Source organism: Nocardioides sp. Z24_21, assembly GCF_058134345.1.
The window spans coordinates 56,974-112,416 of record NZ_JBYTTH010000007.1 but is presented as its reverse complement, the minus strand read 5'-3'; the positions used below and the strand labels follow the sequence as shown (position 1 = coordinate 112,416).

The window sequence follows — 55,443 nt, the reverse complement described above, 5'->3', positions numbered from 1 at the left end:
TGCGAGAGGTGGACCGAGCTGGTCTCCACGGTGTCCCACATGCTCTCGAGGGTGGCACCGCGCGCGGGCTCGCGGACCCGAATGCTGCGGAATGCCCGATCTGGGGCACGGAATGGCCCGTTCGGGCCATGGGCGTGTGGCCCGTCCGTCCCGCACCGGCGCCCTAGGATCGCCGCATGGGCGCGCGGACCGGTCACGACCTCACGCCGCAGCAGGCCCGGCGCATCGCCGTACGCGCCCAGCTGCTCGCGGCACCGCGGCCCGACGACGTGCTCGGGGTCGTGCGGCACCTCGGGTTCCTCCAGGTCGACCTGACCCGCGTCGTGGCGCCGCACGCCGACCTCGCGCTGTGGACCCGGCTGGGTGGCTCGTACGAGCCCGAGGACCTCGAGGACCTCGTCGGCGACGGCGCGCTCGTCGAGGTGAGGGGGATGCTGCTGCCCAGCGAGGACGTGGCGCTGCTGCGCGCCGACATGGACGCCTGGCCGGGTGAGCCGCCGTTGAAGGAGTGGCAGGAGGACCTCACGGACTGGGTCGCCGCCAACGACGGCTGCCGCCGCGACATCCTCGCGCTGCTGCGCTCGGAGGGACCGACGCCCGCGCGCGACCTGCCCGACACCTGCGAGGTGCCGTGGCGCTCCACCGGCTGGACCAACGACAAGAACGTGATGAAGCTCCTCGAGTGCATGGAGGGCCGCGGGGAGGTCGCGGTCGCCTCGCGCGAGGGCAGGGAGCGGCGGTGGGACCTCGCCGAGCGGGTCCACCCCGGCGACCCGGCGGTGCCGGCGGAGGAGGCCCACCGCACGCTCGCCCGCCGGCGGCTCCGCGCGCTCGGCATCGCGCGCCCACGCGCCCTCGAGGCGTGGGACGAGCGCTACGACGTCCGCGACACGGGTGAGCCGGCGCGCGTCGAGGGCGTTCGCGGCCAGTGGCGCGTCGACCCGGACCTGCTGGTCGACCTCGACGACTTCGCCGGACGCACCGCGATCCTCTCGCCGCTCGACCGGGTGGTCTTCGACCGCAAGCGGATGGAGGACCTGTTCGCCTTCGACTACCAGCTGGAGATGTACAAGCCCGCGGCGAAACGGCAGTGGGGCTACTGGGCGATGCCGGTGCTCGACGGCGAGGATCTGGTCGGCAAGGTCGACGCCACCGCCGAGCGCGACGCCGGCGTGCTCGTGGTGGACGCCGTGCACGAGGACGGCAGCTGGTCGGCGGCCCGCCGGCGGCGGGTCGAGGCGGAGATCGCCGCGCTGGGGGAGTGGCTGGGGCTCGAGGTCGTCCGCCCCTGAGCTCGCTGCGCGGACCGACCCGAGGCGGTCAACGCCGGAGGAGCCGGCGCAGCTCCTCCGTCGTGTCCTCGGTCCACCCGTCGGGCCGCACGAGCTGCACCCACGCCGCCGCGTGCTCTCCGGAGAAGTTGTGGCCGTGGCCCGGCTCGGTGTCGAAGGCCATCGCGAGATCGGCCGAGACCTGGAAGAACGTCACGAGCGGCACCCAGCGCATGCCGCCCGGGACGTCGGCGCCGCGTTCGTCCTCCAGCCAGTCGGGTCGTCGGAGGAGCAGGTCGGGACTCCACCACGTGACCGGGTCGGAGGCGTGCTGGAGATAGAGCACGCGGCTGCCCTCCCACGGACGGTCGGCAGGCGGCGGGCTCTCGGCCCGCGTGGCGAACCGGACGACGCGCCCGTCGCGGTACACCGGCTCGATCTGGGGCGAGCCGGGATCGCGGTCGGCGGACAGCTCGCCCCACAGCCGGTTGAAGCTCGGCGGGCCCACGAAGAGGGCGCCGGTCGTGCGGTTGGCCAGGTCGAACTCGCCGCTGAACGCCTCCTCGGCGCCGAAGGAGCCCAGGCTCTCACCGAAGACGTAGAGCCGCGGCCGGTCGTCGGGCGGGAGCGCCGTCCACCGCTGGTAGACCGCGTCGAACAGCCCGCGCCCGGCCTCGCGGGCCCGCTGGGCGTCGACGACGAACGACAGCCAGGACGGGAGGTGGGAGTACTGCATCGCGACGATCGCGGAGTCGCCGCCGGTGACGTACTCGAACCCGGCGGCCGCGCTCGGCTCGACCCAGCCGGTGCCGGTCGTGGTGACCACGAGCAGGTGCTCGCGGTCGAACCCGCCCGCGCGCTCGAGGTCGTCGACGGCGAGCTCCGCGCGCTCCTCGGCGTCGTCGGCGTTGCCGAGCCCGGCGAAGGCGCGGATCGGGTCCATCGCGGCCGTCCCCACGACGTCCTCGATCTGCTCCGCGGTCGGTCCGCCGGCCACGAAGACGCGGCCCTCACGGCCCAGGTCGTCCCAGTCGACGAGCGACTCGGCGCTGCCCGAGCGCAGCGCGGATTCGGGCCGTCGCGCCGAGGAGGGCGTCGTCAGGTCGCCGACGGCGAACGACGCGTCGAGGGCGCGCAGGCCGGCGTCGGCGAGCACCCCGCTCACCAGCGTGACCCCGAGGCCGACCACGACGAGCACCCCCAGGGCCTGGGCCGCCTTCGGCCCGATCCGGCGCTGGAGCAGCCGGACGAGGCGCCGGGTCAGCGCCCGCAGCCCTCGCGCCGCGACGAGCACGAGCCCGGCGACGAGCACCGCGATCACCGGCACGAGCAGCACGGACGCGACGGGCGTGGGCTCGCTGCCGGCGAGGCGGTGGGCCTCCTGCTGCCACCGGGCGCCGAGGAGCAGCATCACGATCCCGCCCACCGCGCCGACCACGGCCAGCGCGGTCGTCGCCCAGCGCGGCCAGGCGCGCCGCGGCCGGTCCCGCACCGCGCTCCAGCACCACGAGCAGAGCACGCCGAGGCCGTAGCCCGCGGCCGCGGCGACACCCGTGACGATGCCCTGGAACAGCGGCGGGCGGGGGAGCAGGGACGGCGTCAGCGAGACGGCGGCCAGCAGCAGCGCCCCGGCGACTCCCGGGGGCACCAGCGCGAGCCGACGCGCGGACGTCCGCGCGAGCGTGTCCAGTCGTGCGAGGGCCGCGCCGGTGGCGTCGCCTGCCATCGGGCACCTCCTGCCCGTCACGGCGAGGTGCCCGCGACGGGCTCCCCGCACCCAGACGGACTATCCCACACCCCGTCCGCGCGGGTCACCGTCGCGCGGTCCGGTCTCCGCCTCGGCCTGACGGTCCATCAAGGTATGCAGGCCAACCCGCACTTCCCAGCGTGAGCTCAACGAGGGAAGTGCCGGTCCAGCGACATACCTTGATGAACCGGCGGCGGCGGCGGCGCGGAGACGGGCCTACTTGTCCAGCGGGAGCCCGAGCGCCGCGGCCAGCGCGTGGGGGTCGGCCACCGAGAGCGTGACGCCGGGGTGGGTGATCGTGCCGGTCGGGTCGATGGCGGGGACCGCGTCGTGGAACGTGAGGCAGAGCGCACGCTCGCCGTTGGTCGTGAAGGAGACGCCGCGGTCGGCGGCCGACAGGTGGGCGGGGCCGGCGGTCTTGAGCCACGAGAAGCCGCCGGAGAGCTGCGCGCCGGCCAGGTTGGCGCGCGGGGTGACCAGGCGCCAGGGGCCGAAGCGGACGTAGAGCCACTGGGGGCCCACCTCCACCGCGGTGCTGGCCGGGGTGACGCCGAAGGCGCGCGCCGGGGTGACGTAGGACGGCGCGAAGGCGAAGTCGAACGCCTCGACCGCCTCGGGGGAGCCCTGGCCGCCGGGCTCGCGCACGAGGCCGCGCAGGGCGGCGGCCGCCGGCACCCGGTAGGGCTGGAGCACCGCGGCCGAGGGACCGGGCACCCGGAGCAGGGCCCGGCTGGCACCGCCCGGTGCGGGCAGGACGTGGTGGTCCATCGTCGTGGTGACGGCACCGCGCCCGGCGCGCCAGCTCCACGACCGCAGCCCGGGGTCGACGCGGACGACCTCGAAGTCGACGGCCACCCCGGCCGGGCCGTGCACCCGGCCGGTGGTGCCGGGCGCCAGGACGTCGTCGGACGACTCGACGTCGCGGATCAGCGGTGCCCACGACGACCATGTCGCGGGGGTGGTGAAACGGCGCCACGCCTCGTCGGCGGCGGCGGGACCGTGCGCGTCGACGAGCATGGCGCCGCCCTCAGAGCTGGACGGTGTCGTTGTCGCCCAGGTCGGGCTGGGCGTCGGTGACGAGCCCCTTGGCCACCTGGACCACGAGGGAGACCTTCCCAGGCGACTCCCAGTACTCGGCCGTGTCGCCGTCGATGCGCAGCAGCACGCTCTCGGGATCGTCGGGCCCGCCCGACATGAAGGCGCCGGCGGACGCGTCCCACAGCTCGCGCAGCTTGGCGCGGTCGTCGCTGAGGTGAGCGGTGCCGGACAGCGAGACCCAGCCGGCCTTGCTGGAGTAGGAGACGTTGACCCGCGGGTCGGCCTCGATCGCGCGCACCTTGTCGCTGCTGCGCTCGGTGATGAACCAGGTGGTGCCTGGCTCCTCGAAGTCCTGGGTGCCCATGGGCATGGACACCAGCCGGCCGTCGAGCGACACGTAGGTCAGCACGGCGATGTCGGTCTTGTCCATGATCTCGGCCACGGTGGCGGTCTGGTCGTCGTGAGTCCTCATCTCCCGACAGTGACACGCGTCGCCAATCCGGCACCCCACCCAGGAGGCTGGTGCGGTCACAGCGGCGGCGCGCGGGCCGTCGTACTGGCAGGATTGCCCCGGCACTGCAGGGGCACGAGGCCCGTTCCGCCGGGTCCGCGACCAGACAGGGGAGACGCAGAGCATGACGACCACGCACCCGGCCGACGACCACGCGCTGATCAGGGTCGAAGGGGCCCGGGAGAACAACCTCAAGAACGTCAGTGTCGAGCTGCCCAAGCGGCGGCTGACCGTCTTCACCGGGGTCTCCGGCTCCGGCAAGAGCTCGCTCGTCTTCGCGACCATCGCGGCGGAGTCGCAGCGGATGATCAACGAGACCTACAGCGCGTTCGTGCAGGGCTTCATGCCGAGCCTCGCCCGGCCCGACGTCGACCACCTCGAGGGACTCACCACCGCGATCATCGTCGACCAGGAGCGGATGGGCGCCAACCCCCGCTCGACCGTCGGCACCGCCACCGACGCCAACGCGATGCTGCGGATCCTCTACAGCCGCCTCGGCGACCCCTACGTCGGCCCGCCGACCGCGTACTCCTTCAACGTCCCCACGCGGAAGGCGAGCGGGATGATGACCACCGAGAAGGGCGGGCGCACCGAGCGCCAGGTCGTCAAGCAGGAGGTCTACCTCGGCGGCATGTGCCCGCGCTGCGAGGGCATGGGCAAGGTCAACGACATCGACCTGACGGCGCTCTACGACGCGGAGAAGTCGCTCGACGACGGCGCCCTCACCGTGCCCGGCTACTCGATGGACGGGTGGTACGGCCGGCTCTTCGAAGGCATGGGGCTGCCGATGGACAAGCCCATCAAGTCGTTCACCAAGAAGCAGCTCGAGACGATGCTGTGGTCGGAGCCGACCAAGATCAAGGTCGAGGGCGTCAACCTCACCTTCACCGGGATGATCCCGCAGATCCAGAAGTCGATGCTCTCCAAGGACCCCGAGGCGATGCAGCCGCACATCCGGCGGTTCGTCGACCGCGCGGTCACCTTCCAGACCTGCCCGGAGTGCGGGGGCACGCGGCTCACCCCCGAGGCCCGGAAGTCCACGATCAGGGGCAGGTCGATCGCCGACCTGTGCGAGATGCAGATCAGCGACCTCGCCGAGTGGGTGCGCGAGCTCGACGAGCCGTCGGTGGCACCGCTGCTCAAGGGCCTGCAGCACCTGCTCGACTCGTTCTCCGAGATCGGGCTGGGCTACCTCTCCCTCGACCGCCCGGCCGGCACGCTGTCGGGCGGCGAGGCCCAGCGCACCAAGATGATCCGGCACCTCGGGTCGTCGCTGACCGACGTCACCTACGTCTTCGACGAGCCCACCATCGGGCTGCACCCGCACGACATCGAGCGGATGAACAACCTGCTGCTGCAGCTGCGCGACAAGGGCAACACCGTGCTGGTCGTCGAGCACAAGCCGGAGACGATCGCGATCGCCGACCACGTCGTCGACATCGGGCCTGACGCGGGCGCCGCGGGCGGCACCATCTGCTTCGAGGGCGACGTCGACGGCCTCCGCGCCAGCGACACGATCACCGGCCGGCACCTCGACGACCGGGCGCGGCTCAAGGAGTCGGTGCGCGAGGCCACCGGCGCGATGGAGGTGCGGGGCGCCTCGACCCACAACCTGCGCGACGTCGACGTCGACATCCCGCTCGGCGTGCTGACCGTGGTCACCGGTGTCGCCGGATCGGGCAAGAGCTCGCTCGTCCACGGCTCGCTCGCCGGCCGCGACGAGGTGATCGTCATCGACCAGGGCGCGATCAAGGGCTCGCGGCGCAGCAACCCGGCGACCTACACCGGCCTGCTGGAGCCGATCCGCAAGGCCTTCGCCAAGGCGAACGGCGTCAAGCCCGCCCTCTTCAGCTCCAACTCCGAGGGGGCGTGCCCGACCTGCAACGGCGCGGGCGTGATCTTCACCGAGCTCGGCCCGATGGCGACCGTCGAGTCGCCGTGCGAGGAGTGCGAGGGGCGCCGCTTCAAGGCCGAGGTCCTCGAGCACACCCTCGGCGGCAAGGACATCGCCGAGGTGCACGAGATGTCGGTGGTCGACGCCCGCGCCCACTTCAGCGAGGGGGAGGCCCGGATCCCGGCCGCCGTGAAGATCCTCGAGCGGCTGGTCGACGTCGGGCTGGGCTACCTCTCGCTGGGCCAGCCGCTCACCACGCTGTCGGGCGGGGAGCGCCAGCGCCTCAAGCTGGCCACGCAGATGGGCGAGAAGGGCGACGTCTACATCCTCGACGAGCCCACCACCGGCCTGCACCTCGCCGACGTGGCCAACCTCCTCGGCCTTCTCGACCGCCTCGTCGACTCCGGCAAGTCGGTCATCGTCATCGAGCACCACCAGGCGGTGATGGCCCACGCCGACTGGGTCATCGACCTCGGCCCCGGCGCGGGCCACGGCGGCGGCACGATCGTCTTCGAGGGACCACCCGCCGAGATGGTGGCGGCCGAGGAGCCCACCCTCACCGGCAAGCACCTGGCCGCCTACGTGGGCGCCTGAGGCGGCGGCCGGGTCAGCGCAGGTGCTCGACGGCGCGCCGACCGAGGACGACCAGCTCCATCCTGGGTGGGACGGCGAACCAGTAGCGGACGTCAAGCACCGACACGGTGCGCCCGACTCGCACGGCGAGCACGCGATCGAAGTAGGACTCGCCCTCCCACGGTCCGGTGGAGACGATGAGCATCCCGGCGGACTCGTCCCCGAGCGTGCGGGGGAACCAGGCGCGCTTCTCGATGTGCCACTGATCCCCGTCGATGATGACGTCGGACTCGCCCACGCAGCGCCTGCTGAAGGTCCGATAGCGATCCACGAGGGCGCGCGCCTCGCGGGTGGAGTGGAAGCGGACGACGGTCTGCTCGACATCACGCACCGACGGAGGCCGCTCGTCGGCGTAGACGCTGCCCTGGATCCGGCTGGCGCCGCTGACCTCTGCTGCTCGGTCGACGCACCTGTGGGGTGCGAGGACGGGGGAGCGCCGCACCTTCACGCGGCTGGAGAGCAGGTAGCCGTAGATGGCTTGGTACTCATCCAACGTCAGGAGGTGCCGGCGCTGCAGCGGCCGAGGTGGCTCCTCCGCAGCGACGACCGGCGCAGGGACCAGCAGCGTCACGAGGACGGCCAGGGCGACCAGCACGCTGCGCATCCGACCAGCATGCGCCCCGACCCCTCCCACCAGCAACGGCCGGCTGGGCCCCGGCGTTCTCACCGCGTGAGCACCACCAGCCGCTGCGTCGCACGGGTCATCGCGACGTAGCGGTCGACCGCGCCCGTCACGCCGTCGCCCAGCCCGTCGGGATCGACCAGCACGACCAGGTCGAACTCGAGGCCCTTGACCAGCTGCGGCGACAGCGAGCGGACGCGCGCCGAGTCGGCGTAGGTCGGATCACCGACCACGACGGCGGTGCCCTCGGCGTGCTCGGCGAGCCACGCGCCGATGATGGCGTCGCGCTCCTCGACGGGCGCGTGGAGGACCGGGATCCCGCTCTCGCGGATCGACGTGGGCACGTTGGCCTCCGGGAGCGCGGCCCGGATCACCGGCTCCGCCTCGGCCATCACCTCGGCGGGAGTGCGGTAGTTGACCGTCAGCGGCGCCACGCTGACCTCGGGCAGACCGACCCGCGCCAGGCGCTCGGCCCACGACTCGCCGAAGCCGTGGCGCGCCTGCGCACGGTCGCCGACGATAGTGAGGCTGCGCGAGGGGCAGCGCCGCAGCAGCATCGCCCACTCGGCGTCGCTGAGCTCCTGCGCCTCGTCGACCACGATGTGGGCGAACGGACCGGCCAGGCGGTCGACGTCGGCGTCGGGCAGGGCCGCGTCGTCGACCAGCGCGCTCTGGAGGTCGTCGTGCACGAGCATCGACACCAGCCCCTCGCCGTAGTCGTCGGCACCGGACTCGCGGGCGGTCGTGCGGAGGTCGTCGATCACGTCGTCCATCCGCGCCCGCTCGCGCGCCTCGACTGCTGCGGTACGACGTCGTCGCCCCGAAGCCTCGGGGTCGCCGAGCCGCAGCCGGGCCGCATCGAGCAGCGGGAGGTCGGCGTCGGTCCAGGCCTCGGGGTCGTCGCGTCGCAGCGCCCGCACCTCGTCGGGAGCCAGCCACGGCGCGCAGTGGCGCAGGTAGGCCGGCACCGTCCACAGGTCGCCGACGAGGTCGGTGTGCTCGATGAGCGGCCAGGCCCGGTCGAACGTGTCGCGCAGCCCGGCATGGCGGTCGAGGACGCGGCGCAGGTCGTCGGGGGAGAGGTCGTCGAGATCGTCGGCCGCCTTGTCCACCAGGACCGTCAGCAGCTCGTCCCACACCTCGTCGCGGGCCAGGTTGTGGGGCGTGCCGGGATCGGAGGAGGCGAACGCCTCCGCCCACTCGGCGGCGGTGATCCGGACGTCCCCCCACGGGGTCTCGACCAGGTAGGACTCCGCCGGCGGCTCCTCGTACAGCGCGACCGCGGGCTGGATCGCCTCGACCATGCGCCGGTCGCCCTTGAGGGCGGCGACACGGGGGTCGGGCTCCGGGCCAGACGTCGCCTCGGGCACGAGGTCACCGATCGTGCACGTCTGCACGCCCTCCTCACCCAGGCTCGGCAGCACGTCGCCGACGTAGACGAGGTAGGGCTGGTGCGGGCCGACGAAGAGCACGCCCCCGCGCCGGTGGCCCAGCCGCGGGTCGGCGTGGAGGAGGTAGGCCGTGCGGTGCAGCGCGACGACGGTCTTGCCCGTGCCGGGACCGCCGTCGACGACCAGCGCGCCACGTGAGCCGGCCCGGATGATGGCGTCCTGGTCGGCCTGGATCGTGGCGAGGACGTCGCGCATGCGGGGCGTACGACTGCCGCCCAGCGTCGCGACGAAGGCCGACTGGTCGTCGAGCGCGGCGACGTGGCGTAGGGCGTCCTCGGTGAAGGCCTCGTCCCAGTAGTCGACGATCCACCCGCCCGACCAGCGGTAGCGGCGCCGGCTCTCCAGGCCCCGCGGGTGTGCGTGGGTGGCGGCGAAGAAGGGCTCGGCCGCCGGGGAGCGCCAGTCGACGAGCAGCCGCTGCCCGTCGGCGTCCGCGAGCCCGAGGCGCCCGACGTACGTCGGCTCGTCGCGACCCTCGTGCACGATGCGGCCCAGGCAGAGGTCGAGGTCGTAGCGGCGCAGCGCACGCAGGCGCGACGACAGGCGGTGCACCTCCTGGTCGCGCTCGAGGGCGGCGGTGCCGCCGCGCGCCGGGGCCGACCGGGCCTCGGCGAGCCTGCCCTCGAGGTCGCCGATCGCCTGCTCGAGCGCGTCGGCGATGCGGGCGAAGTGCGTGCGGTCGTGGTCGATGAGCGCGGGGTCGGCCTTGGCGACGAGGGCCTCGGGGAGCGCGAAGGGGAACGTGTCGTGAGCGGCGGCGTGGGCGGTGGCGTGGGGGCGTCCGGGCGGCATCACGCCGTGCAGTGTGGGGGCCGACCGGGGTCTTGCGGCAAGGCCCCCGATGGCCTATACGTTGAGAGTGGAGGCAGTCCAGCGCATCGGCTCGGTCCCGATCCTGGACGCCATGGGGATCCGTGTCGTCGAGGTTCGCGCGGGGCACGCGGTGGCCGAGCTGCCGCCCGAGCCCAACGTCAACCACTTCGGCGTGACCTACGCCGGGTCGCTGTTCAGCGTCGCCGAGATGCTGGGCGGTCTGCTCAGCCTGGCGACCTTCGACCTCGAGGGCGAGCTCGCCGGCTTCGTGCCGCTCGTCAAGGAGTCGACGATCCGCTTCCGTCGCCCGGCGATGGGCGTCGTGCGTGCCACGGCGTCGCTGTCGCAGGAGGAGGCGGCGCGGGTGCGGGCCGACGCGCTGGCGTCCGGCCGGGGCGAGTTCGTGCTGGAGGCAACGCTCACCGACGCCGTCGGGGAGGTCGTGGCGACGACCGTCGGGACCTACCAGGTCCGGCGCCTGGGGTGAGCCGGTGAGGTTCGTGCTGCACGACCACCGGCGCCCGAGCCCGCACTTCGACCTGCGACTCGAGGAGGAGGGCGTGCTGCGGAGCTGGGCGGTGCCCAAGGGGCTGCCGGACGACAGTCGGCGCGACCGGCTCGCCATCGCGGTGGACGACCACGACCTGGACCACCTCGCCTACGAGGACGAGCACAAGTCCGTCGCCGACACCGGCACGTGGGAGGAGCACGACCGCGACGGCCGCCGGATCGTGTTCTCCCTGCACGGGCGCGAGGGCGTCCGTCGCTATGCGCTCATCCACACCGGCGGCACGCAGTGGCTCCTGCACCTGACGCGGGCCCAGCCGCCATCCGTCAACGGGGGTTGACATCTCGGCGCAGGTCAACAACAGTTGACGGATGAGGACGGCCATCGACGCCGAAGAGCCGGGGGAGCGCGGTCCGCTCGACGAGCTGGTGCGCATCGCCCGCGCCAAGCACGAGCTGGCCGCCGCCGAGGCCGTCGCGGTGCGGCGCGCTCGCGTCCAGGGGTTCACCTGGGCCGAGATCGGCACGCTGCTGGGCGTGAGCAAGCAGGCGATGCACAAGAAGTACGGCAGGTCCGCCTGACGCCGGCACGCGAGCCCGCCATCCGTTGACCAGCCCCCGGGGCCGGTGTTACAACAAGGATCGTATACAAAACCGTATACGCCAGTCCGCGTGACCACACCCTCTCGGGAGACTCACCGTGACGTCCAGGCAGACTCGGATGCCGCACCACCGTCCACCCCCCTCTCCGCGACGGGCCACCCGCCCCGGACCGCTCCTGCGCCGGCCCTGGGCCGCGCTCGTCCTGGCCGTCGTCGTCGCGGTGCTGCTGTCCGCGTGCTACGCGGTGCAGCCGCGCGGCGAGACGCCCGAGCGCAAGGACGTGTCGAGCGTCCCGGCCGAGGGCGTGTCGCTGGCCGACGGCGGCGACCTGGTGATGGGCCTCTCGGCCGATCCCGACGTGCTCGACCCGACCACGTCCTCGTCGCTCTACACGCGCTACGTGATGAGCTCGATCTGCGAGAAGCTCTACGACATCGACGCCGACGGCCGCATCGTGCCCCAGCTCGCCACCGACCTCCCCGAGCTCGACGACGGCGGCCGCACCGTGCGGATTCCGCTGCGGCAGGGCGTCACCTTCGCCGACGGGACGCCGTTCGACGCCGAGGCGGTGCAGCGCACCCTCGAGCGCCACCTCGAGAAGGAGGACTCGGCGCGCGCGGCCGAGATGGGACCGGTCGAGAGCGTCGTCGCCGTCGACGACAGCGCCGTCGAGCTGAGGTACGCAAAGCCGTTCGCGCCCGTCACCGCGTCGCTGGCCGACCGAGCGGGCATGATCTTGAGCCCGCGCGCCCTCGACGACCTCGGTGACGACTTCGGCACCTCGCCGGTGTGCGTGGGTCCGTTCCGGTTCGTCGAGCGGGTGCCGGCGACGTCGATCGTGGTGGAGCGCGACCCGGAGTACTACGCAGCCGACGAGGTGCACCTCGACACGATCACCTACCGCATCATGACCGACGCCAACATCCGCGCCGCCAACCTGCAGTCCGGCGACGTGCACGTGATCGACACCGTCTCGCCGACCACGATCGAGACCCTCGAGCGCGAGCCGGGCATCGGGCTGCTGCAGACCGGCTCGCTGGGCTACCAGGGCATCACGTTCAACCTCGGCAACACCGACGGCGTCGGCACGCCCCCGGGCACGATCGACACCCCGGTCGCCAGCGATCCCCGGGTGCGCGCGGCGTTCGAGCTCTCGCTCGACCGGGAGGCCCTGGTCAACTCGGTGTTCGACAACTGGTTCGAGCCGGCCTGCTCGCCGATCTCGCCGGACACGGTCTATGCCACCGAGGCCAGCAACGAGTGCCCGCCCTTCGACCCCGAGCGGGCCCGCGAGCTCCTCGACGAGGCCGGCGTCGACACCCCGGTCGAGCTCACCATGAAGGTCTCCAACACCCCCGACACGCTCCGACTGGCGCAGGCGATCCAGGGCAGCGTCTCGGCCGGCGGGTTCGACATCGAGCTCGAGCCGGTCGAGTACACGACGCTGCTCGACGACCAGACCGGCGGCGACTTCGAGATCCTGCAGCTCGGCTGGTCGGGCCGCATCGACCCGCACGGCAACATGTTCTCCTTCCTCTCCACCGGCCAGGCCAACAACTACTCCGGATTCAGCGACGAGCGCGTCGATGCGCTCCTCGAGCGGGCGGCCGGGGAGGTCGACACCGACCGGCGCGCCGACCTCTACGGGCAGGTGGTCACCCTGGTGCACGAGGTCGACCCGATCGTCTACCTCTACCGCCAGCGCAACCTCACCGGCTACTCCGAGGACGTCGCCGGCGTCAGCACGTACGGCGACGGGGTCGTACGGCTGAGCCGGGCGGGCTTCGTGACGGACGGGGGCTCGTGATGGTGCGCTACCTGCTCGGGCGCCTGGCACAGGCGGTCGTCACCATGTTCCTCGCCTCCGTCGTGGTGTTCTGGGGGGTACGCGCCCTGCCGGGGGATCCCGCCCTGGCCGCCGCGGGGGAGGAGGCCGACCCGGCCACGCTGGCGGCGGTGCGCGCCGAGCTCGGCCTCGACGACTCGCTGCTCGTGCAGTACGGCACGTTCGTGAAGAACCTGCTGCAGGGCGACCTCGGCACCTCGATCGCCACGGGCATCCCGGTCACCGACCTCCTCGCCACGACGCTGCCGGTCACGCTGTGGCTCAGCCTCTACGCCGTGGTGGTCGCCGTGGTGGTGGGGGTCGGTGCCGGGGTCGCGGCCGCGGTGCACCGGGGCCGCTGGCCGGAGTGGCTCGCCAACGGCTTCACGCTGGTCGGCCTGTCGGTGCCGAGCTTCTGGCTGGGCATCCTGGCGATCCTCTACCTGGCGGTGGGGCTGCGCTGGTTCCCGGCGTCCGGCTACGTGCCGGTGAGCGAGGAGCCGCTGCGGGGTCTCTACTACCTGACGCTGCCGGCGCTCGTGCTCGGCACCGCGCTGGCCGCCGTCATCATGCGCCAGACCCGCTCGTCGATGCTCGACACGCTCTCCGCCGACTACGTACGCACGGCGCGCGCCAAGGGGATGCCCGGGCGCAGCGTGCTGACCCGGTTCGCCCTGCGCAACTCGCTCATCGTCGTCGTCACCATCATCGGCCTGCAGCTCGGCGGGCTGGTGTCGGGAGCCGTGGTGACCGAGCGGATCTTCGGGCTGCCGGGCTTCGGCAAGCTCACCCTCGACAGCGTCTTCACCCGCGACTACCCGGTGATCCAGGCGGTCGTGCTGGTCACCACGTTCGCCTACATCGTCATCAACCTGGCGATCGACGTCCTCTACTCGGTCATCGATCCCCGGATCCGCGTGGCAGGAGGGGCCCGATGAGCGAGGCCACACCCGTCGTCACCGTCGACGACATCGACCTCGGTCAGCAGCGCGGCCAGGTGCTGCGCCAACTGGCGCGCAACCCGCTCGGCGTGGTGGGCGGGGCGCTGCTCCTTCTGGTCGTGCTGACCGCGGTGCTGGCGCCCCTGATCGCGCCCTACCCGCCGGAGGAGGTGCACTTCGACCTCCCGTTCCAGCGCGCCTTCACCGACGGCTTCCTGTTCGGCACCGACGACCTCGGCCGCGACATCCTCTCGCGCATCGTCCACGGCACCCGGGTCTCCCTGCTGGTGGGCGCGCTCAGCGTGCTCCTCGCGGTGGTGGTGGGCACCCCGCTCGGCCTGCTGGCCGGCTACGTGCGCTGGGCCGACGTGGTGGTCTCGCGGTTCACCGACCTCACGCTGGCCTTCCCGTTCCTCATCGTCGCCGTCGGGCTCGCCGCCATCAACGGACCCAGCGTCTACAACGCCGCGATCGCGCTGGGCATCGCCCAGGTGCCCACCATGGTGCGGGTGGTGCGGGCGGAGACGCTGCGCGTGAAGGAGCGCGAGTTCGTGCTCGCGGCCCGCGCCCTCGACGCCTCCGGTGCCCGGATCCTGTGGCAGCACGTGCTGCCCAACGCGGCGTCGGCGTTGATCGTGCAGGCCACCGTCATCATGCCGGTCGCCGTGATCGGCGAGGCGTTGCTGTCGTTCCTGGGCCTCGGCATCCAGCCGCCCACCCCGAGCCTGGGCATCATGCTCTCCGACGCGCAGCAGTACATCTTCCGCGCGCCGGCCGCGGCGATCTTCCCGGGCCTCACGATCGCCGTGATCTGCCTTGGCTTCAACCTGTTCGGCGACGCCCTGCGCGACGCCCTCGACCCCACCACCCGGAGGCGCTGATGACGGCCGACCCCGGCGCCTTCGTGGCGCCCCCCGAGCACACCACGAGGCCCACGCTGCGGGGCAGGTTCGGCATGTGTGCCTCCACCCACTGGGTCGCGAGCGCGGTCGCGCAGTCCGTGCTCGAGCGCGGCGGCAACGCCTTCGACGCGGCGGTGGCGGGCGGCTTCGTGCTCCACGTGGTCGAGCCGCACCTCAACGGCCCCGGCGGCGACATGACCGGCCTGTTCGCCACCGCTGACGACCCCAGGCCGCGGGTGCTGGTGGGCCAGGGTCCGGCCCCGGCCGGCGCGAGCATCGAGCACTACCGGGCCGAGGGCCTCGACCTCGTGCCCGGCACGGGTGCGCTGGCCGCGGCGGTGCCGGGCGCCGTCGACGCGTGGCTGCTGCTCCTGCGCGACCACGGCACCTGGGAGCTCGCCGACGTCCTCGCGCCGGCGATCGAGTACGCCGAGGAGGGGCACCAGATCTCGGCTCGCGCGGCGCAGACGGTGGCCGCCACCGCCGGGCTGTTCCGCGAGCACTGGCCCACCTCGGCCGACCTCTGGCTGCCGGAGGGACGACCGCCCGGGGCCGGCGACGTCGTCCGGCTGACCACGTACGCCGCCACCCTGCGCCGCCTGGTCGGTGCGGGCGCGGGCGCGCGCGACCGCGCGGGCCGCATCGAGGCGGCCCGTGATGCGTGGGGGAGCGGGTTCGTGGCCGAGGCGGTCGAGGGGTTCGTCGCGACCCCGCACCGCCACAGCGACGGCGCCGACCACGAAGGTGTGCTCGCCCGCGCCGACATGGCCGGCTGGCGCGCCGGCTACGAGGAGCCGGCGACCCTCGACGTCCACGGCGTCACGGTCTGCAAGACCGGCGCCTGGGGCCAGGGCCCGGTGCTGCTGCAGGCGCTCGCGATCCTCGCCGGCTTCGCCGACGACGAGGTCGACCCGTGCACCGGCGCCGGCGCCCACCGGGTGCTGGAGGCGCTCAAGCTCGCGCTGGCCGACCGCGACGCCCACTACGGCGACCCCGCGGACGGCCCCGGCGTGCCCCTCGACGTGCTGCTCTCGCCCGCCTATGCGGCCGAGCGCCGCGCGCTCATCGGCGAGGCGGCCTCCCACGACTACCGGCCGGGCGACGTGGGCTCCACACCGGTCTACCTTCCGCCCCTGCTCACCGAGGCGCCCGACGACTCCGCCGACGCCGCCGTGGGGGAGCCGACCGTCGGCGCGGTGGGGGACGTACGACGCGGTGACACCTGCCACCTCGACGTCGTCGACCGGTGGGGCAACCTCGTCTCCGCGACGCCCTCCGGCGGCTGGCTGCAGTCCTCGCCCACGATCCCGGAGCTGGGGTTCTGCCTCGGCACCCGGCTGCAGATGACCTGGCTCGACGAGCGGGCACCGTCGGCGCTGCGCCCGGGCCGGCTCCCGCGCACGACCCTGAGCCCCACGCTCGTGCTGCGCGACGGCCGGCCGTGGTGCGCGCTCGGCACCCCCGGCGGCGACCAGCAGGACCAGTGGCAGCTGCTCTACCTGCTGCGGGTGCTGCGCGGTGGCTACTCGCCGCAGCAGGCGATCGACGCCCCCGCGCTCCACACCACCTCGATGCCCGGCTCGTTCTGGCCGCGCACCTGGACCCCGGGCGGCGCGGTCGTGGAGGACCGCCTCGGCGAGGAGGTCATCGCCGACCTCGAGCGGCGCGGACACGTGGTCACCCGCGCCGGCGACTGGTCGCTCGGCCGGCTCTCCGCCGTCGCGCGCGACCCGGCCACCGGCCTCCTGGAGGCCGCCGCCAACCCGAGAGGGGAGCAGGGCTATGCCGTCGGACGCTGAGACCACGCCCGTCACCACGCAAGGGACAGCGCAGGAGGCCGTGCCCGAGGCGGCGCCGCTGCTGCGGATCACCGACCTCGAGGTGAGCTACTACGGCACCCCAGCGCTGCACGGCGTCGACCTCACCGTCGCCGAGGGGGAGCGGGTGGCCCTGGTCGGGGAGTCGGGGTCGGGCAAGTCCACGACGGCGGCGGCCGTGATCGGCCTGCTCCCCGGCGGCGGCACCGTGACCCGCGGCCGCATCGAGTTCCGCGGCGAGGACGTCACCCACGCCGACGAACGACGGCTGCGCCGCCTCCGCGGACGACAGGTCGGGCTGGTGCCGCAGGACCCGATGTCCAACCTCAACCCGGCCACCCGGGTGGGCCAGCAGGTCGCCGAGACGCTGGTCGCCCACCGGCTCGCCTCGCGACGAGAGGCCCGCCGTCGCGCGGTGGAGCTGCTCGGCGAGGCGGGCATCCCGGACGCCGAGCGGCGCAGCCGCCAGTACCCGCACGAGTTCTCCGGCGGGATGCGGCAGCGGGTGCTCATCGCCATCGCGCTGGCGTGCGAGCCCGACCTGCTGATCGCCGACGAGCCCACGTCGGCCCTCGACGTGACGGTGCAGCGCACGATCCTCGACCACCTGGAGACGCTGCGGGCCGAGCGCGGCGCGTCCATGCTGCTCGTCACCCACGACCTCGGGCTGGCCGCCGACCGCGCCGACCGGGTCGTGGTGATGTCGGAGGGCCGCATCGTCGAGCAGGGACCGGCACGCGAGCTGCTGCGCCACCCGCAGCACGAGTACACGCAGCGCCTCGTGGCCGCGGCGCCGTCGGTCGCCAGCGCCCGCGTCGCGGCCGGGGCGCCCGTCGGCGTCCGGACCGAACCTCGGGACGGGTCGCCCGAGCAGGGGACCGGGCCGATCCTCGCCGTCGAGCACCTGACGAAGGAGTACCACCTGCGCGGCGGGCGCGGCCGGCTCACCGCCGTCGACGACGTGTCGTTCGAGGTGCCCGCAGGCACCACGACGGCGGTCGTGGGGGAGTCGGGGTCGGGCAAGACCACCGTGGCCCGGATGGTGCTCGGGCTGGTCACGCCGACCGCGGGCGAGGTGCGGGTCGACGGCGCCCACGTGGCCGCGGCCAGGGGAGCGAAGCGGCGGGCGATCCGGCGCGCGATGCAGCCGGTCTTCCAGGACCCGTACGCCTCCCTCGACCCGATGTTCACCGTCGAGCACATCGTCGACGAGCCGCTGCGGGTCTTCGGGGTGGGCGACCGGCGTTCGCGGCGGTCCCGGGTGGCCGACCTGCTCGACCACGTCGCGCTGCCGCACTCGGTGGCCCAGCGCCACCCCAACGAGCTCTCCGGCGGCCAGCGGCAGCGCGTGGCGATCGCCCGCGCGCTCGCGCTCAACCCCCGGCTGGTGGTGTGCGACGAGGCGGTGTCGGCGCTCGACGTGCTGGTGCAGGACCAGATCCTCACGCTCCTCGCCGACCTGCAGCGCGACCTCGGGCTCTCCTACCTCTTCATCACCCACGACCTCGCCGTGGTGCGGCTGGTCGCGCAGGACGTGGTGGTGATGCAGCAGGGCCGGCTCGTCGAGACGGGCGCCGTCGACGACGTCTTCGAGCGGCCCTCCTCCGACTACACCCGCGAGCTGCTGGCCGCGATCCCGGGAGCCGGGGTGTTCTCGTGAGGCACGGGTGAGCAGGCGCGCCGACCAGGTGCTCCGCGCGCTGCGCGCCGACATCGTCGCGGGCACCCACCCGGCGGGGACCCGACTGACCGAGTCGGAGCTGTGCGAGGCGTACGACGTCTCGCGGGTGCCGGTGCGCGAGGCGCTGCGCCACCTCGAGGCGGAGGGCTTCGTCACCAGCGTCGCCTACGCCGGCGTGCGGGTGGCGCACCTCGACAGCGACGAGGCGGCCGATATCTTCGCCGTGCGCAGCACCATCGAGGAGCTGACGGCGCGACGGGCCGCGGAGCGCTGTCGTACCCACCGTGACGACGACGAGGTGCGCCGGTTCGCCGACCTGCTGCGCGAGCTGGTGGCCGCCGGCCGCAGCGGCCTGGAGGCGCCCGGCCGCACCGACCTGCCGCCGCTCAACACCCGGTTCCACCTGGCGATCGCCGAGTTCGCCGGCAACGCCTCGCTGCTCGGCCTGTTGCGCCAGATCGGCGGCAAGGTCGAGTGGCTCTACGGGATGGACGTCGCCGCGCGTGGCGAGCACTCGTGGCAGGAGCACGACGAGATCGCGGAGGCCGTCCTCGCCGGGCACCCGCGCAAGGCGGCCGGGCTGATGCGGCAGCACGTGCACAACTCCCTCGACGGCTACCTGCGACGGCACACGCGATGAGTGGGGCAGCCGGTCCGTCCGGCCCGGACGGCCTCTCCACGGCGGCGATGCTGGTGCTCTCGTTCGGCACCGGCGTGCTGGACGCCGCCACCTACCTCGGGCTCGACCAGGTCTTCACCGCCAACATGACCGGCAACGTGATCTTCGTCGGCCTCGGGCTCGCCGACGCCGAGGACGTGCCGCTGCTCCGCGCCGCCGTCGCGCTCGTGGGCTTCGCGATGGGCGCCATCCTGGCCGGAACCGTGCAGCGCGGGCACCACGCCCGCCCCAACGCCGACGTGGTGGCCGCGAGCCTGCTGATGGCCTGCGCGCTCACGGTCGGTGGCTCCGCACTCGTGCTCCATCTGGTCGACCCCGGCGCGACCGTCTTCGACCTGCTCGCCGGCGCCCTCGGGGCCGCGATGGGCGCCCAGGCCGTCGCGGCCCGTCGCGTCGCGGTGGGCGACGTGTCGACCGTGGTGGTGACGTCGACGCTCGCGGGGTTGTTCGCCGAGGCGGCGTGGACCGGCGGCACCGCGGGACGCGCCACGACCCTGCGCAGGGCCGGGGCGGTGGGCACGATGTTCGGTGGCGCCGTGGTCGGCGCCTTCACGTTGCGGGCCGGGGTGGCTCTCCCGGTGGCGATCTCGTCGGGGCTCCTGCTCGTCGTCGCGTCGACGATGGTCGTACGCGTGGTGCGGGACCGGCGCCGAGACAGCCTCGACGCGGCCACCGGCTGATCGGCGGCTCAGCCAGGCGCGAGTCGGCGCCGGAGCACCTCGAGGCCGTCCCCGGAGAGGTCGTCCAGCGCCACCGCTCGACCCGACGCCGCCATCGTCAGTGCCTCGGCGCGGCCATGGACCGGGAGACCGTCGCCGAACGATCCCCCGAGATCGGTCGGCACGAGGCTCAGTCCGTCGAGCAGGCCCGGTGGCACGAGGGCCGGAGCCACCGCGGGGGAGGTGTAGTAGTCGAGCAGGGCCGCCCAGTGGTCGCCCGGGACGTCGGCGTCCAGGCCCAGCGGTCGGGCGATGTCGCGCAGGTGGACGCAGGTCTCCGCGAGCTGGCCCCACGGGCCGACGCGCGGCGGCGCCACCCGGTCGGAGGCATGCTGACGCAGCAGGCCCACGATCTCGGACGGTCCGAGCCGTCGCCCCAGCTGCCTGGCGAAGTGGTCGACCGTCGCATCGGTGTCCCCGCGCCGGCGAAGCGCGGCGAGCACGAACCGGGGGAACGTCACGTAGGCGTGCTGGAGCAGGTGCGCTCCCACCACGTGCACCGACCACCCGTCACACAGCGTGTCGGCCGCCCACTGCGACGGCGGGAGCGCGTCGAGCAGGTCGGCGAGGCGCACGCGATTCTCACTGGTCGCCGCGAAGATCCAGGCGTCATCGCGTGTCATGCCGCGGCGGCCTTCGCCCGGACGTCACGGAGGAGGGCCGCCAGCACCCGAGAGGCGATCAGCAGCTCCGAGCTGCTGCACTCGTCCGCAAGACCGGCGAGCTCGAGCATCTCGGCGGCGCGCACCCGCTCGAACGCGCCGGCTCCGTCGCCGGTGAGCCTCACCAGCACGGACCGTCGATGGGTCGGGTTGGGGTGCGTCTCCACATGCCCACGCTCGACGAGATCGTTCACATGTCGCTGCACGGCCTGCCGCGGCAGGTCCAGGAGCCGCCCGATGGTGGGCACAGTGGCATCGCCCTGGTCGGCGAGCACCTCCACCACGGCACGCATGCCCAGCGTCCAGCCCTCCCTCCGCACCCGCCTCTCCACGACCCGCCCGGAGCTGAGGACCAGCGGTCGCACGTGACGGAGCACGTCGTACACGAGCTCGGATCGGGTCATGACAACAATGATGTCATATGAGGGCACGGGTCTCCGGCCGCTGGAAGGACCACCAGCGCACGCCGGTCAGGAACGGTTGGGATCGTCTGGTTCTGGGTAGCATCCGAGTCATGAAGCGTCCGGTTCCCTGGACGGTCCTTGCCGCTCTCACTGCTCTCGGCGCCGTGCTGGCCGCCGCTCTCGCCGTGCCCGCCCAGGGCACGGGAACGCGGGTGTCCGCCCCCGACGTGAAGGCCATCGCTCCGTTCTCCCCGAACGGAGACGGCGACAGCGACGTGGCCCGCGTTCGGTACGACGTCGCGACAGCCGGGCCGGTGACCATCCTGGTCCAGGACGATCGAGAGCGCGCTCTCCTGCGCCGCCGCCTCGGCACCGTCGGGAAGGGGTCACACGTGTGGACCTGGGACGGACGCGGCACGGGCGGGCGTCGTCTGCCCGGCGGGATGTACTGGGTCGTGGTCCGTGGCCCGGGCGGGGCCAGCGAGCCGGAGCCCGTGGAGATCGACCGGGTGTACAGCGCGGGCCCCACGAAGGTGTCCCTCGGCGGTCTGGACGAGGGCCCGGCGGCGCAGGCCGTGCTCTACCCCCGCAGTACGGCGGTCCGCGACGCGCTCGTCTTCCATCCGCGGGTCGAGCCTCGGCTGCGGCGTGGTCGGCTCGTCGTGACGGCACCGAGCGGTGAGGTGGTTCTGCGCGCGACGCTGCCTCGCACCGCCGGCTTCCCGAGGGTCCGCTGGGATGGCCGCGACGGCAGGACCGGGCGTCCGCTCCCACCGGGCGCCTAGGTGGTCCCGCAGGACGTGACCCACGGCTCGACCTGCGGCACGTGGTCCGCCTCGAACGGGTGCGGCGACTATGAGCCCTGCGGGCCGGTCGTGCCCAGTGCGCTGTTCCCCGGCGGCCTCAGCCACCAGGGTGTCGCCGCGTGCAGCACGCCGTTCTACGGGAGCCCCGGCGCCGAGACGGACAGCTGGTTCGGCGTGCCCCAGGCGGTCCGGGGGGTCGCGGCGCTGCGCATCGCCTTCACCGGCGCGCCGACGCACGCCGGCGAGGCGGACCCCGGCACCCTCTCGGCGTTCAGCTACGCCACGTCCTCTCGCGTCACCGTGACGTCGGCGACGGGCGGCTCCAGCGGCTGGGTCCGCGAGCCGTGGGGTGGAAACGGTGCGTCGGCCGACCCGGTGTACGGCACGCCGCGGATGCCGCCGTCGGCGCTGTGGTCGTTCAGCACGTCCGGGAGCGACTCCTTCGACGTGGCGTCGTACACGGTCGACCTGCGCTACCTCGGACTCGCCGGCTGACGACGGTCTCTACGGGAGTACTCGCGTCTGTTCTTGCGCCTGTACCTTGTTCGCCGATAACTTACATTATGTTACTCTCCGTGTTTCGGAGCACCAGATGGGACCAGGTCGTCTCCGGTTGATCCCCTACCCCGCCGACAGTCACCAGACCGCTGACCGCTGAGGTCGACGTGACAACAAGTTGATGGGCCGCCACCGGGCTCAACGACGGGCCGGGGCCTCGCGCATGGGCGCCGCCGAGACGATCAGGCCGGCCGCCGTTGCCCCGATGACGGCCGCCGCGGCGTACGGCAAGGCGCCCGGTGCGGCGACCGCGACGGTGACGCCGCCCATGCCCGCACCGGCGGCGATGCCCAGGTTCAGCACCGTGATGCCGAGCGCACTGACCGTCGTTTCCCGGCCCGGTGGCGCCGAGCGAAGCAATCGGGTCTGGAACACCGGAGGGAGCAGACCCATCAGGAGGCCCCACGCCGTGATGGCCGCGACGGCGGCCGGGGTGCTCTGGGCGACGAGCCGGAGGGAGACGGCGCTCAGCGCGAACGCGACCGCGACCCAGGTGAAGGCGTGCGTGGGGTGGCGATCGGAGATCGACCCGGCGAGCAGCGTGCCCACGACCCCGGCCGCCCCGAACACGAGCAGAAGTGCTGCCCTCGAACGTGAGCCGAAGTGCCCGAGGTCCTCCAACAGAGGCGAGACGAACGTGTACAGCGCGAAGTGCCCCGTGAGGATCAGCCCTCCTGCCGACGAGAGCAGCACGACACTCCTGTACCCGGACGCCTGCGGAGCTCGGTCCTGGCCGGGGCGAGTGGCGTCAGGAAGGCGAAGCAGTGCGGCCACACCCGCCGCAGCCAGGAGAAGCAGCGCCAGGGCGCCGAAGGACACGCGCCAACCGAGGGCCGATCCAACCGCCGCGCCGAGCGGAATGCCGACGATGCCTGCCACCGACGGTCCGGCCAGGACGACCGAGATGGCCCGACCGGCCTTCTCGGGTGGCACGAGCGCCGCCGCGATCGGCACCAGCAAGGACCAGAACAGGCCGTGCGCCACCGCCGCCGCCACTCGCCCTGCGACAGCGACCTCGAACGTCGGCGCCGACGCTGTCACCAACGTCGCCAGCGACAGCACGAGCAAGATCGATGGCACCAGCACCTGCTGCTTGATGCGGCGCGTCACTCGCACCATCGGGAGGCTCGTCGCCGCCACGGTCAGCGCCCAGGCAGCGACCACGAGTCCTGCTTGAGCCCTCGACACCTCCAGATCGCGAGACAGCTCGAGCAGCAGGCTCGCCGGCATGAGCTCCGCCGTCACCGTGGCGAAGGCGGTCGCGGAGAGGAAGATCAAGGGACGCAGCGGGAGCTGGAAGTCCCGCGTCGAGCCCCGGCCGTTGTCTGAGGATGTCACGCCACCAGACGCTAAAGTCTGACACCGGTGTCAGGGTCAAGGAGGATGCGCATGCGAATCGGAGAGCTCTCCCAGCGCACCCAGGTGTCGGTGCGGATGCTGCGCTACTACGAGCAGCAGGGCTTGCTCGCGCCAGGTCGGGAGCGCAACGGTTACCGCTCCTACACAGAGGACGACGTCGAGCGCGCAACGCTTGTCAGCAGCCTCATCCGTTCTGGCCTTCCTACTCGTCTCATCGGCGTGCTGCTCGAGAGGTCCCGGTCGGTCGACGTCGGGGCCGACACCGAGGTGCGGGCACTCCTCGGCGAGGAGGCCAAGCGGCTCGAACGCCGCATCGCCTGCCTCACGCTCAGCCGGGACGCCGTGCGCGACTACCTGCGGCGGGCCAACGGCAGAACGCTGCTGCGCACCCCGGCCGGTTCACCTCCCTCTTCGGGCTGACCCACCCACTTGCCTCCGCCCCGTCAGGGCGAGTGGCACTGCGATGGCCGAGACAGCAGGCCAATCGCCCGAGGGCGTTCACGGCTGCGCCTCAGAGCGTGACCGGCTACGCCGATGTGCGTGAGCCCCACCGCCCCTCGGCGGACGACGCTTCAGCCGAGCCGGGCGACGATCGGTGACCTCGACGATCGACGAAAGGCACCGCATGTCCGAGCGGCCAACCGCCACCGACCCCTCCTCCCCCAGCGCCGTGCCGCGGCTGGGGCGCACGACCCAGCGCCACCGCGGGCGACCCGGCGCGGCGCCCGCCCCGCGCAGTCCCCCGGCATAGGTCGCCCTCGTCAGAGGGCCGCCAAGGAGGAGCGCAGATCCCGGAGCGTGCGTCCCAGGCGCTGCAGCTCGGCCGGCTCGACGCCTGAGGCCGCGAAGACCTCAGCAGTGATGCGGTCGAGCAACGGCTCGAGGTCGTCGAGGGCCGCTCGGCCCGACGCGGTCAGCTCGAGGATCGACGAGCGCCCGTCCTCGGGGTGGGGCAGGCGCTCCACGAGTCCGTCCCTGACCTGGCGATCGACCGCCTTGCTCGCCGCACCGACAGTGATGCCGAGCTGGCCGGCCACGTCGGCGACCCGGCAGCTGGGCACCCGCGCGACCGCGCGCAGCACCTCGAGCCTGCCGAGGCCGTGCCCGCCCGCGGACCGGAGACGAGCGTCGACGACCGCGTAGAGCCGCACCTCGACACGGACGAGGTCGTCGAGCAGCCGCGCCCCGTCCACCTCCCCCGGAATAGATTCCCGGGAATCCGCTTTATCTTCCATGGAATGCATCTTCCCATGCCTACCCCGACCCCACCCCAGGAGAACCGATGGACCAGAAGTCGCTCGCCGGGATCCGCTCCTTCTACGCCTCCTTCGGCCACCGGCCGCTGCCCGAGGGCACCCGCACCACCGAGACCACCATCGGCGGCGTGCCGGCCGTCGCCATCACGGTGCCGGGGTCCGAACCGCCGGCCGGGACTCTGCTCTACCTGCACGGTGGCGGATACGCGGTGGGCTCGGCGCACACGGGCGTCCCGCTCGCCGCCGCGCTCGCCGCGCGGGCCGGGCTGCGCGCCGTCTCCCTCGACTACCGACTCGCTCCGGAGGCCCCCTTCCCCGCCGCGACCGACGACGCGCTCGAGGCCTACCGGCAGCTGCTCCTCGACGTCGACCCGGCGCGCCTGGTGCTCGCGGGCGACTCGGCGGGCGGCGGACTCGCGCTGGCGACCGTGGTCGCCGCGCGCGACGCCGGGCTGGACCTCCCGGCCGGCCTGGTCGCGTTGTCCGGATGGTTCGACCTCACGCTCTCCGGAGCGAGCCTGACGGGCAAGGAGGAGGCCGATCCGGTCTTCGACGCCGCCGACATCATGGCGTACGCGGAGACCTACCTCGCCGGAGGCGACGGCAACGACCGGCGCGCGAGCCCTCTGCTCGCCGACCTGCGGGGACTGCCCCCGCTCCTGCTCCAGGTCGGCTCGCGGGAAGTCCTGCTCGACGACAGCACCCGCCTCGCCGCCCTTGCCGCGACCGCGGACGTCGACGTCGCGCTCGAGGTGTACGCGGGCGCCACCCACGTCTTCCATCACGACCACCTCACCGACCCCACCGCCGCGCGGGCGGTCGACTCGGCAGCGGCGTTCCTCACCCGGCAGGTCGGGCGTCGCTGAGCAGGCCCGGGCCGGCAAGGGCGCACCCGCCGGCACGGGTCCGGTGTGGAGCGGATCAGGCGACCACCCGACCGCACGCCATCGCATCGTCGCGGGTCGGCCCGCCGGTGCGCTCGAGGTGGGACTCCCCCCACAGCCGGACGCTCTCCACGACCGGCAGCACCGTGGCGCCGTAGGGCGTCAGGCGGTAGACGACGGGTGCGGGCACCGGCCCGGTCTCGGTCCGCTCGACCAGTCCGTCGGCCTGCAGCTCGCGGAGCTGCTCGGCGAGCACCTTCGGTGTGATCGGCTCAGCGTGGCGGCGCAGTCCGGCGAAGTGCGACTCACCGTGCGCCAGCCAGTAGATCAAGGTCAGCTTCCACTTGCCGCCGACCGCCGCGAACGCCGCGGCCATCGGACACCCGGGCAGTGGGTTGGGCCGCGACGAGTGGGCGTTACCTGAAGGTGCGTTCTTGTCCATGGTCTCGCTCCGCTCGGATGCTCGGTCTATGAACCTCTCCCTCAGAAGGATCCTGGCACCTCGGCGGATGCTGGTCACCGCCCTCGCGGCGGTCCTGTTGACCGCGACGGCCGCCACCGGGCAGCCCGCGGCGCCCGTCCCTGCCGCCGCCACGTCAGACGGGCGCCATGACTTCGACTGGGAGCTCGGGGTGTGGCGCACCGACGTACGCGTGCTGGCCGATCCGCTCTCCGGGTCGGAGGAGTGGCTGCGGTTCCGGGGGCGGAGCGTCGTGCGAGCGTTGATGGGCGGTCGGGCCAACGTCGTCGAGCTCGACGTCTCCGGCGAGGCGGGCCGCATCGAGGGCCTCAACCTGCGTCTGTACGAGCCGCAGGCCGATCGCTGGAGCTCGACATTCGTCAACATGCGTGACGGCCTCCTCACGCCATCGGTCTACGGCGGCTTCCGCGACGACGGGGTCGGCGAGTTCTACGGCCAGGACCAGCTCGACGGACGGTCGATCGAGGTGCGGTTCCTCGTCTTCCGCATGGGCCGCGACACCGCGCGGTTCGAGCAGGCGTTCTCCGACGACGGCGGCGTGACCTGGGAGACCAACTGGATCGCCGTCGACCGGCGGATCCGGTAGCCGGGCCGACTCCAGCGTGCGTGGCCGGGACCACACCCCTGACGGGGTGAGCCGCCTCACGATCACCCCAACGGGGGGTCGCGGGTCGCTATTCTGGTCTCAGACCCCGACCGCTCCTCCCCCGTAGCGGCCGGGGTCCTCCATCTCCGAAGCCCCCGTCCGACGGGGCGCGATCACCGAAGATGGGGTCCGTCCCCCATCTTTGTCCGCCGGCGCCCGCACGGGCGTGATCGGGTCGAGAGCGCCTGTACGGTTGGGGATACCCGCCACCGACGACGAGGACCCCCGCTTGTGCTGATGCTGATCGCCGTGCTGCTGGCGGCGGCAGTGGCATCGCCGTGGCTCGTGCTGCGTGCCGGACGGCGCGTGTTCCTGGCCCTGGCGGCAGTACCTCTCGCCGGTGCGATCTGGGTCGCCGCGCAGACGCCCGCCGTGCACGACGGCGAGATGCTCGTCGAGGTGCATCCGTGGGTCGGCAGCATCGGCATGGATCTCGCCTTCGCCATGGGCACCCTGCAGTGGCTGATGGCCCTCATCGTGCTCGGCATCGGTGCGCTCGTCCTCGGCTACTGCGCCTGGTACTTCGACGACGACGACGACGGCGTGCCTCGCTTCGCGGGCGTGCTGGTGGCGTTCGTGGCCTCGATGCTGGGCCTCGTCCTGGCCGACGACCTGCTGCTGCTCTACGTGTTCTGGGAGCTGACCACGGTCTTCTCCTTCCTGCTGATCGGTCACGACTCGGCCCGGCGGGCCAGCAGGCGCGCCGCCATCCAGGCGCTCGTGGTGACGACGCTGGGCGGCCTGGTGCTCCTCGTCGGCGCGATCCTGGTCGGCCACTCCGCCGGGACCTACCGCATCTCCGAGATCCTCGCCGACCCGCCCACGGGCGTGGCGGTGACTCTCGGCGTGCTGCTGCTCCTCGTCGGGGCGATCAGCAAGTCGGCCCTCCTCCCCTTCCACTTCTGGCTGCCCTCCGCGATGGCGGCGCCCACCCCGGTGAGCGCCTACCTCCACGCGGCGTCCATGGTGAAGGCCGGGGTCTACCTCGTGGCCCTCCTCGCGCCCGCCTTCGCCGCCGTCACCGGCTGGCGCACCACGCTGCTCGTCCTCGGCCTCGCGACCATGGTGCTCGGCGGGGTCCGCGCCCTGCGCCAGCACGACCTCAAGCTGCTGCTCGCCTACGGCACCGTGAGCCAGCTCGGCTTCCTGGTGCTCGTGCTGGGCACCGGCACCCGCAGCGCGATGATGGCCGGCCTGGCGCTCCTGCTCGCCCACGCGCTGTTCAAGGCGACGCTCTTCCTCGTCGTCGGGATCATCGACCACAGCACCGGCACCCGAGACCTGCGCGAGCTGACCGGCCTGGCCCGCCGGATGCCCGTCCTCGCCGGTGCCGCGGCCCTCGCCGCCGCCTCGATGGCCGGCGTCCCGCCGCTCCTGGGCTACGTCGCCAAGGAGAGCGTCCTGGTCGCCCTCGTCGACGTCGCCCGCGACGGTGACGGCACGGGGATCACCACGGCCAACGGATGGCTGCTGGTCGCCGGCGTGGTCGTCGGCTCCATCCTCACCGCGGCCTACTCCGCGCGGTTCCTGTGGGGCGCGTTCGCCAACCGCGACGTCGCGTCCCCTCCGTCGGTCCACTCCCCCTCCGCCGCCTTCGTCGCCGCGCCCGTCGTGCTGGCCGCCCTGTCGCTCCTGCTCGGCGCCTCCGGCGGGCCGCTCACCTCGCTCCTCGCGGGGCAGGCCGACGCGTTCCCGCCCGGGGCCCACGAGCCCGAGCTCACCCTGTGGCACGGCACGGGGCTGCCACTGCTGCTGACGGCGATCACGCTCGCCGCCGGCGCCGTCCTGTTCGTCGCCCGCGAGCCCGTCGCCCGCTTCCAGGCCGCCCTGGCCCATGACTGGAGCCTCGAACGCGCCTACCGCGGCGGGATGCGGCTGCTCGACCGCACCGCGGTCGAGGTCACCGGTGTGGTCCAGCGCGGCTCCGCGGCGGCCTACCTCGGCATCATCCTCGTCGTCCTCGTGGTGCTTCCCGGCTCGACGCTCCTCGGCGGCCTCGGCGACGTCGACGTGCAGGCGTGGGACAACCCCGCCCAAGCCGTCATCGGCGTCATCATCGTCGCCGCCGCCGTGCTGACCGCCCGGTCGCGCCGCCGCATCCGCGCCGTGCTGCTCGTCAGCGTGACGGGCTACGGCACGGCACTGCTGTTCGTCCTCCAGGGAGCCCCCGACCTCGCCCTCACGCAGGCGCTCGTCGAGACGCTGACCGTGGTGGTGTTCGTGCTGGCCCTGCGCCGGCTGCCCGAGTACTTCACCGACCGCCCGCTCACCGCCCAGCGCTGGGTCCGCATGGCACTGGGGCTCGCAGTGGCGGTCGTCGTCGCCGGGTTCCTCCTCATGGCGGGCGCGGCGCGCGTCAGCGACCCGGTCTCGCTGACGCTGCCCGAGCAGGCGCTCGAGTACGGCGGCGGAGGCAACATCGTCAACGTCATCCTCGTCGACACCCGCGCGTGGGACACGCTCGGCGAGCTCTCGGTGCTGGTGGCGGCGGCCACCGGTGTGGCCAGCCTGGTCTACGTCAACGCCCGCGGAGCCGACATCCGCCGCGTCCACGACATCCCGTTCCCCGTGGGCGTCAAGAAGGTCGCGACGTCCCCCGGTCGACGAGCCTGGCTCCCGGGCTCGCGCACCTTGGCGCCCGAGAAGCGCTCGATCGTCTTCGAGGTCATCGTCCGGCTGCTCTTCCACACGCTGATCGTGATCTCGGTCTACCTCCTGCTCGCCGGGCACAACGCCCCGGGTGGCGGCTTCGCGGCCGGCATGACCACCGGTCTGGCCCTCGTGATCCGCTACCTGGCCGGCGGCCGCTACGAGCTCGACGAGGCCGCGCCGGTGGACGCCGGGCGCCTGATCGGCGGCGGACTCGCCGTCGCCGCGCTGGCCGCGCTGCTGCCCCTGGCGTTCGGCGGCGTCGTGCTGCAGTCCGCGGTCATCGACCTGCACGTGCCGCTCCTCGGCGACCTGCACCTGGTCTCGTCCGCCCTCTTCGACGTCGGCGTCTACCTCGTGGTCGTCGGGCTCGTCCTCGACCTGCTGCGCGCGCTCGGGTCCCACATCGACCGCGACATCCAGCGCGAGCTGCGCCGCACGGAGACGGAGAACGCATGACCGTCAACCTCACCCTCGTCCTCATCGCGGCGTCGCTGCTCGGCTGCGGCGTCTACCTCGTCCTCGAGCGCAGCCTGTCTCGGGTGCTCATCGGCCTCGTCATGATCGGCAACGGCGTCAGCCTGTCCTTCATGGTGGCCGGCGGTCCCGCCGGCCGGGCGCCCATCGTGACCAAGGGCGGCGACACCACGGGCCTCACCGACCCCCTGCCCCAGGCGATGGTGCTCACGGCCATCGTCATCACCCTCGCCACCACCGCGTTCGTGCTGGCCATGGCCTACCGCAGCTGGCAGCTCAACGGGCACGACGACGTGCAGGACGACATCGAGGACGACACCATCCGCAGGCTCGCGCATCGCGACGTCACGTCCGAGGCCTACGACGCCACCACCTCCGACTTCCCCGGCGACGACTCCAGCGGCGACCTCGGCCAAGGTCCCGACGACGACCCGCTGGCCGCCGACGCCGCCGAGATGAGGTCACAGTGAACGCCCTCGTCCCGCTCCCGGTGCTGCTGCCGATCCTCGGTGCCGGCGCGTCGCTCGCGCTGCTGCACCACCCGCGCATCCAGCGTTGGCTCGCCCTCGGCGTGCTCAGCGTCGTCGTCGTGGTCGCCGCGGTGCTGCTCTACCAGGCCGACCAGCACGGTCCGCAGACGGTGTGGATCGGCGCCTGGCCGGAGACCATCGGCATCGTCCTGGTCGCCGACCGGCTCGCCGCGCTCATGCTCCTCGTCAGCGCCGTCGTGACACTCGCGGTCCTCGCCTACTCGGTCGGGCAGGGCATGACCGAGGACGAGGAGGGTGCGCCGATCTCGATCTACCACCCGACCTTCCTGGTGCTCGTCGCGGGCGTGGCCAACGCGTTCCTCGCCGGCGACCTGTTCAACCTGTTCGTCAGCTTCGAGATGCTGCTGTTCGCCAGCTACGTCCTGCTCACCCTCGGCGGCACCGCGGCACGGGTGCGGGCCGGCACGATCTACGTGCTGGTCAACCTGCTCTCCTCGACCCTGTTCCTGATCAGCCTGGCGGTCACCTACGCCGCCACCGGGACGCTCACCCTCGCCCACCTGGCCGAGCGGCTCGCGGAGCTGCCCGACCACGTGTCGCTGATGATCCAGCTCCTGCTGCTCACGACGTTCGCGATCAAGGCGGCGGTGTTCCCGCTGTCGCTGTGGCTGCCCGACAGCTATCCGACCGCCCCCGCGCCGGTCACCGCGGTGTTCGCCGGGTTGCTGACCAAGGTCGGCGTCTACGCGATCCTGCGCATGCAGACCCTCCTCTTCCCCGACAGCCCGCTGACCGGCCTGCTGCTGTGGGCGGCGCTGCTCACGATGATCATCGGCATCCTCGGCGCCATCGCCCAGTCCGACATCAAGCGCATGCTGTCGTTCACTCTCGTCAGCCACATCGGCTACCTCATCCTCGGCATCGCGCTCGACAGCCGGGCGGGCACCGCGGGCACGACGTTCTACGTCGTCCACCACATCACCATCCAGACGGCGCTCTTCCTGGTGCTCGGCCTCGTCGAGCGGCGAGCCGGCAGCACGGCCCTGATGCGCATCGGCGGGCTCGCGCGCCTCGCCCCGGTGCTGGCGGTGCTGTTCTTCGTGCCGGCGATGAACCTCGCCGGCATCCCGCCGTTCTCCGGGTTCATCGGCAAGGTCGGGCTGTTCCAGGCGGCCCAGCTCGACGGCAGCCCGCTCGCCTGGACGCTCGTCGCCGCCGGCGCCGCGACCAGCCTGCTCACGCTCTACGCGGTCGCCAAGACGTGGACCGTCGCGTTCTGGCGCACGCCGCGCGAGGCCCACGAGGCGCTCGAGGCCATCGGTGACACCGGCGGCGACCCGATCCCCGGCTACGACAGCCAGCCCGCCGTCCAGCACCGCGGGCACGTGCACACCGCGTCGGGCAGCGTGTCGAGGCGCGACATCGAGGAGGCGCGACGCCTCGGCGACGACAACGAGCCCGACCGCGACTTCTACACCCTGATCCAGGCAGGCGAGGACAGCCGCACCTCGCCGCTGGGCATGCTGCTGCCGGCCAGCGGCCTGGTCGTGGCCAGCGTGCTGCTGACGGTGATCGCCGGACCGCTCTACGCGCTCGGCGACCGTGCGGCCGGCGACCTGCACGAGCGCACGCCCTACCTCTCCTCCGTCCTCACCGAGGACCAGCCATGAGCCCGGTGGTGCGCACCCGCCCCGACGGCAGCACCCGGCCCGCTCGGCACCGGGCCGTCCAGCCGCGTGCGGTCGCCTGGCTGCTCGTCGTGTGGCTGGCGATGTGGGGCGACGTGACGCCGCTCCTCGTCGTGGGCGGGGTGATCGTGGCGGTCCTGGTCTGCCTCGCCTTCCCGCTGCCCCCGATCGACCTGGGCTCGCGCGTACGCCCGATCCCGCTGCTCGGCGTGATCGCCCACTTCCTGGCCGAGATCGTGCGGGCCAGCATCGAGGTGGCCGGGGTGGTCCTGCGCCGCCGGCCGGTGCGCAACGCCGTCGTGGCGGTCGACCTGGAGACCGAGTCCGACTTCCTGTTGACCCTGGTCGCGTCGATGCTCTCCCTCATCCCCGGCTCGGTGGTCGTCGAGGCCCGACGCTCGACCCACACGCTCTACCTGCACGTGCTCGACGTGCCCGACGCGGAGGCGGCCGAGACGTTCCGCCGCACCGCGCTCGACCTGGAGCAACGGCTCCTGCACGCGCTGCCGCTCCGGACGCCCACCCCCGCACCGACCCCGCAGGAGCAGCCATGACCCTCGTGCTCGTGCTCGCGGCGGGGCTGCTCGCGGCCGCCGCCGGGCTGCTGCTCGTCCGGCTCACCATCGGACCGACGATCCTCGACCGCAGCGTCGCGCTCGACGTGATCGTCGCGGTGACCGTCTCCGCGACGGGCCTCTACGTCGCCCACAGCGGCACCACGTACGCCCTCCCGATGCTGGTGGTCCTCGCGGGCTGCGGCATGGTCGGCGCCGTCAGCGTCGCGCGCTACGCCAGCCGCAGCGACGACATCGAGGCCGGCGACCGCGACGAGAGCAGCACGGGGGGTGCCCGATGAGCTGGACCGACGTCGCCGACGTGGCGGCCGCCGTGTGCATCCTGCTGGGCGCGCTGCTCGCCCTCGTCGCCGCGATCGGCGTCCTGCGGCTGCCCGACCTCCTCAGCCGGATGCACGCGGCCACCAAGCCCCAGGTGCTCGGCACCATGCTGGTGATGACCGGCGTCGCCCTCCGGCTCCGCGAGCCCAGTGTGGTGGGCGTCCTCGCGCTGATCGTGCTGCTGCAGATGGCGACGAGCGTGGTGACCAGCCACATGGTCGGGCGCGCGTCGTTCCGCGCCGGGCAGGTGCGCCACGACCTGCTCGTCGTCGACGAGCTCACCGACGGTCCGGCCCACGAGGAGCCCCGCGGCGCGCCCTGACCGGCGCCCTGACCGGCGCCGCGTCCTCGGGCGCACCCCCCCTGCGCCCCCGCCCGCCTGCGGCCTACGGTGGGACGCATGGCTGACACCCCGACCTACACCCTCAACGACGGCACGACGATCCCCGCGATCGGCTTCGGCACCTATCCGCTGGTCGGCGACGACGGCACCGCGGCGGTCCTCTCCGCCATCGAGACGGGCTACCGCCTGATCGACACGGCGGTCAACTACGACAACGAGACCGAGGTCGGCGAGGCCATCCGTCGCTCGGGCGTCCCCCGCGACGAGCTCGTCGTGACCACCAAGATCCCGGGCCGGCACCACGGCTACGACGACGCCATCGCGTCCGTGCGCGAGTCGCTCGACCGCCTCGGCCTCGAGCGCACCGACCTCCACCTGATCCACTGGCCCAACCCGAGCCAGGGCCGGTACGTCGAGGCGTGGCGCGCCCTGGTGCAGCTGCAGCAGGACGGGCTGGTCCGCTCGATCGGTGTCTCCAACTTCACCGAGGAGCACCTCGCCCGCATCATCGACGACACCGGCGTCACGCCGGCGGTCAACCAGATCGAGCTGCACCCGCGCTTCCCGCAGGAGCACATGCGCGAGGTCCACGAGCGGCTCGGCATCCGCACCGAGGCGTGGAGCCCGATGGGCAAGCGTCGCGCGCCGCTGACGGAGGACGCCGTCCGGGGGGCCGCCGAGGCGCACGACGTCTCGCCGGGCCAGGTCATCCTGCGCTGGCACGTCCAGCTCGGCTCACTGCCCGTCCCCAAGTCCGTCGACCCGGCCCGCCAGGCGCAGAACCTCGACGTGTTCGGCTTCGAGCTCACCGACGACGAGATGGCCGCCATCTCGCGTCTCGGGGAGTCCGACGGGCGCCTGTTCGGCGGCGACCCGGACACCTATGAGGAGATGTGACGAGGGGCTCGTTACGATCGTGGGCATGCTGAAGCGACTCGCCACTGTGGCCGCCTGCCTGTCCGTCCTCGCCCTCGCCGGCTGCGGCAACGAGGCCGACCAGAGCGCGGACGACCCGGCCGCCGACTCCACCAGCGAGTCGACGAGTGAGTCCCCCAGCGAGTCCCCCAGCGAGTCGGCGTCGGGCAAGACGACCACCTGCGAGTACCCCGAGGACGGCCAGGAGCCGGCCCGCGACGTCGAGCCCCCCGAGGCGGAGGCGCTGGCCGACGGCACCGTGCCCGCGACGATCATCACCAACTTCGGCGACATCGGGCTGACCCTCGACGCGGGCTCGGCCCCCTGCACCGTCAACTCGTTCGTGTCGCTGGCCGAGCAGGGCTTCTACAACGACACGCCCTGCCCGCGCATCGGCGACCAGGACGGCTTCGGCATCCTGCAGTGCGGCGACCCGACGGGCACCGGCTCCGGCGGCGCCGGCTACTCCTTCGCCGACGAGCTGAGCGGTGACGAGACCTACCCGGCGGGCACCCTCGCGATGGCCAACGCCGGGCCGGACACCAACGGCTCGCAGTTCTTCCTGGTCTTCCGCGACTCGCAGTTCCCGCCGAGCTACACGGTGTTCGGCACGATCGACGAGGCCGGACTCGAGGTCATCGACAAGATCGCCGCCGAGGGCAACGACGGCGCCCACCCGGCCGGCGGCGGCGCGCCCAACAAGGACGTCACCATCGAGACCGTCACGGTCGGCTGACGGGCTCGTAGACCACGTCCTCGCCGAGCTGCACGGTCCGCGAGACCGTGCAGAGCCGGTCGCGGGACATCTCGATCGCCGACTGCACCCGGTGGCTCGCGGCGTCGCCGTCGGGGCCCTCGGGGAAGGCGATGTCGAACGACACGCGGATCCCGGTCAGGTGGTTGCCGTCGGCGTCGCGCACCTTGCGGCCCTCGGCGTGGACGTCGAACGTCGTGCTGCTCGTCTGCTTGTGGGTGATCGCCTCGACGTCGAGCGCGCTGCACCCGGCGATGGCGGCGAGCAGCAGCTCGACCGGGGTGAAGTCGGGGTCCGCTCCCCCGGTGCCGAAGTAGGTCTCACCGCCACGCGCGTTGGTGGCCTTGAACCTGGCGGGCCCGATCCGGGTGATCTCGACGCTGCGCACCGTGTCGTCCGTCATGACGACCACCCTGCCAGAGCGGCGCTCGGGCAGGGTGCGGGTCCACGACGGTGTGGACGGCGGGCCGTGTGCCCGCGGGGACTCAGCGGGTGCCGCGGCGCGCGGCGCGACGGGCGCGGCGCTCTTCGCGACGGGCGATCTCCACGTTGCGCAGGAGGGCGCGGTCCTCGGCGGCGCGCGCACGCGAGTCGACGAGGCTGAGCGCGAGGTGCAGCTGCGGGTTCATGGAGTTTCGTTCCTTGTCCGAGGGCATCCGACCCTCACGTTCGAACAGTGGATGTAAGAAGTTGTCGCTCCGTTGCGACCCTTACAGCATAGGGAGCCGGACACGACGCGCCCCCATCGGCGCCGGCGTGATCTCGCCCACTCGCCCGCCCGCGCGGGAGGTAGGTTCGAAGGCGTGACCATCGAGCGATCGCGACGCCCCGGACCCTCGGTCCGCACCCGCGTCGTGGAGCACGCCTCGGGCTCCGAGACGGCCCGTGAGGACCGCCTGATCACCGAGGAGCCGCTCGAGATCCGGGTCCGGTCGGGCGCGCTGGCGCCCAGGCGGGCGTGGGTGACCATGCGCACCCCCGGCCACGACTTCGAGCTCGCCGCGGGGTGGCTGGTCGCCGAGGGCCTGGCCCGCCCCGGGTCGATCGCCCAGGTCGCCTACTGCACGGACGCCGACCTCGCGCCCGAGCAGGAGTACAACGTCGTCACCGTGACCGTGTCGGGTGAGCCCGTGGTGCCGCACCGCCACGACGCCGCCTCCTCGGGCTCGTCGGCGTGCGGTGTGTGCGGCAAGGACAGCATCGCCGACGCCCTCGCCACCCGGACGAGCGCTGCCTGGGCCGGCGCCCGCCCCGACGCCTCCGTCGTCCGCCGCCTCCCGGACGCGCTGCGCGAGCGACAGACGCTCTTCGCGCGCACCGGCGGCGTTCACGCCGCAGGCCTCACCGACGCCGACGGCGCGCTGCGGGTGGTGCGCGAGGACGTCGGTCGCCACAACGCCGTCGACAAGGTCATCGGCGCCCGCGTGCTCGCCGGCGAGGCCCCCGCCGCCGCGTGCCTGGTCCTGAGCGGACGGGTGGGCTTCGAGCTGGTGCAGAAGGCTGCGGCCGTCGGCATCGGCTCGATCGCAGCGGTGGGCGCCCCCACGAGCCTCGCCGCCCGCCTCGCCGACGAGGCCGGCATCGACCTGTGGGGGTTCACCTCGGCGGGCCGCACCGTGCGCTACTGAGCGGCGTCTCACGTCGCGCCGGCGGCGTGGGGCCGCGGCCGTGTCGGTGCCGCGATCTACGGTCGTGCCGTGCGCATCCTCCACACCTCCGACTGGCATCTCGGGAGGTCCTTCCACCGCGAAGGACTCCTGGGCCACCAGGGTGCGTTCGTCGACCACCTCCTCGAGGTGGTCGCGGCGGAGCGGGTCGACGTCGTCGTGGTCTCCGGCGACGTCTACGACCGCGCCCTCCCCCACGTCGACGCGGTCGCGCTCGCCGACGAGGCGTTCGCCCGGCTCGCGGCCTCCCGCGCCCGCGTCGTGGTGAGCAGCGGCAACCACGACAGCGCCCGCCGCCTCGGCTTCGGCTCGCGGCTGATGGACGCCGCCGGCGTCTTCGTCCGCACCGACGCCTCCTCGGTCGGCACGCCGGTCGTGCTCGCCGACGAGCACGGCGACGTGGCGTTCCACGCGATCCCCTACCTCGACCCGTCCGCGCTGCTCGAGCCCTGGGCGCTCGGGCGCCGCAGCCACGAGACCGCACTCACCGAGGCGATGAGGCGGGTGCGCGCCGACCTCGACGCCCGCCCCGCCACGACGCGCAGCGTGGTGCTCGCCCACGCCTTCGTCGCCGGCGCCACGCCGTCGGAGTCCGAGCGCGACATCAGCGTCGGGGGCGTCTCCCGGGTCGCCACCAGCGTCTTCGACGGCATCGACTACACCGCGCTCGGACACCTCCACGGCCCCCACGTCCTGGCCGACGGCCTCCGCTACTCCGGCTCGCCGCTCGCCTACTCCTTCTCCGAGGCCGACCAGACCAAGGGGTCGTGGCTGGTCGAGCTCGGCGCGAGCGGCCTCCGCTCCGCGACCTGGATCGACGCGCCGGTGCCCCGGCGGCTGGCCCGGATCACCGGCACCCTGACCGACCTCCTCGCCGACCCGACCCTCGCCGTCCACGAGGACGCCTGGGTGCAGGCCGTCCTCACCGACGACCGCCGCCCCGCCCGCGCGATGGAGCAGCTGCGGCGACGCTTCCCCCACACCCTCGTGCTGCAGTTCCCCACCCCCGCCGCGCAGGTCGGCGCGCCCGCCCGGCCGGCCGACGGCACCAGCGACCACGCCATCGCCCTCGACTTCGTCCAGCACGTGCGCGGGTCCCGGGCGACCGACGCCGAGTCCGCGCTGCTGCGCGAGGCGATCGAGGCGTGCTGCCACGATCCCGACCAGGACGTCCTCGTCGGCGCGGCGGCCGGTCCGACGCCGGCCCCGGGTGGTGCCGGGTGAGGCTGCACCACCTGCACGTCGTCGGGTTCGGCCCGTTCGCCGCCCCGGTGTCGATCGACTTCGACGCCCTCTCCGACGCCGGCCTGTTCCTGCTCAGCGGGCCCACCGGCGCCGGCAAGTCCAGCATCCTCGACGCGGTCTGCTTCGCGCTCTACGGCGACGTCCCGGGCGACCGGGCCACGGCCAAGCGACTGCGCTCCGACCACGCGAGCGACGACGTGGTCCCGCGGGTGGTGCTCGAGGCCACCCTGTCCGGACGACGGTTCCGCATCGACCGGTCCCCTGCCTGGACCCGGCCCAAGAAGCGCGGCTCCGGCACGACCACCGAGCAGGCGCGCGTGGTGATCTCCGAGCGGCGCGCGGCGCCGGACGGCCGCGGGGAGCACCTCTGGCACCCCCTCAGCACCCGCCTCGACGAGACCGGTCACCTCGTCACGCGCCTGGTCGGCATGACGCTTCCGCAGTTCTGCCAGGTGGCGCTGCTGCCGCAGGGCCGCTTCCAGGCCTTCCTGCGCGCCCGCTCGGAGGAGCGCCACGCCCTGCTGCAGCAGGTCTTCCAGACCGGACGCTTCGACCGTTCCGAGCGGTGGCTGCGCGATCGCCGGGTCGAGCTGCGCCGCACCTCCGAGGCCCACCGGACCACGGTCGCCGACCTGGTGAGCCGCGTCAGCGAGGTGGGCGGCGACGCGGCCCCCGACGACTGGACGTCCGACCCGGCGGGCCTCGGCGCGTGGATCACCGCACTGACCGAGGCCACCACCGCGAGCGCGGACGCGCAGTCGGCCCGCGTCGAGGCCGCGGTCGCCGCGGAGAGCGCCGCCGCCGAGGCGCGGGCCACCGGCACCGAGCTCCATCGCCTCCGCGCCACCCACGCCGCCGCGCGCCGGGACTGGGCCGACCTCGAGGACGCCACGCCCGACCACGACCTCCGGCGCAGCCGGGTCGAGCGGGCCCGGCGTGCCGCCTCGGTCCGCTCGCTCCACGACCTCGCGGTGTCCTCGCACGCGCACGTCGACGACCTCGACCAGCGACGAGCACGCGCCCTCGACTCGCTCGCCGAGGTGCTCGCCACGACCGACCTCGACGACCTCCGGGTGGCCGAGCACCATCGGGCCGCCACCCGCGCGCTCGCCGACCTCGCCCGCGTCCGGCCGCTCCAACTCGAGGCGACCGACCTGGCTGACGAGCTCGCCCGCGCCCGGCGACGCCGTGACGACGTCGCCGCCGACCTCACCCGCCTCGACGCGCGCGCGGCGCTCGTGCCCGCCGCGGTCGCCGAGATCGAGCCCCGCGTCGTCGCCGCCCGTGAGTCCGTGGCGGTCGCCGACACGCTCGACCGGGAGCTCGCGGTGATCGGCACGCGACTGCGCGCCGCGAGGTCGGCCGAGACGCTGGCGACGGGCCTCGCCGAGGCCGAGCAGGCGCTCGCCGATGCCACCGGTGCCCGGCTGCTGGCCCGCGAGGCACTCGTCGAGATCCGCGAGCAGCGTCTCGACGGGATGGCGGCGGAGATCGCCCGCAAGCTCGCCGTCGGCGCCTGCTGCCCCGTGTGCGGCTCCGCCGACCACCCCTCCCCCGCGGCCGCCGCGCCGGGGGCGCCCGACGAGGCGAGCGAGCGCGACGCGCGCCGGGAGGTCGACGACCTCGAGGTGGTCGTCGAGGCGCACGCCCAGCAGGTCCGCGGGCTGGAGTCCCAGCTCGCCGCGGCGCTCGCCGAGGCGGGAGGCACGCCCGAGCGCCTGCTCGCCGACGAGCGCGACGTGCGGGCACGCCGCGACACCGCCCGCGCCGACGCCGCGACGCTCCAGCCGCTCACCGAGCAGCTCGTCGCCCTGCGCGAGGAGCAGGAGTCCCTCGCCCGCCGGCGCGAGACGCTGACCGAGACCGCGGCGCGCCTCGACACCGAGGCGGCGGTGCTCGCGGCCCGCGTGGAGTCGCTCCGCGAGCAGGTGGGCGCCGTCGTCCCCGAGGGGTCCGACCTCGACGACCTGCTCACCCACCACCAGCGGGTCGAGCAGCTCGCCCAACGCTGCACCGACCTCGCAGCCGAGTGCGCGCGGGCCCGCGCCACGGCCGCCAGTGCCCAGGACGCGGCCGACCGGGCGGCCGCACGGGCCGGGTTCGCGTCGTCCGACGACGGGGCCGCCGCCTGGCTGCCCGAGTCCGACCTCGCCCGGCTCGAGCACGAGGTGCAGCGCCACGAGCGCGAGGTGACCCGGGTGCGCGACCTCCTCGCCGACGAGACGCTCCAGCAGGCGAGCGAGGCCGATGCTCCCGACCTCGATGCCCTCGACCTCGCCCATCAGCGGGCCACGGAAGCGGTCGGGCAGGCCCGCCACGAGGCCGCTCGGCTGCACGAGCAGGGACGACGCCTGCGCGACCTCGGAGCCGAGATCGAGGGAGCCCTCGCCTCGTGGGCGCCGGTCCGTGACGACCTCGACCTCGTCACCGACCTCGCGGCCCTCGTCGAGGGCAAGCACGCCGACAACCGCCACCAGATGCGGCTCTCCGCCTACGTCCTCGCGCACCGGCTCGGACAGGTGGTCGAGGCCGCCAACCTCCGGCTCTCCACGATGAGCGACCAGCGCTACTCCCTCGTCCACTCCGGCCAGCGCGGTGCCGGGGAGCGGCGCGGCGGGCTCAGCCTGCTGGTGCGCGACGACTGGACCGGCGACAGCCGCGATCCCGCGACGCTCTCCGGCGGCGAGACGTTCGTCGTGTCGCTGGCGCTGGCGTTGGGCCTCGCCGACGTGATCACCCAGGAGGCGGGCGGCACCGACCTCGACACGCTCTTCGTCGACGAGGGCTTCGGCTCGCTCGACGCCGAGACGCTCGAGGACGTGATGGACACCCTTGACACCCTGCGCGACGGCGGGCGGGTCGTTGGCGTGGTCAGCCACGTCCCCGAGCTCCAGACCCGCATCCCCACCCAGCTGCGGGTCCACCGCGGCCGCAACGGCAGCCACACCTCGCTCTCCCTCGCCTGACCGACTCGGCTAGGTTCGTGCCATGAGTGCGCCCGGGCTCGACCCGACCTTCAGCGAGCTGCCCCACCGCCGCCTCGGCGACGTGGCCCTGGCCCGGGCCGCCGAGCTCGGCGCCAGCCACGCCGACTTCCGGTTCGAGCGCAACCGCTACCAGTACCTCGGGGCCCGCGACGGCGTGCTCCAGACGGCCAGCGACGCCGAGGACGTCGGCTTCGCGGTCCGCGTCGTCCACGACGGGGCCTGGGGCTTCGCGTCCGGGGTGGTGCTGACCGACGACGAGGCGCGCCGCGTCGCGGAGACCGCCGTGACGGTGGCCAAGGTCGCCGCCGCGATGACCACGACCCCGGTCGAGCTCGCCCCCGAGCCGGTGCACGACGACGTCACCTGGGTCTCCGGCTACGACCTCAACCCGCTCGAGGTGCCCACGCGGGACAAGGGAGCGCTGCTGGTCGACTGGACCGAGCGGCTGCGCGCCGGGGCGGCCGTCGCGCACGCGACCGCCTTCCTGCAGCAGGTCCAGGAGAACAAGTACTACGCCGACCTGTCCGGCACCCGCACCACCCAGCAGCGGGTGCGCCTCCAGCCGGGCTTCGAGGCGACCGGCGAGGACGCGCAGACCGGGATCTTCGACTCGATGGCCTCCATCGCCCCACCGGTCGGCCGCGGCTGGGAATACCTCACCGGCGGCCACTGGGACTGGGACGCCGAGCTCGCCGAGGTGCCCGAGCTGCTCGCGGAGAAGCTCACGGCACCCACCGTCGAGGCCGGCACCTACGACCTGGTCGTCGACCCGTCCAACCTGTGGCTCACGATCCACGAGTCGATCGGTCACGCCACCGAGCTCGACCGCGCGCTCGGCTACGAGGCCAACTACGCCGGCACCTCGTTCGCGACCTACGACAAGCTCGGCACCCTGCGCTACGGCTCGCCCGTCATGAACGTGCGCGGCGACCGCACCCAGGAGCACGGCCTGGCCACCGTCGGCTACGACGACGAGGGCGTGGAGACCCAGGCCTGGGACATCGTCCGCGACGGCGTCCTGGTGGGCTACCAGCTGGACCGCTCGATGGGCCACCTCAAGCCCGAGCTCAACGGCGGCCGCTCCAACGGCTGCGCCTACGCCGACTCCCCCGGCCACATCCCGATCCAGCGGATGGCCAACGTGTCCCTGATGCCGGGCACCGACGATCTCGGCACCGACGACCTCGTCTCCCGCGTGGAGCGGGGCATCTACGTGGTCGGCGACAAGTCGTGGTCGATCGACATGCAGCGCTTCAACTTCCAGTTCACCGGCCAGCGGTTCTACAAGATCACCGACGGCCGGCTCGACGGCATGCTCCGCGACGTCGCCTACCAGGCGACGACCACCGACTTCTGGGGCTCGATGGAGGCCGTCGGCGGTCCCGACACCTGGGTCCTCGGCGGCGCCTTCAACTGCGGCAAGGCCCAGCCCGGCCAGGTCGCGGCGGTCAGCCACGGCTGTCCGAGCGCTCTCTTCCGCGGGGTCAACATCCTCAACACCATGGACGAGGCGGGCCACTGACCATGTGTTCTCTGTCGGCAGGCGCGGACGACCGAGACGCACCCACACGAGGCTGAGCGCTCGAGTGTAGTTCCACGTCACGTGGGTACAGCCGTACCAGGCGGAACACGTCCAGCGCGCGTTGGGGCTCTGCCAGGTCCACGGGGTCGAGAAGACGGCCCCGTGGACCGATACCGTGGTTCGCGTGGACCAACAAGACCTTGGAGTGAGAGGCTGGGGGCGTGGGTGAGGAATCGATCTCGGACCGCATGGCGGCCGCTGCCCGAGAGATGCAGGACCAAGGTGACCCCGCGGCCACTGTGAAGAGCGCCGTCGAACTGCTGGTGCGGAATGTGGAGGGATGTCACTCCGCGAGCATCTCGCTCGTGTACGGCAAGCAGCGGGTGGAGACTCCGGCTGCCAGTGACGAGGTAGCAGCGGTGGGCGACCGGCTGCAAGCCGAGCTCGGCGAAGGACCTGCCCTCGACACGCTGTGGCACGTGGACACGGTCTACGTTCCCGACCTTGCTGCCGACGGTCGTTGGCGCAGGTGGGGAGCGGCGCTTCACGAGGCGACGGGAGCGCGCAGCGTCTTGACCTTCCGCTTGTTCACGATCAAGGACATCGTCGGCGCTCTGAGCATGTACTCGACCGAGGCCGACGCGTTCAGCGCTGAGGACAAGTCCGAGGGCATGGCTCTCGCGGCGCACATCGCCCTCGCCGTACTGGCCGCGCAAAGGCTGGACCAGTACGAGGCGGCTCTGGACTCCCGCACCCTGATCGGTCAGGCGTGCGGTGTGGTGATGGAGCGCTACGACGTCGATGCGGATCGCGCGATGGCCCTGCTGACCCGGCTCTCCTCGACGCACAACGTCAAGCTGCGCCAGGTCGCCATCGAGCTGATCAACACCCGCCGTCTTCCGTCACCCTCGTCCTAGCCGATCTGGAAGTCCCCCATCCCTCCAGCAGACCTGGTCCATTCCGTGAGTTCCATCGCAGGTCTCACCGACCGTGGCACGACACCGGTCGACGGGACGTCACCCACCACTCGAACGACGAAGCGGTGCCCCTATGCTGCGAAGACTCCTCGACCACGACCCCTGGAACGAGTCATGCAGCTAGCGATGTTGGGCGCCGGACCCGTCGAACCGATGCCACGCCGGGCGAGACGATCCCCCGCCACGAGGACGACGGACCCCGTGGGGCCTCTCGTGCGTGACACCTGGGTGCTCGGCGGGGCCTTCGGCTGCGGCAAGGCCCAGCCCGGGCAGGTCGCGGCGGTCAGCCACGGCTGCCCCACCGCACTGTTCCGCGGCGTCACCATCCTCAACACCCTCGACGAGGCGGGCCACTGATGACGTCCCCTGCTCTGCACCCCTCCCTGCACACCCCGCAGCAGCTGGTCGAGCACGCGCTCGCCACCTCCACCGCCGACGACTGCGTCGCGATCGTCCGCGACGTGACCAGCGCCAACCTGCGCTGGGCCAACAACACGCTCACCACCAACGGTGTGATGACCGAGGTGTCGGTGACGGTCGTCAGCTTCGCCGCCGTCAGCGGGGGCGTGGCGACCGGGTCGGTCTCGGGCAGTGCCTCGACGCCCGAGCAGGTCACGGCGCTCGTGCAGGCCGCCGACGCGGCCGCCCGCGCCGGCTCCCCCGCCGAGGACGTGGCCGAGCTCGTCGCCGACGCCACGTCCCCCGACTGGGACACCGAGCCGGAGACCACCGACATCGGCGTCTACCGCCAGTTCGCGCCGTCGCTGGGCGAGGCGTTCGCCCAGGCGGGCGCCGAGCAGCGGCTGCTCTACGGCTTCGTCAACCACGACGTCGCCACCACCTACCTCGGCTCGACCCGCGGCCTGCGACTGCGCCACGTGCAGCCCACCGGGCACTACGCCTGCACCGGCAAGGACACCTCGCTCACCCGCAGTGCCTGGACCGGGGGCGCCACCCGCGACTTCCGCGACGTCGACGCGGCCGCCATGGCCGCCACCGTCGCCCAGCGGCTCGCGTGGGCCGAGCGTCGCATCGGCCTGCCCGCCGGGCGCTACGACACGATCCTGCCGCCGTCGTCGGTCGCCGACCTGATGATCGACGCCTACTGGGGCGCCGGCGCGCGGGTGGCCCACGAGGGCGAGTCGGTCTACAGCCGCCGCGGCGGTGGCACCCGCATCGGCGACAAGGTCGCCGCCCCCGGCGTGAGCCTGTTCTCCGACCCCGCCCACCCCGGGCTCGAGTGCGCGCCCTTCGTGATCGCCGGGGCGTCCGACAACACCGACTCGGTGTTCGACAACGGCCTCTCCCTCGAGCGCACCGACTGGATCCGCGACGGGCTGCTCACCGGGCTGCTGCAGACCCGGCACTCCGCCGGCATGACCGGGCAGCCGGTCACGCCGATGATCGACAACCTGGTGCTGGAGGTCGGCGACGGCGCGGGGACGATCGAGGACATGGTCTCCGGCGTGCAGCGCGGCCTGCTGCTGACCTGCCTGTGGTACATCCGCGAGGTCGACCCGCAGACGATGCTGCTCACCGGCCTGACCCGCGACGGCGTCTACGTCGTCGAGGACGGCGAGATCGTGGGTGCGGCCAACAACTTCCGCTGGAACGAGAGCCCCGTCGACCTGCTCAACCGGTTCACCGCGGCCACCGCCACCGTGCCGAGCTTCAGCCGCGAGTGGGGCGACGACTACTTCTCGCGCACCGCCACCCCGGCCCTGCGGATCCCCGACTTCAACATGTCGAGCGTGTCGCAGGGCGTCTGAGCCGCCTCAGCGCATCCGCTGCACCCGCTGGCGGTGCTGCGAGCCGTTGTCACCGTCGATGTCGGAGTCGCGGGTGCGCGAGATGTGGTCGATCTTCTCCTCGTCGCCCTGCACCGGCTGCGCCGTGATGAGGGTGTCGCGCTCGTAGGCGTGCGACTTGTCGGTGTTGCGGTAGTAGCGGTAGAGCGCCCAGTAGGTCGCGACCGCCCCCGCCGGCCCCGCGGCGAGGATCCACAGCGGCGACGAGTCGCCGGACATGACGACGTCGAGCAGCCACGTGCTCATGACATCGCCACCAGCAGCGCGCCGGCGGCGCCCTCGAGGACCGTGCCGACGGTGAGCGCCGCGGCGACCAGTCGCCACTGCGACACCGGCACGCTTCCCATGGTCTCGCCGGTGCGCCCGTTGACCGCGATGTAGTGGAGCACCTTGGTGTTCTCCTGGTAGTAGGAGTAGAGCCAGACCGGCAGGTACATCGAGATCCACCGTGACCCGCCGACGTCCACCTTCTCCTGCTCCCACCGCACCCCGCGGTCGAACTTCGACAGCGAGTCGTGCACCTGGGCGCGGCCGATGGAGAGCAGCTGGTCCTCCAGGACCGGGCGGAGGTCGTCCACGTCGAGGTCGCGCTTCTCGCTGGTGTAGCCGACGAGATAGCTGGCGTTCCACCTCACGGCGTTCTTGGTGTCGAACGGCAGGATCGTGTTGATGATGTTGTTGGTCGTGGAGGAGTCCGAGCTCGCCCGCGCGGCAGCGCCCTCGACGGTGAGGTCGTCGACGGTGAACGACACCGACCGCCGCACGCGGTAGACGTCGGCGGCGTAGTAGGTGACGTCGTTGTCGCCGCTCTTCTCGGTCCACCGCCGTGTCTGCACCTCGCCCTCTCCGACGTAGGCCGTGTCGGCGCGTGCGTCGATGACCAGGTAGGGCAGGTAGACACCGAGGACGTTCTCGGGCACGAACTCGGCCTTGAACCGCGGGTGCGCGAACAGGCGCCGCTTGCCGGCGAACTCGCGGATCCTCTCGACGGCCTCGGCGTGCGTCAGCCGGAACGGCAGCACCGCGTCGGGCACGGCCCCGTTGGGGGTCCGCTGGTTGACGTTGAGCGTGTGCCGGCACCAGTGGCAGCGGGCGTTCATCGTGTGCGCGGTGTCGACGACGACCTCGGCGCCGCAGCCGCCGCACTTCAACGTCACCTGCGCCGCGGCGTCGGCGGCGATGTGCCCGGCGCCGCCGGCGATGACGGTGCCCTCGAGCTCGTCGATGCCCTCGCCGAGGCCGAGCGCCTCCTCGACCCGCGACTCCTCCCACTGGTGGCGGCAGAACAGGCACACGAGCATGCCGGTCGACGCCCGCAGCTGCACGTCGGTCGAGCCGCACTTGGGGCAGCGGTTGATCCCGTCGGCGAGCGAGTCGTTGACGGTCTGGATGTCCGGTCCCGGCTCCGGGTCGGCACGTGCCGCGGCCAGCTCCTCCTCGAGCGGCAGCGGCGGTCCGTCGAACACCGGGGCGTCGGGGTCCCGCGGCGGTGGGGCGTCCTGCGTCATCTCACGTCCCGTCTCAGAGTCCGAGCGCCTTGGCCTTCGCCGCGTCGTAGTCCTCCTGGGTGATCAGGCCGGCGTCGAGCATCTGCTTGGCCCTCGTGAGCATCGCGACCGGGTCCTCGGCGGCGGGAGCCGCTGGAGCGTCGGCAGGAGTGGGTGCGGCGGGCGCCTGCTCGGTGGGCTGCTGCAGGCCGCCCAGGCCCATCCCCCCGGCTGCCATGCCCATCCCGATGACGCCCCCGGGACCGGCGTTCTCACCGGCGGCCTCGATGCCCGCAGCGACGGACGCCTGGAGGTTGGCGTTGCCGCGCGCACCGGAGAGGGCGTCGGCCCGCTGGACGTTGGCGAGCAGCTCGCGGGTGGTGGCGTCGTACTCGATGGAGATGATCGCCGTCTTGACGATCTCGAGCCCGCGGTCGGTGCGCCAGCGGTAGTTGTCCTCGACGGCGGCCGACAGCGACTGCGCGAAGCCGACGGAGTCCTGCTGGAGCCGGGCGATCCGGTTGCCCTTCGCCGGATCGTTGGTGTACATCGAGAAGGCGGGGGCGAGCGAGCCGACGACCTCGTTGAAGAGCTGCTCGCCCGCGGGGTTGTCGAGGTCGGTGAAGTCGAAGACGGCGCGACCCTCGATCACCCCCGCCGGGACGAAGTTGCGGATGAAGGTCAGCGGGTCGGTGATCTTGAGGGTGTAGGTGCCGCGGGTGACGGCACCGACCTGGGTGTTGAGGAAGGCGTCGTCCCAGTAGATCTCGGACTGGGTGCCGAACTTGTTGTTGGGAAGCTCCTTGAGCGCGACGAACAGCGCCGTCTGCTGCGCGCCGGGACGACCGCCGAACTTGAAGCGCTCCCAGCTCTGCTTGACGATCGACTCGACGAGCCCGCCGCCGGAGAAGACCGACTGCGACGAGGGCTCCCCGGAGTCCCAGATGTAGCCGCCCGGCTGGGCGGCGAACCCGGTGAACGCGCCGTCCTCCATCAGCACCAGGCCGTAGCCCTCCGGGACGACGATCTTCGACCCGTCGGTGATGATGCCGTCTGACGCACCGGGGTTGGCGCCGCGTCCGGCGTTCTGGTCCTTGCGGACCGCCGGGAACACCGCCGCGGTCGCGGAGATCCCCTCGGGGACGCCGAAGAAGTCGAGCCACTGGTCCGCGAGCGTGCCGCCGATGGCGCCGCTCACCGCCTGGAAGAGTCCCATGCCCATGCCTCCGATGCCTGCAGTGCGGGCGGATCCGCCCGGCGGACACAGTATCGGCCCGGCGCCCCGGAGGCAGGCGATCCGCCGTGCGGCGCGTCCTTGCGCGGGACGTCGGGGCCGGGCCGGATCAGGCCGGTCAGGGTCGTCGCGGGTGGCCGCCCGGGATCTCCACGTCGGGGTCGTAGGGCGTGCGTGTGTAGACGAACGTCGCGCACTCCAGGTGGTGGATCGTCCCGTCGGGTCGGCGCACGAGCACCAGCTGCTCGCCGCGGTGGTAGCCGAGCACGCCGACCAGCACGCCGTGGACGAGCTCGAAGCGGTCGGTGACGACGTCGCCGAGGGCCATCGCGCGCAGCTCGAGCCCGTCGTTGTGCCAGCGCACGTCGTAGGCCGTGTTGCCCCAGAACCACAGCCCGGGCACGCCTGCGACGTCGGGCGGCACCTCGACGGTGGGACGCCACGGCGCGGGGCGGGTGTCGTCGGCGTCCGGGTCGCCCTCGATGAGCGCGACGGCGAGGTCGCGCGGCGCGATGCCCGTGGTGGCGTTGGTCAGCACCGCGGCACCGATGCCGCTGTCGGGGTCGACGTGCAGCGCGGCGAGGAAGCCGGGCATCGAGCCGTTGTGTCCGACGAGCCGCCCACCGGGATGGACGCCCAGCATCAGGCCGAGGCCGTAGTCGGGGGTCACCGGCCGCTGCATCTCCGCGAGCGACGACGCCGACAGCAGGTCTGGCCGCGCCCCGCCCAGCACCTGTCCCCACGTGACGAGGTCGGCCAGCGTCGACCACAGCTGCCCGGCCGGGGCCATCGCGCCGGTGTCGGTCAGCGGCTCGTGCACCCGGACGCCGGTGAAGTGGTCGACGCTCCAGCCCGGCTGGGCGCCCGGACGCGGCAGGTAGGACGTGGCGCGCATGCCCAGCGGTCGCAGCAGGCGCTCCGCGACGAGCTCGCGCCAGGGCGTGCGGAAGCGACGCGCCACGACCTCGCCGAGCAGGGCGTAGCCGAGGTTGGAGTAGTGGAACCAGGCACCGGCGGGCGCCACCCGGCCGCTGCCGTCGTTGGCGGCCACGAGCGCCGCGAAGTCGCCGCCGCGGGTGCGCTCCCACCACGGTCCGCGCGGCTCGCTCTGCATCCCCGAGCTGTGGGCCAGCGCCTCGCGCAGGGTCACCTCGCCGTAGCCGACGTCGCCGAGGTGGTCGGCGAGCGGGTCGTCGAGGTCGAGCAGGCCGGCGTCGCGGGCCAGGACGACGAGCACGGCGGTCATCGTCTTGGTGATCGACCCGATCCGGTACTGCCCGTCGAGGCCGGGGGCCTGGCCGGCGCCGCCCGCCCACACCGCGCCGTAGCGGTCGAAGACCGCGCCGACCACGGACGTCAGCCGGCCCTCGGCCTGCGCGACGTCGAGCAGTCGCTGACGCTGGTCGCTCACGACACGACCCTAGGCCAGGTGGCCGCCGGCGGTCGGGGAACCCGCGCCCAGGCGTCGGTCCCGGCCGTCAGTCCCAGCGGTCAGTCCTGGGCGAACGCCTCCGGAGGGGGGCACGCGCAGACCAGGTTGCGGTCGCCGTAGGCCTGGTCGATGCGCGCGACCGGCGGCCAGTACTTGTCGGAGTCGATCCCTCCCGGGAACACCCCGACCTCGCGCGAGTAGGGGCGGTCCCAGTCGCCGACGAGCGCGCGGGCCGTGTGGGGCGCGTGGCGCAGCGGCGAGTCCTCGGGGCTCCACTCCCCCGCCTCCACCTGGGCGATCTCGGCGCGGATCGCGATCATGGCGTCGCAGAACCGGTCGATCTCGGCGAGGTCCTCGGACTCGGTGGGCTCGACCATCAGCGTGCCGGCCACCGGGAACGACATCGTCGGGGCGTGGAAGCCGTGGTCGACCAGCCGCTTCGCGACGTCGTCGACGCTCACGCCGCTCGCCTTGGTGATGCCGCGGAGGTCGAGGATGCACTCGTGGGCGACCAGGTCGCCGTGGCCGCGGTAGAGGACCGGGAAGTGCTCCTCCAGGCGGTGGGCGATGTAGTTGGCCGACAGCACGGCGACCGCGGTCGCCCGGGTGAGCCCCAGCGCTCCCATCATCCGGATGTAGGCCCACGTGATCGGCAGGATCCCGGCGGAGCCGTAGGGCGCGGCGCTGATCGGCCCGATGCCCTGCCGCTTCTCCGGCTCGGGGTGCGAGCCGTGGGAGGGGAGGTAGGGCGCGAGGTGGGCGCGGACGGCGACCGGACCGACCCCGGGGCCTCCGCCGCCGTGCGGGATGCAGAAGGTCTTGTGCAGGTTGAGGTGGGAGACGTCGCCGCCGAACTCCCCCGGTCGCGCCCAGCCGAGCAGCGCGTTGAGGTTGGCTCCGTCGACGTAGACCTGCCCACCGTGGTCGTGCACGATCTTGCACAGGTCGGTGATGGTGTCCTCGTAGGCCCCGTGGGTGGAGGGGTAGGTCACCATGATCGCGGCGAGGGTCTCGGCGTGCTGGGCGCACTTGGCGAGGAGGTCGTCGAGGTCCACCGACCCGTCGTCGGAGGCCTTGACGACCACGACCTTCATCCCGGCCATCACCGCCGACGCGGCGTTGGTGCCGTGCGCCGACGACGGGATCAGGCACACGTTGCGCCCGGCGTCGCCGTTGGCGAGGTGGTAGCCACGGATCGCCAGCAGCCCGGCGAGCTCGCCCTGCGAGCCGGCGTTGGGCTGGACGGAGACCTTGTCGTAGCCGGTGACCTCGGCGAGCCAGCGCTCCAGGTCGTCGACGAGCTCGCGGTAGCCGGCGGCGTCCTCGGCGGGAGCGAAGGGGTGCAGGTCGGCGAAGCCCGGCAGGCTCACCGGCTCCATCTCGGTGGTGGCGTTGAGCTTCATCGTGCACGAGCCGAGGGGGATCATGCCTCGGTCGAGGGCGTAGTCACGCGAGGAGAGCCTGTGCAGGTAGCGCAGCATCTGCGTCTCGCTGTGGTGGGAGTTGAAGACCTCGTGGGTGAGGAGGTCGGTGGTGCGCGCCAGGTCCTCGGGCAGCCCGGACGCGTCGTCGTCGGCGGGCGCGACGCCGAACGCGCGCAGCACGGCGGCGACGGTGGACGGGCTGGTGCGCTCCGAGGTGGACACTCCGACGTGGTCGGCGTCGATCGGGCGCAGGTGGAGACCGAGCTGGCGGGCGGCGGTGATGACCTCGTCGGCCCGGCCGGGCACCGCCACGGTGAGCGTGTCGAACCAGGTGTCGTTGACGATCTCCACTCCCCCGGCACGGAGGGCCGCGGCGATGCCGTTGGCCTGCTGGTGGGTGCGTCGTGCGATCCGGCGCAGCCCCTCCGGGCCGTGGTAGACCGCGTACATCGACGCGACGACGGCGAGGAGCACCTGGGCGGTGCAGATGTTGGAGGTCGCCTTGTCACGACGGATGTGCTGCTCGCGGGTCTGGAGCGCGAGGCGGTAGGCCGGGCGGCCCTCGGCGTCGACGGAGACCCCGACGAGGCGCCCGGGCAGGTGCCGCTCGAGGCCCGACGCGACCGACATGAACCCGGCGTGCGGACCGCCGTAGAACAGGGGCACGCCGAAGCGCTGGGACGAGCCCACCACGACGTCCGCGCCGAGCGTTCCCGGCGCCTCGAGCAGGACCAGGGCAAGCGGGTCGGCGGCCACCACGGCCAGCCCGCCGCGCTCGTGGACGGCCTCGATGACCGGACGCGGGTCGCGCACGGCCCCGGACGCGCCGGGGTACTGCACCAGCACCCCACACACGTCACCGTCGGGGAGGCCGTCGGCAAGGTCGGCGACGACCACCTCGATGCCCATGCCCGCGGCGCGGGTGCGCACCACGTCGATCGTCTGGGGCAAGGCGTCGGCGTCGACGACGAACGGGCCGGTCGCGGTGCGCTTGGCCCGGCGCACGAGGGTCATCGCCTCCGCGGCGGCGGTGCCCTCGTCGAGCAGGGACGCGTTGGCCGTCGGCAGGCCGGTCAGGTCGGCCACGACCGTCTGGAAGTTGAGCAGCGCCTCGAGCCGGCCCTGGGAGATCTCGGGCTGGTAGGGCGTGTAAGCGGTGTACCAGGACGGGTCCTCGAGGACGTTGCGCCGGATCACCGGCGGCGTGATCGTCGCGTGGTAGCCCAGGCCGATCATCGCCTCGGCGGGTCGGTTGTGCGACGCCAGCGTGCGAAGGGCCCGGGCCGTCGCCTCCTCATCGAGCGGGGCGGGGAGGTCGAGGGCGGCGGCCGAGCGGATGCCGCCCGGCACGGCGGCCGTCATCAGCGACTCGAGCGACTCGTGGCCGATCGCCTCGAGCATGTGCGCGATCGCTGCCTCGTCGGGGCCGATGTGCCGGGCGACGAACTCGCCGAGGCCGTCGCCGGGGTTGTCGGCCGGGCTGGCGGTGGAGGTCGAGGTGGCGTCGGGCACGGGGGCTCCCTGAGGTCGCGTCGCTGGGACCTCCCCCTCTGTCGGTCGGACGACCTCCAGAGTGCCAGCCCAGTGCGGTCCGGGTGCCTGAGAGGTTCCGGGGAGAAAACACCCCTTAGGGAAAATCAGGCGCACGGCGCGCTAGGCGGGCCGGGTTGATCCTTCCCCCAGATTCAATCACTTGGTCCCAGATCTCCATCATCAGCCCGAACCGCAGGCAGATCTGGATCTGGGCAACTGCCCGCTTCGAGGCCACGACCCTTCTGATCGCGTCGCACATCGTCGCGACCCCACGGGTCGCCAGCGGTCAGCATGCCGGCTTCTCTGAACGCCTGCCCACCCATCCTGAAGGGGGGTTCCACCATGCCCAAACCACCGATTGTCGTTGCACCTTACGAACTCACCCAGTCCAGGGGGTGCGCATCGCCATCGCCCACGCGATCTTCAAGACGGAGTGCGCTGCTCTCGACGCGGGCATGTCGCTCGCGGAAGTGCAGGCGCAGCACTGGCTCGTCCTTGTTGAAGGGGATCAGGCTGGATCAGCGGAACGCGGGTGGTGATTCCCAGGGCGGCAGCGACCCGGCCAAGTGGGGCCTCGCGCCCGCAACGCGCAGATCCAACTGTCTCCTGCGGCTCGCTCGCCCTGCACCTCATTGCCTACGGCGCGCTTACAGGATGTAGCCAGCGCTCTTCAACGTCTGCTCGCCCTGGTCGACCACTATGTCGACCATTTCCGTGATCGCATCTTGTGCGAGGGCATCGAGACGGTAGGTGAGGGCTGGCGACACAGTTGGATGCACGTCTCGCAAGTAGACGTCGCAGAGCTTGGTCGCCACACTTCTGCTGGTTGGCCTCGCGGACACTTCCTCGAAGATTGCGAAGTCCGCGTCATGCGTCCCAGGCCGCGCGATGCCGATGGAGTAGGTCTTGGTCGCTTCTCCCTTCGCGGGTGCCGCACTACTGACGTTGACGGTCGTGCGCCCGACGCCCTCGACGCTGCGGTAATCCTGATCCGACACTCGCCCACTGAGTTGGTGCCGCGCCGCCGAGAGCGGGGCGCTGAGGACTGACGCGGCGCGGTCGAGGGCTTCACCCCAGGCGGTGTTCACGCGGCCGAGCAGTGAGTCAATTTCGGTATGCATCAAGCCGGAGTCACTGCGCATAATCTTGTTGAGGTGAGCGATGCGATCTTCGGGGTTCGGGCGCGCAGGTCGCTGCATGTCGGTGGTGACCATCAGCATCGTGTCGACCGCACGCTCTCGGACGAACGCCAGAAGGAGCCCGCAGTCTCCGCGGTCTGCGGCCTCGAGGGCGTCTATGTAGGCGCCCTTCTGATCGGCGAATACAACGAATGGCACACCGGGCTCGCGGTAGAGATACGCCGACGCTAGAGCGCGTGCCACGCGTCCGTTGCCGTCGGGGAACGGGTGCACGCACACGAACGCGTAATGGGCGTACGCCGACTGCACCACAGGGTGAGCTGACGCGAACTCGTCGGAACGAAGTTCGTCGATCATCCGCGCCATCTCGGACGGGGTGTCGATCGGCGACGCGTACGCGTGCGTGATGCCAGTCTCTAAGTTCACTGGGCTGTTGGGGAGGCTTTTGTAGGTCCCCTTCTCTAGCGGACGCTCCTCGGCTCCGTGGTCGGTAAGCACACGGTAGGTCTCCTGTGAGGCGCAGAGAACCGAGTGAAGCTCCTTGATCCAGTTCTCGCTCGCTTCGCGCTCTCCAGTCGCGACGTCGAGGACGAAGTCGTAGCCCGCCACAGCGTCTTTGATGGCCCGCGCGACATTCTCGCCGACGGCGAGATGGGCGTTGTCAAGCGCAGCGGCCGATGCTGCCACCGACAGAGTGAACCCGCGGTCGACGGTGTAGAGCCCCTCAATCGCGCCGGTGTCGACAGCGGCCCAACGAGTTGCCGTATCGACAGCACGCTGCAGCGCCTCCGGACCCACGCTCGCCTTCAGAGTGGAAAACACCCCTGCGGTGGAGTAGTAGGAAGCGAGATCGACATTCTCACTCGCAAACGACGTGAAGGATGGGAACGGCTGATACGGAGGTCCGTGCGTGGTCTGCTCGCTCATGGCGGCACCTTATCTAGGGGTCTAGCTGCGAGCCGGACTACTCGACCGCCGCCGGGGCAGGGCAAGATCCCTAGTGACCCCGCGTTGAGCGACCGGAAGGTTTGACCGTGGACCATCCCCTTATCGGCAGGTCCGTTGTTCGAGGTGGCCTAAGGCCATGCCTTCGTTGCCGGTAGTACGCCGAGATATGGGAGACCAACGTGTCGGACGATTCTGCTCCCTTGAATCTGGAGAAGTTGATGCAGGACATGGAGCGGTCGGGTCGTGAGCAGCGGCTCGTCGAATCGCACCGCCCGACGGCTGAGCAGATCGGCGAGTTGCTTGCGCAGGTGATCCCTATCGCGCGGGAACTGTTTGAAGCTCATCGAAGGCTGGCGCTTCTTCGCCGAGAGGAGAATCCCGACCAGGATTATGGGCTGCGGTTTGCGGGCGACTCGGTGGCAGCGCAGGACGACTTGTGGGTGCGGGAACGCCTGTCGTTCGAGGTCCCCGTCAACGAGATTGGGAAGCCGATCTTCTATCTCGCGCATCCTCTCGTAGATCCCGTTCGCTGTGTCCTTGACTTCGTGCAGCGTTTTGTTCGTGCCGCGATGGACCATCTTGAGGCCCTCGGACATCTCGTACGAGACGGCGTGGGGTTTCGGGCCACAGCGGTCCTCAGCCGAGCCGCGCTGGAGGCGTGCGCCGCTGCTAGCTATCTCATGAGTGCGGAGGTGTCATCGGCTGAGCGGCTGCGGCGCCTTTGGAACCTTCAATGTGAGCAACTCACCGAGATCGTTCGCCGCGACGCAGCGGATCTGTCCAACGCCATCGGTCGCCGCAACGACGTCCTGGCCGCTGCGGAAGCTATTGGATTTCACGTGAAGCGCGTTAAGCCCAATGACCGCTACAGAGCTCCGAGCGTGCTTTCCGCGGATGGCAGGCCTCACGCGAGCACGGGCGAGATGATTGAGTCGGTCTTAACAACCGACCTGGGCAAGCCTATGTGGCAAGGACTGTCCGACATCGCTCACTCAAAGTCGTCCGGGTTGATGCTGCTTGATGAGGTCTCTCCGCGAGACAGACAGATCCCGGCGATGAGGACCGAGTCCATTGCCTTTCACGCCATGCCCGCCCTCATAGCCTTTGGCGGGCTTGG

General features: G+C 72.4%; 53 protein-coding genes and 1 pseudogene (2 of these 54 cut by a window edge). 35 read left to right on the top strand and 19 right to left on the bottom strand.

What is annotated here, in order from left to right:
- Window positions 1-41 carry the start of a hypothetical protein gene (locus tag AC3X7Z_RS19245; protein ID WP_489976918.1) on the bottom strand. It extends 106 nt beyond the left edge of the window, so only the first 41 of its 147 coding nucleotides appear in the window; the start codon lies at window positions 39-41; its stop codon lies off the left edge, out of view.
- A gap of 135 nt (window positions 42-176) precedes the next feature.
- Between AC3X7Z_RS19245 and AC3X7Z_RS19240 the strand changes: the two genes are divergently transcribed.
- A complete protein-coding gene (locus AC3X7Z_RS19240; RefSeq protein ID WP_489976917.1) occupies window positions 177-1,292 on the top strand; it encodes a DNA glycosylase AlkZ-like family protein in 1,116 nt (371 codons plus the stop codon).
- Between the two features lie 28 nt (window positions 1,293-1,320).
- Here the strand turns inward: AC3X7Z_RS19240 and AC3X7Z_RS19235 are convergent, their stop codons facing one another.
- The 3 genes from AC3X7Z_RS19235 to AC3X7Z_RS19225 all read right to left on the bottom strand — a co-directional run bounded on the left by AC3X7Z_RS19235 (window position 1,321) and on the right by AC3X7Z_RS19225 (window position 4,528).
- A complete protein-coding gene (locus tag AC3X7Z_RS19235) occupies window positions 1,321-2,997 on the bottom strand; it encodes an alpha/beta hydrolase (protein ID WP_489976916.1) in 1,677 nt (558 codons plus the stop codon).
- Window positions 2,998-3,234: 237 nt separating this feature from the next.
- Window positions 3,235-4,035, bottom strand: a complete 801-nt coding sequence (locus tag AC3X7Z_RS19230; protein ID WP_489976915.1) for an SRPBCC family protein — start codon at window positions 4,033-4,035, stop codon at window positions 3,235-3,237.
- Between the two features lie 10 nt (window positions 4,036-4,045).
- The gene (locus tag AC3X7Z_RS19225) at window positions 4,046-4,528 is read right to left on the bottom strand and encodes a pyridoxamine 5'-phosphate oxidase family protein (RefSeq protein WP_489976914.1); all 483 of its coding nucleotides are present in this window, start codon (window positions 4,526-4,528) and stop codon (window positions 4,046-4,048) included.
- A 163-nt stretch (window positions 4,529-4,691) separates the two neighbouring features.
- Between AC3X7Z_RS19225 and AC3X7Z_RS19220 the strand changes: the two genes are divergently transcribed.
- Window positions 4,692-7,055: an ATP-binding cassette domain-containing protein gene (locus AC3X7Z_RS19220; protein ID WP_489976913.1), complete on the top strand. Its 2,364-nt coding sequence runs from the start codon at window positions 4,692-4,694 to the stop codon at window positions 7,053-7,055.
- 13 nt (window positions 7,056-7,068) lie between these two features.
- Here AC3X7Z_RS19220 and AC3X7Z_RS19215 read toward each other — a convergent pair whose 3' ends face one another.
- Window positions 7,069-7,698 (bottom strand): sensor domain-containing protein, encoded by a 630-nt coding sequence (locus AC3X7Z_RS19215; RefSeq protein ID WP_186342192.1) that lies wholly within the window; start codon window positions 7,696-7,698, stop codon window positions 7,069-7,071.
- Between the two features lie 59 nt (window positions 7,699-7,757).
- A complete protein-coding gene (helR, locus tag AC3X7Z_RS19210) occupies window positions 7,758-9,959 on the bottom strand; it encodes an RNA polymerase recycling motor ATPase HelR (RefSeq protein WP_489976933.1) in 2,202 nt (733 codons plus the stop codon).
- A gap of 67 nt (window positions 9,960-10,026) precedes the next feature.
- Here helR and AC3X7Z_RS19205 point away from each other — a divergent pair, with 67 nt between their 5' ends.
- The 10 genes from AC3X7Z_RS19205 (at window position 10,027) to AC3X7Z_RS19160 (ending at window position 19,615) form a co-directional block, all read left to right on the top strand.
- A complete protein-coding gene (locus AC3X7Z_RS19205) occupies window positions 10,027-10,467 on the top strand; it encodes a PaaI family thioesterase (RefSeq protein ID WP_489976912.1) in 441 nt (146 codons plus the stop codon).
- Window positions 10,468-10,471: 4 nt separating this feature from the next.
- Complete coding sequence (locus tag AC3X7Z_RS19200; RefSeq protein WP_489976911.1) at window positions 10,472-10,828, top strand: DNA polymerase ligase N-terminal domain-containing protein; 357 nt, start codon at window positions 10,472-10,474, stop codon at window positions 10,826-10,828.
- A gap of 31 nt (window positions 10,829-10,859) precedes the next feature.
- Window positions 10,860-11,069: a sigma factor-like helix-turn-helix DNA-binding protein gene (locus tag AC3X7Z_RS19195; protein ID WP_186342194.1), complete on the top strand. Its 210-nt coding sequence runs from the start codon at window positions 10,860-10,862 to the stop codon at window positions 11,067-11,069.
- A 139-nt stretch (window positions 11,070-11,208) separates the two neighbouring features.
- A complete protein-coding gene (locus tag AC3X7Z_RS19190) occupies window positions 11,209-12,897 on the top strand; it encodes an ABC transporter substrate-binding protein (protein ID WP_489976910.1) in 1,689 nt (562 codons plus the stop codon).
- Window positions 12,897-13,853 carry an ABC transporter permease gene (locus tag AC3X7Z_RS19185; RefSeq protein ID WP_489976909.1) on the top strand — a complete coding sequence of 319 codons (957 nt, stop codon included), beginning with the start codon at window positions 12,897-12,899 and terminating at the stop codon, window positions 13,851-13,853. The genes AC3X7Z_RS19190 and AC3X7Z_RS19185 overlap by 1 nt, the downstream gene beginning before the upstream one ends.
- Complete coding sequence (locus AC3X7Z_RS19180; protein ID WP_489976908.1) at window positions 13,850-14,737, top strand: ABC transporter permease; 888 nt, start codon at window positions 13,850-13,852, stop codon at window positions 14,735-14,737. The genes AC3X7Z_RS19185 and AC3X7Z_RS19180 overlap by 4 nt, the downstream gene beginning before the upstream one ends.
- Window positions 14,737-16,557: a gamma-glutamyltransferase family protein gene (locus tag AC3X7Z_RS19175; RefSeq protein ID WP_489976907.1), complete on the top strand. Its 1,821-nt coding sequence runs from the start codon at window positions 14,737-14,739 to the stop codon at window positions 16,555-16,557. The genes AC3X7Z_RS19180 and AC3X7Z_RS19175 overlap by 1 nt, the downstream gene beginning before the upstream one ends.
- Complete coding sequence (locus tag AC3X7Z_RS19170) at window positions 16,541-18,235, top strand: dipeptide ABC transporter ATP-binding protein (protein WP_489976906.1); 1,695 nt, start codon at window positions 16,541-16,543, stop codon at window positions 18,233-18,235. The genes AC3X7Z_RS19175 and AC3X7Z_RS19170 overlap by 17 nt, the downstream gene beginning before the upstream one ends.
- Before the next feature lie 7 nt (window positions 18,236-18,242).
- Window positions 18,243-18,896, top strand: coding sequence for a GntR family transcriptional regulator (locus AC3X7Z_RS19165; protein ID WP_186342200.1), 654 nt, complete (start codon window positions 18,243-18,245; stop codon window positions 18,894-18,896).
- A complete protein-coding gene (locus AC3X7Z_RS19160) occupies window positions 18,893-19,615 on the top strand; it encodes a YoaK family protein (RefSeq protein WP_489976905.1) in 723 nt (240 codons plus the stop codon). Before AC3X7Z_RS19165 ends, AC3X7Z_RS19160 begins: the two co-directional genes overlap by 4 nt.
- Before the next feature lie 8 nt (window positions 19,616-19,623).
- Here AC3X7Z_RS19160 and AC3X7Z_RS19155 read toward each other — a convergent pair whose 3' ends face one another.
- Together AC3X7Z_RS19155 and AC3X7Z_RS19150 are read right to left on the bottom strand one after the other, a co-directional pair.
- Complete coding sequence (locus AC3X7Z_RS19155; protein WP_489976904.1) at window positions 19,624-20,277, bottom strand: maleylpyruvate isomerase family mycothiol-dependent enzyme; 654 nt, start codon at window positions 20,275-20,277, stop codon at window positions 19,624-19,626.
- Window positions 20,274-20,720 (bottom strand): MarR family winged helix-turn-helix transcriptional regulator, encoded by a 447-nt coding sequence (locus tag AC3X7Z_RS19150; RefSeq protein WP_489976903.1) that lies wholly within the window; start codon window positions 20,718-20,720, stop codon window positions 20,274-20,276. The genes AC3X7Z_RS19155 and AC3X7Z_RS19150 overlap by 4 nt, the downstream gene beginning before the upstream one ends.
- Window positions 20,721-20,737: 17 nt before the next feature.
- On the opposite strand from AC3X7Z_RS19150, the gene AC3X7Z_RS19145 reads away from it, so the two are divergent.
- Together AC3X7Z_RS19145 and AC3X7Z_RS19140 are read left to right on the top strand one after the other, a co-directional pair.
- A complete protein-coding gene (locus AC3X7Z_RS19145; RefSeq protein WP_489976902.1) occupies window positions 20,738-21,505 on the top strand; it encodes a FlgD immunoglobulin-like domain containing protein in 768 nt (255 codons plus the stop codon).
- A gap of 90 nt (window positions 21,506-21,595) precedes the next feature.
- Window positions 21,596-22,021: a hypothetical protein gene (locus AC3X7Z_RS19140; protein ID WP_489976901.1), complete on the top strand. Its 426-nt coding sequence runs from the start codon at window positions 21,596-21,598 to the stop codon at window positions 22,019-22,021.
- 201 nt (window positions 22,022-22,222) lie between these two features.
- Here the strand turns inward: AC3X7Z_RS19140 and AC3X7Z_RS19135 are convergent, their stop codons facing one another.
- A complete protein-coding gene (locus AC3X7Z_RS19135; protein ID WP_489976900.1) occupies window positions 22,223-23,422 on the bottom strand; it encodes an MFS transporter in 1,200 nt (399 codons plus the stop codon).
- Between the two features lie 51 nt (window positions 23,423-23,473).
- Here AC3X7Z_RS19135 and AC3X7Z_RS19130 point away from each other — a divergent pair, with 51 nt between their 5' ends.
- Window positions 23,474-23,863 (top strand): MerR family transcriptional regulator, encoded by a 390-nt coding sequence (locus AC3X7Z_RS19130; protein ID WP_489976899.1) that lies wholly within the window; start codon window positions 23,474-23,476, stop codon window positions 23,861-23,863.
- Window positions 23,864-24,204: 341 nt separating this feature from the next.
- Here the strand turns inward: AC3X7Z_RS19130 and AC3X7Z_RS19125 are convergent, their stop codons facing one another.
- Entirely contained in the window at window positions 24,205-24,636 is a 432-nt protein-coding gene (locus AC3X7Z_RS19125; RefSeq protein WP_489976898.1) for a MarR family winged helix-turn-helix transcriptional regulator, read from the bottom strand.
- Window positions 24,637-24,725: 89 nt separating this feature from the next.
- Here AC3X7Z_RS19125 and AC3X7Z_RS19120 point away from each other — a divergent pair, with 89 nt between their 5' ends.
- Window positions 24,726-25,565 (top strand): alpha/beta hydrolase, encoded by an 840-nt coding sequence (locus AC3X7Z_RS19120; protein WP_489976897.1) that lies wholly within the window; start codon window positions 24,726-24,728, stop codon window positions 25,563-25,565.
- Between the two features lie 55 nt (window positions 25,566-25,620).
- Here AC3X7Z_RS19120 and AC3X7Z_RS19115 read toward each other — a convergent pair whose 3' ends face one another.
- Window positions 25,621-25,959 (bottom strand): winged helix-turn-helix transcriptional regulator, encoded by a 339-nt coding sequence (locus tag AC3X7Z_RS19115; RefSeq protein WP_206054354.1) that lies wholly within the window; start codon window positions 25,957-25,959, stop codon window positions 25,621-25,623.
- A gap of 94 nt (window positions 25,960-26,053) precedes the next feature.
- Here AC3X7Z_RS19115 and AC3X7Z_RS19110 point away from each other — a divergent pair, with 94 nt between their 5' ends.
- From AC3X7Z_RS19110 to AC3X7Z_RS19070, 9 genes are all read left to right on the top strand, one after another.
- Entirely contained in the window at window positions 26,054-26,650 is a 597-nt protein-coding gene (locus AC3X7Z_RS19110) for a hypothetical protein (protein ID WP_206054355.1), read from the top strand.
- Window positions 26,651-26,947: 297 nt separating this feature from the next.
- The gene (locus tag AC3X7Z_RS19105) at window positions 26,948-29,818 is read left to right on the top strand and encodes a Na+/H+ antiporter subunit A (RefSeq protein ID WP_489976932.1); all 2,871 of its coding nucleotides are present in this window, start codon (window positions 26,948-26,950) and stop codon (window positions 29,816-29,818) included.
- Window positions 29,815-30,306 (top strand): Na(+)/H(+) antiporter subunit C, encoded by a 492-nt coding sequence (locus AC3X7Z_RS19100; RefSeq protein WP_186342211.1) that lies wholly within the window; start codon window positions 29,815-29,817, stop codon window positions 30,304-30,306. The genes AC3X7Z_RS19105 and AC3X7Z_RS19100 overlap by 4 nt, the downstream gene beginning before the upstream one ends.
- Complete coding sequence (locus AC3X7Z_RS19095) at window positions 30,303-31,997, top strand: Na+/H+ antiporter subunit D (protein ID WP_489976896.1); 1,695 nt, start codon at window positions 30,303-30,305, stop codon at window positions 31,995-31,997. Before AC3X7Z_RS19100 ends, AC3X7Z_RS19095 begins: the two co-directional genes overlap by 4 nt.
- The gene (locus AC3X7Z_RS19090; protein ID WP_186342213.1) at window positions 31,994-32,569 is read left to right on the top strand and encodes a Na+/H+ antiporter subunit E; all 576 of its coding nucleotides are present in this window, start codon (window positions 31,994-31,996) and stop codon (window positions 32,567-32,569) included. Before AC3X7Z_RS19095 ends, AC3X7Z_RS19090 begins: the two co-directional genes overlap by 4 nt.
- Window positions 32,566-32,871: an MrpF/PhaF family protein gene (locus AC3X7Z_RS19085; RefSeq protein WP_186342214.1), complete on the top strand. Its 306-nt coding sequence runs from the start codon at window positions 32,566-32,568 to the stop codon at window positions 32,869-32,871. The genes AC3X7Z_RS19090 and AC3X7Z_RS19085 overlap by 4 nt, the downstream gene beginning before the upstream one ends.
- On the top strand, window positions 32,868-33,233 hold the full coding sequence (mnhG, locus tag AC3X7Z_RS19080; RefSeq protein WP_186342215.1) for a monovalent cation/H(+) antiporter subunit G: 366 nt from the start codon (window positions 32,868-32,870) through the stop codon (window positions 33,231-33,233). Before AC3X7Z_RS19085 ends, mnhG begins: the two co-directional genes overlap by 4 nt.
- 78 nt (window positions 33,234-33,311) lie before the next feature.
- Window positions 33,312-34,151, top strand: a complete 840-nt coding sequence (locus AC3X7Z_RS19075; protein WP_186342216.1) for an aldo/keto reductase — start codon at window positions 33,312-33,314, stop codon at window positions 34,149-34,151.
- Between the two features lie 25 nt (window positions 34,152-34,176).
- A complete protein-coding gene (locus AC3X7Z_RS19070) occupies window positions 34,177-34,905 on the top strand; it encodes a peptidylprolyl isomerase (protein ID WP_186342217.1) in 729 nt (242 codons plus the stop codon).
- Here the strand turns inward: AC3X7Z_RS19070 and AC3X7Z_RS19065 are convergent.
- Window positions 34,892-35,326 carry an OsmC family protein gene (locus tag AC3X7Z_RS19065; protein ID WP_489976895.1) on the bottom strand — a complete coding sequence of 145 codons (435 nt, stop codon included), beginning with the start codon at window positions 35,324-35,326 and terminating at the stop codon, window positions 34,892-34,894. The two genes, AC3X7Z_RS19070 and AC3X7Z_RS19065, sit on opposite strands and share 14 nt — an antisense overlap.
- A gap of 82 nt (window positions 35,327-35,408) precedes the next feature.
- Complete coding sequence (locus AC3X7Z_RS19060; RefSeq protein WP_186342219.1) at window positions 35,409-35,552, bottom strand: hypothetical protein; 144 nt, start codon at window positions 35,550-35,552, stop codon at window positions 35,409-35,411.
- A gap of 174 nt (window positions 35,553-35,726) precedes the next feature.
- Here AC3X7Z_RS19060 and AC3X7Z_RS19055 point away from each other — a divergent pair, with 174 nt between their 5' ends.
- The 8 genes and pseudogenes from AC3X7Z_RS19055 to AC3X7Z_RS19020 all read left to right on the top strand — a co-directional run bounded on the left by AC3X7Z_RS19055 (window position 35,727) and on the right by AC3X7Z_RS19020 (window position 45,090).
- Window positions 35,727-36,551: a formate dehydrogenase accessory sulfurtransferase FdhD gene (locus AC3X7Z_RS19055; protein WP_489976894.1), complete on the top strand. Its 825-nt coding sequence runs from the start codon at window positions 35,727-35,729 to the stop codon at window positions 36,549-36,551.
- Between the two features lie 69 nt (window positions 36,552-36,620).
- Complete coding sequence (locus AC3X7Z_RS19050; protein WP_489976893.1) at window positions 36,621-37,814, top strand: exonuclease SbcCD subunit D; 1,194 nt, start codon at window positions 36,621-36,623, stop codon at window positions 37,812-37,814.
- Window positions 37,736-38,344 (top strand): annotated as a pseudogene (locus AC3X7Z_RS19045) (AAA family ATPase); the annotation flags it as partial. The gene AC3X7Z_RS19050 and the pseudogene AC3X7Z_RS19045, both read left to right, overlap by 79 nt.
- A 969-nt stretch (window positions 38,345-39,313) precedes the next feature.
- Entirely contained in the window at window positions 39,314-40,801 is a 1,488-nt protein-coding gene (locus AC3X7Z_RS19040) for an SbcC/MukB-like Walker B domain-containing protein (protein WP_489976931.1), read from the top strand.
- Window positions 40,802-40,823: 22 nt separating this feature from the next.
- The gene (locus tag AC3X7Z_RS19035) at window positions 40,824-42,344 is read left to right on the top strand and encodes a TldD/PmbA family protein (protein ID WP_186342222.1); all 1,521 of its coding nucleotides are present in this window, start codon (window positions 40,824-40,826) and stop codon (window positions 42,342-42,344) included.
- A 221-nt stretch (window positions 42,345-42,565) separates the two neighbouring features.
- A complete protein-coding gene (locus tag AC3X7Z_RS19030; RefSeq protein WP_186342223.1) occupies window positions 42,566-43,261 on the top strand; it encodes a GAF and ANTAR domain-containing protein in 696 nt (231 codons plus the stop codon).
- Between the two features lie 273 nt (window positions 43,262-43,534).
- On the top strand, window positions 43,535-43,678 hold the full coding sequence (locus tag AC3X7Z_RS19025) for a hypothetical protein (RefSeq protein ID WP_489976892.1): 144 nt from the start codon (window positions 43,535-43,537) through the stop codon (window positions 43,676-43,678).
- Window positions 43,678-45,090, top strand: coding sequence for a metallopeptidase TldD-related protein (locus tag AC3X7Z_RS19020; RefSeq protein WP_489976891.1), 1,413 nt, complete (start codon window positions 43,678-43,680; stop codon window positions 45,088-45,090). Before AC3X7Z_RS19025 ends, AC3X7Z_RS19020 begins: the two co-directional genes overlap by 1 nt.
- Before the next feature lie 6 nt (window positions 45,091-45,096).
- On the opposite strand, the gene AC3X7Z_RS19015 is transcribed toward AC3X7Z_RS19020, so the two are convergent.
- From AC3X7Z_RS19015 to gcvP, 5 genes are all read right to left on the bottom strand, one after another.
- Window positions 45,097-45,375, bottom strand: coding sequence for a hypothetical protein (locus tag AC3X7Z_RS19015; protein ID WP_489976890.1), 279 nt, complete (start codon window positions 45,373-45,375; stop codon window positions 45,097-45,099).
- Complete coding sequence (locus tag AC3X7Z_RS19010; RefSeq protein WP_489976889.1) at window positions 45,372-46,637, bottom strand: TFIIB-type zinc ribbon-containing protein; 1,266 nt, start codon at window positions 46,635-46,637, stop codon at window positions 45,372-45,374. The genes AC3X7Z_RS19015 and AC3X7Z_RS19010 overlap by 4 nt, the downstream gene beginning before the upstream one ends.
- Window positions 46,638-46,650: 13 nt before the next feature.
- Complete coding sequence (locus tag AC3X7Z_RS19005) at window positions 46,651-47,832, bottom strand: SPFH domain-containing protein (protein ID WP_186342226.1); 1,182 nt, start codon at window positions 47,830-47,832, stop codon at window positions 46,651-46,653.
- Window positions 47,833-47,968: 136 nt separating this feature from the next.
- Window positions 47,969-49,261 (bottom strand): serine hydrolase domain-containing protein, encoded by a 1,293-nt coding sequence (locus tag AC3X7Z_RS19000; RefSeq protein WP_489976888.1) that lies wholly within the window; start codon window positions 49,259-49,261, stop codon window positions 47,969-47,971.
- 80 nt (window positions 49,262-49,341) lie between these two features.
- Complete coding sequence (gene gcvP / locus AC3X7Z_RS18995; protein WP_489976930.1) at window positions 49,342-52,107, bottom strand: aminomethyl-transferring glycine dehydrogenase; 2,766 nt, start codon at window positions 52,105-52,107, stop codon at window positions 49,342-49,344.
- Between the two features lie 266 nt (window positions 52,108-52,373).
- Here gcvP and AC3X7Z_RS18990 point away from each other — a divergent pair, with 266 nt between their 5' ends.
- The gene (locus AC3X7Z_RS18990; protein ID WP_489976887.1) at window positions 52,374-52,778 is read left to right on the top strand and encodes a hypothetical protein; all 405 of its coding nucleotides are present in this window, start codon (window positions 52,374-52,376) and stop codon (window positions 52,776-52,778) included.
- A gap of 108 nt (window positions 52,779-52,886) precedes the next feature.
- Here the strand turns inward: AC3X7Z_RS18990 and AC3X7Z_RS18985 are convergent, their stop codons facing one another.
- On the bottom strand, window positions 52,887-54,305 hold the full coding sequence (locus AC3X7Z_RS18985; RefSeq protein WP_489976886.1) for a Fic family protein: 1,419 nt from the start codon (window positions 54,303-54,305) through the stop codon (window positions 52,887-52,889).
- 221 nt (window positions 54,306-54,526) lie between these two features.
- Here AC3X7Z_RS18985 and AC3X7Z_RS18980 point away from each other — a divergent pair, with 221 nt between their 5' ends.
- On the top strand, window positions 54,527-55,443 hold the 5' portion of the coding sequence (locus AC3X7Z_RS18980; RefSeq protein ID WP_489976885.1) for a hypothetical protein. The gene runs 139 nt beyond the window's last position; only the first 917 of its 1,056 coding nucleotides appear in the window; it begins with the start codon at window positions 54,527-54,529; its stop codon lies off the right edge, out of view.

What these genes read in the sequence shown, in the direction of transcription:
- AC3X7Z_RS19240 (WP_489976917.1), top strand. Translation starts at nt 177, where the DNA reads ATGGGCGCGCGGACCGGTCACGACCTCACGCCGCAGCAGGCCCGGCGC.
- AC3X7Z_RS19235 (WP_489976916.1), bottom strand. Translation starts at nt 2,997, where the DNA reads ATGGCAGGCGACGCCACCGGCGCGGCCCTCGCACGACTGGACACGCTC.
- AC3X7Z_RS19230 (WP_489976915.1), bottom strand. Translation starts at nt 4,035, where the DNA reads ATGCTCGTCGACGCGCACGGTCCCGCCGCCGCCGACGAGGCGTGGCGC.
- AC3X7Z_RS19225 (WP_489976914.1), bottom strand. Translation starts at nt 4,528, where the DNA reads ATGAGGACTCACGACGACCAGACCGCCACCGTGGCCGAGATCATGGAC.
- AC3X7Z_RS19220 (WP_489976913.1), top strand. Translation starts at nt 4,692, where the DNA reads ATGACGACCACGCACCCGGCCGACGACCACGCGCTGATCAGGGTCGAA.
- AC3X7Z_RS19215 (WP_186342192.1), bottom strand. Translation starts at nt 7,698, where the DNA reads ATGCGCAGCGTGCTGGTCGCCCTGGCCGTCCTCGTGACGCTGCTGGTC.
- helR (WP_489976933.1), bottom strand. Translation starts at nt 9,959, where the DNA reads ATGCCGCCCGGACGCCCCCACGCCACCGCCCACGCCGCCGCTCACGAC.
- AC3X7Z_RS19195 (WP_186342194.1), top strand. Translation starts at nt 10,860, where the DNA reads ATGAGGACGGCCATCGACGCCGAAGAGCCGGGGGAGCGCGGTCCGCTC.
- AC3X7Z_RS19190 (WP_489976910.1), top strand. Translation starts at nt 11,209, where the DNA reads ATGCCGCACCACCGTCCACCCCCCTCTCCGCGACGGGCCACCCGCCCC.
- AC3X7Z_RS19185 (WP_489976909.1), top strand. Translation starts at nt 12,897, where the DNA reads ATGGTGCGCTACCTGCTCGGGCGCCTGGCACAGGCGGTCGTCACCATG.
- AC3X7Z_RS19180 (WP_489976908.1), top strand. Translation starts at nt 13,850, where the DNA reads ATGAGCGAGGCCACACCCGTCGTCACCGTCGACGACATCGACCTCGGT.
- AC3X7Z_RS19175 (WP_489976907.1), top strand. Translation starts at nt 14,737, where the DNA reads ATGACGGCCGACCCCGGCGCCTTCGTGGCGCCCCCCGAGCACACCACG.
- AC3X7Z_RS19170 (WP_489976906.1), top strand. Translation starts at nt 16,541, where the DNA reads ATGCCGTCGGACGCTGAGACCACGCCCGTCACCACGCAAGGGACAGCG.
- AC3X7Z_RS19160 (WP_489976905.1), top strand. Translation starts at nt 18,893, where the DNA reads ATGAGTGGGGCAGCCGGTCCGTCCGGCCCGGACGGCCTCTCCACGGCG.
- AC3X7Z_RS19155 (WP_489976904.1), bottom strand. Translation starts at nt 20,277, where the DNA reads ATGACACGCGATGACGCCTGGATCTTCGCGGCGACCAGTGAGAATCGC.
- AC3X7Z_RS19150 (WP_489976903.1), bottom strand. Translation starts at nt 20,720, where the DNA reads ATGACCCGATCCGAGCTCGTGTACGACGTGCTCCGTCACGTGCGACCG.
- AC3X7Z_RS19145 (WP_489976902.1), top strand. Translation starts at nt 20,738, where the DNA reads ATGAGGGCACGGGTCTCCGGCCGCTGGAAGGACCACCAGCGCACGCCG.
- AC3X7Z_RS19130 (WP_489976899.1), top strand. Translation starts at nt 23,474, where the DNA reads ATGCGAATCGGAGAGCTCTCCCAGCGCACCCAGGTGTCGGTGCGGATG.
- AC3X7Z_RS19120 (WP_489976897.1), top strand. Translation starts at nt 24,726, where the DNA reads ATGGACCAGAAGTCGCTCGCCGGGATCCGCTCCTTCTACGCCTCCTTC.
- AC3X7Z_RS19115 (WP_206054354.1), bottom strand. Translation starts at nt 25,959, where the DNA reads ATGGCCGCGGCGTTCGCGGCGGTCGGCGGCAAGTGGAAGCTGACCTTG.
- AC3X7Z_RS19110 (WP_206054355.1), top strand. Translation starts at nt 26,054, where the DNA reads ATGAACCTCTCCCTCAGAAGGATCCTGGCACCTCGGCGGATGCTGGTC.
- AC3X7Z_RS19105 (WP_489976932.1), top strand. Translation starts at nt 26,948, where the DNA reads ATGCTGATCGCCGTGCTGCTGGCGGCGGCAGTGGCATCGCCGTGGCTC.
- AC3X7Z_RS19100 (WP_186342211.1), top strand. Translation starts at nt 29,815, where the DNA reads ATGACCGTCAACCTCACCCTCGTCCTCATCGCGGCGTCGCTGCTCGGC.
- AC3X7Z_RS19090 (WP_186342213.1), top strand. Translation starts at nt 31,994, where the DNA reads ATGAGCCCGGTGGTGCGCACCCGCCCCGACGGCAGCACCCGGCCCGCT.
- AC3X7Z_RS19085 (WP_186342214.1), top strand. Translation starts at nt 32,566, where the DNA reads ATGACCCTCGTGCTCGTGCTCGCGGCGGGGCTGCTCGCGGCCGCCGCC.
- mnhG (WP_186342215.1), top strand. Translation starts at nt 32,868, where the DNA reads ATGAGCTGGACCGACGTCGCCGACGTGGCGGCCGCCGTGTGCATCCTG.
- AC3X7Z_RS19075 (WP_186342216.1), top strand. Translation starts at nt 33,312, where the DNA reads ATGGCTGACACCCCGACCTACACCCTCAACGACGGCACGACGATCCCC.
- AC3X7Z_RS19070 (WP_186342217.1), top strand. Translation starts at nt 34,177, where the DNA reads ATGCTGAAGCGACTCGCCACTGTGGCCGCCTGCCTGTCCGTCCTCGCC.
- AC3X7Z_RS19065 (WP_489976895.1), bottom strand. Translation starts at nt 35,326, where the DNA reads ATGACGGACGACACGGTGCGCAGCGTCGAGATCACCCGGATCGGGCCC.
- AC3X7Z_RS19060 (WP_186342219.1), bottom strand. Translation starts at nt 35,552, where the DNA reads ATGAACCCGCAGCTGCACCTCGCGCTCAGCCTCGTCGACTCGCGTGCG.
- AC3X7Z_RS19040 (WP_489976931.1), top strand. Translation starts at nt 39,314, where the DNA reads ATGGCGGCGGAGATCGCCCGCAAGCTCGCCGTCGGCGCCTGCTGCCCC.
- AC3X7Z_RS19035 (WP_186342222.1), top strand. Translation starts at nt 40,824, where the DNA reads ATGAGTGCGCCCGGGCTCGACCCGACCTTCAGCGAGCTGCCCCACCGC.
- AC3X7Z_RS19020 (WP_489976891.1), top strand. Translation starts at nt 43,678, where the DNA reads ATGACGTCCCCTGCTCTGCACCCCTCCCTGCACACCCCGCAGCAGCTG.
- AC3X7Z_RS19015 (WP_489976890.1), bottom strand. Translation starts at nt 45,375, where the DNA reads ATGAGCACGTGGCTGCTCGACGTCGTCATGTCCGGCGACTCGTCGCCG.
- AC3X7Z_RS19010 (WP_489976889.1), bottom strand. Translation starts at nt 46,637, where the DNA reads ATGACGCAGGACGCCCCACCGCCGCGGGACCCCGACGCCCCGGTGTTC.
- AC3X7Z_RS19005 (WP_186342226.1), bottom strand. Translation starts at nt 47,832, where the DNA reads ATGGGACTCTTCCAGGCGGTGAGCGGCGCCATCGGCGGCACGCTCGCG.
- gcvP (WP_489976930.1), bottom strand. Translation starts at nt 52,107, where the DNA reads ATGCTCGAGGCGATCGGCCACGAGTCGCTCGAGTCGCTGATGACGGCC.
- AC3X7Z_RS18985 (WP_489976886.1), bottom strand. Translation starts at nt 54,305, where the DNA reads ATGAGCGAGCAGACCACGCACGGACCTCCGTATCAGCCGTTCCCATCC.